We start from the raw sequence: 57671 nt of genomic DNA, 5'->3' as shown, positions 1-57671 counted from the left end.
AAGGAAGAACAGGATGAAAGAAAACTGGTAATTTGCATCGAGTTTTACGAGTGTAAGACGGAGCAGGTGAGTCTTCCTCAGATAGCCTGCGACCAGAAGGAGAGAGGTGAGTTCAACCGGATTAGAGACAGCTATAGAATACGGGTCATTCCTCGACCGGAAGCCGAAGAAGAATGTTGCGACAAGCTCTGTCCACTCGAACACAAGGATAAGACGGTTCATCATTACCTCTGCGATGAGTTAAAAGAGGGATGCTCCGAGTGCGACGACCAACATTGTCTTGTCCTAGCATACGTAACCATTTCAAAATCCGAAGACCCGCAAAATCCCCATACGATCGAGATAGACGAGTGCTCCGGCAGAAGGCTTGTCTACACCAATAACCTGCTTTATGACTTGATTAATTGCTACCACGGAGACCCCCCTCACGTTATTGATGTTAATTGGAAGAATGAGACGACAATAAACGGTGCGACGATAAAATGGGAGGATTTCAAGAACGGAATCTACAACGAAGGGGTAAAGGTGTGGTTTGACCGGAAGATGGATGAGAACACTATCGATGAGAATACGTTTCTATTCATGGTCAGGATGGAGGATTCCGACACCGGGAATTACCGGTATGAGAATGTTCCGGGCGAGGTTTCCTACAAATATGACGAGCCAACGAAAGAATCTCTGGCCACTTTCAAATTTACCTCTCAATGGATTGCCGATGTTTACCTTGGCTATTCGAGGGTGCGAGAAAAGGGAGGAGAGTTCAAAGTTGTTTTAAAGAGCGATTTTATCATGAGTGTTGAAGAAAAATGTAAACCGACAAAAGCCCTGGACGGGAATTTTATCGGGGGGAAGTTGCCCTCCGGCAACGGCACTCAGGGCGGTGACTTTGAAAGCTGGTTTTATGTAGAACCAAAACCAGAGCAGGCGAAAGAGCAAAAGAAAGCGGCTGGAGGCTAGGGTGCAGGGTCTAGTATTTTTTAAACCCTAATTCCTAACCCCTATACCCTAATTTATACAAGGAGGAAAAAATGGACACATATAAGACAAAAGAAGGATGCTCCGAGGACAAGAACTGCGACTATAACAATTTTAAAAGAGCACGTTACTTCCATGGAATGCTCCTTACCGACAGGGACTTTCGTGAGGAGCAGGTATATCACGATGAGAAGAGGAAATTGCTTAACCGGATGCTCCACGGATGGGGTGTGGTTTGCGGATTGGGGATTAAAGAAACGAATCCTAAATCCTCCAAAGTAATCATTACCCCGGGCATGGCGCTCGATTGCCACGGCAATGAAATTTTGGTCTGTGAGGATTTTGAACTGGACCTTAAAAAAGAAACCTGTATCTGTCCCGATACGTCAAAAGACAAGGACCCATGCGCCGATAAAGACAGGGATGATAAGGAATGCAAGTATTACGTAGCCATCAAGTACAACGAAGTTCCCACCGACCCGGTTCCTGTCTATAGCCCAAGCGCCGGATGTGAGGATAAGGTTTGCGAGTATTCCCGCACTCGCGAGGGCTTCTGCGTGAAGCTACTAAAGACAATCCCTTGCCATGCGGTGACACCAAAGAATGTACTTTTTGAGAAGGTCAGCGACTGTTCGAAAGAGCCCTCGGATAAAAGAATCGACTGTGTAAAAAATGCCCTAGAGGCTTTCCATCATTCCTTCTGCGAAGAACCTTATCCTTGTCCAGCCTGCTGTTGTTGTGACGGAGAGGCTTATGTAGTCCTGGGATCTATAGATTTAAAGAAAACTAATTGCCGGGTCACAACGGTTGGCCAAGACATGATTGATATAAACGACGGACGCCGTTATGTTATCACTGCTATGTTCTGGCAATACTATCTCGGCTCATTTTTCCCTCCTATTGCTGAATTTTTGGAAAACCCCTTCGTTATTATATGCGAGCTTCTTGATAGCATTGTGGAAAGGCTTAGAAGATTGCCCGAGGAAGCTGGAGCTTCACCCCGTGTCGATGCTTTCAGAAGAATGACCGAGGTCAAAGGGATGACGGAGGCCGAGGCTAAGACAGTATTGCGAAAACACGACGTTGCTTACAACAGGACAATCTCTCTCTCCTCTGCTAATGCCTTTAACGTAGCGGGCAGGGCTATGAGTGTTGAGAAAATTGAACCGAAGATGAAGGTTGACCTGGTAACCGACAGGGCTGGAAAGGTTCTGTTCTACGTTCCGGCGGAGGAAGTTCCCGACACAGCCGAACTCCAGAATCGCATCAAAGAGGTCGAGAAGACAGTCAGAGACGAATTCCAAACTCGTATTCAGGAAAGGGAGAAAGCAGTGAGAGAGGAGCTTTCGGCTCAACTCAAGGAAAGTGAAAAGGCAAGAGTAGAACTTCAATCTCGTTTCGATGAGACTGTTAAGAAACTGGAAAGTAGAATAACCAAATTAGAGAAGAAATAAGGAGAGACCAGACGAATAATTCCTATTTTTCTAGGAATAGATGACAAATGTGTCTGTCTAAATTCTAGGGGCGGTCTTGCACCCGCCCTGTTCTTTCGGAGAATGATTTTCTAAACACCATCCCTCTGATTATTATCCTATACTCCGCTGGACAACTGTAGAGGCGACCCGCCCGGTCGCCCCGACTCCTCGCCTATAGGACTAAAAATGGCAGAAAGGGCTAAAGCGACTGTCACAACAAGCGAATCAAAGACTGAGACCTCCCCTTCTCAGGCAAAAGGGACTGCATTTTCTGAGGCTATAAATTCACCCGTTGATCAAATTCTGTTTCTTCAAAGAACCGTTGGCAATAAGGCAGTGGAGGGATTGCTCAAATCAGGTGTGATTCAAGCCAAGTTGGCTATTGGACAGCCCGGAGATGTTTATGAGCAGGAAGCGGATAGGGTAGCGGAGCAGGTACTGCATATGCCCGGTCTGAGTGAGGCTCAGAGGAATCGAGTTTCCGAGTATGACAAGTTTCCGAGTTTTCAGAGGATGTGTACGGAGTGTAAGGAGGAGTTGCACAGGCAGCCAGTGGAGAAAGGAGAATTTATTCAAGCAAAGTCACTATCCAGTCAAGTTACACCTTTGTCTTTAATCCAAAGGCAAGCTGAGCGAGAGGAAGAAGAGGAAATGATCCAGACTAAAACAGTTTCCGATCATGCGGATTTATTCCTCCAGCGGCAAATCGAGGTAGTAGTGGAGGAAGAGGTCCTTCAAACCAACCCGATTTCAGGTTGGTCTGCACCTGTAATCCAAAAGCAAACTGAATTAGAAGACAAAGAAGGAGTATTAGCCAAGCCTGAAGGGGACAAAACAGAAACACCGGGAACCGATTTTCAAGCACAGCTCGATGCCGAGAAGGCCAGTGGAAGCCCATTGCCGAATGATACCCGGCAATTCATGGAGTCCAGATTTGGCCTTGATTTCAGTGACGTCCGTATTCATAGCAGCGAAAGAGCAGCCGCTCTCTCCAGCTCCATTCAGGCACAAGCTTTTACCGTTGGTAATGATATCTACTTTGGGCCTGGACGATATAGTCCCGGATCTACTAACGGGGATGCCCTAATTGCTCATGAATTGGTTCACACGCTGCAGCAAAATCCACAACGGCTAAGCAGTAAGAAAATAACTTCAGCTCTACAGGGTAAACGAGATCGTCTGAAGGCAATTCCCAAGACTGGAGCGTACAGGATTCAGCGATACTACACTTTTGGACCTCCATTTCTGGTTAAGGGAACAAAAATTCATAGCGAAGTATTACCCATGTTTGTCAAGGACAAGAGGAATAATGATCTCTTTATCGAGGTTGCGATTCCTGGGGCCAAAAAAATGGTACCTAAGGACATAGAAAAGTTCGGGATTGCAGATTTCTACAAAGCAGAAAGAACGATTGGTATCAGGTACCAAGGTGACCGCTTTACGTTCTTGGAGGAAGACACGAAGTTGCAGTGGGGTGGAGGATCATACATTCACTCTGAAGAGGCGGCACCTGTTGGTCCTGCAGTAGAGATCTTTGGATGTGAAGGTAGTAGTAAGGCGAAGATCTGCAGACTAGATGTTGCTCCGATATCGATTCTTCTTGGTGACTTAAAACCTGGAGGAACAGCAGAATCGAGCCTCGGGACTGCACAGATCAGCGATTACAAAAGCGGACTGACTATAACGAGGGGTAAAGTAAACGACTTTATCAAAAAAAATCCGGATAAAGTCCGTCCTAAGCCCAGAGCATGGAATCTCAGCACCCTATCTGAGATCGAAAGTTTAGGGATTCCACCTGACTTAGAATATCCTTCCGGGAAAGGAATCAACGAGGTGAAATCATTATCAGTTTATGAGGGTGACAGAAAAGTTGTTTATGACTCGGGTCTCAGTGGCGCTTTGTACGTGTATAAGGATCCAAGCCCAGGTGTATGGTCGTACGAGTGGTTTCCTTACAAGCCACCTGCTTCAGTGGAAGGAAGCGAAAAGCTTAGTAAAGCGTTAGATAGATTAAACATTGAAGTAATACCCCATTTGCGAAAGAAGCACGATTCCTCATTACGCAGACCTCCCGCATCTGGGAAGCTTTATTCGCTGGTGGCGGATAATGTCAGACATAGCAGCTCCATCGCCATCCAACGTCAGCCGAAGCCGGGTGGTGGCTTCGATTTGAAGGACTGGGAAACCAAACACTACGGCCCGTGGAAAAAGGATACGAAGGCGCTGCTGGCGGATAAAAAGAAATTAGGGAATGCTCCGGTATATGCAGCCCTGGTGGAATTAAATCAAAGATCTCCTCACAAGCTCCCGATCTCTGAAGAGGTAGAGAAGACGGGCAAAGGTCTTTCTAAACTGAATCATTGGGTAGATTGGGGCGGTATGTTTGGAAAGTTAAGGGCTACTTTTGGGGGTCTTTTTCTTAAGATCGTAGAAGCCTATGAAAAATTAAAGAAGCGGTTCGATAAGGTGCCTGGGGAATCAACCAAGTCTTTTGATTTTGGATCGGGGCCTGTAGGGGCCGCGGTCAAGGTTGCATTCGGTTTAATGAGGCAGTTCCTGAAAATCATTGCCGGCAGGGTTGCGCAGAACCTAACAACGAGATTAAAGACCGGGGCTGAGGCTCTCGCAAAGCACGTTTTTAGCGAGTCTGTGACCGAAAAATTTACGCAGAATTTTGAAGGCCTTAAAACAGAGATTCAGAAAATAACCGGCATTGCCGATGGATTGCACAGGCAATTTGATGCGAAGGTGGATGAATATCTCAAAGAATATGAAGACGAAATCACATTCCTAAACAAAATAAAGGAAGGGCTGAAAACGGTAGGAGATATCATAAGCATTGTGAAGTGGGGCATAAGGTTATTCCACTGCGCATCTCCTCCTATTATCGGCTGCATTAAACTGGCTTTTGAAAAGCTCACGACCGCCTTGATCGAGGCGGTCGTGAAGTCTTGCTGGTTTCAGGAAAAAGCGATCAGGCCTCTGTTTAACACCATTAAATTCTTCAAAGAATTGCCTCAAAATATCAGTGATGCGGTTGTCAAACTGCTGAGAGAGATCATCCCTCTGTCCGGGCCTGAGCTGGATATATTGCTTCCGTCGAAAATAGATGTTCCGCCCGGTGAAATTGGAAAAGGCGAGTTGAAATGCGCCCCGGACAAACCCACACCGGAGCAAAAAGCCTTGGCAGAACTCTATGATAAATATGGCGACGAAAAGATGAATCGGATGTTAAAACTGCTGGAAGCGAAAGGTGTTGAAGAGGGTGCAAAGCTTACGATTAGCGATATACAAAAAATCGGCAAGATCATGAGCAAACTCAGTGAGGATGACTTAAAAAAGGCGGAGCAGAATCCAGACATATTTAAGGGTAGCGATGTCGGGAAGGAACTTGAAGAGGTGGTAAGAGATATCAAGTTTGAAACTATGGAAAAAGAACATGGAGAAGCAGTTGGGCAGATTATTGAAACAGCGGAGAAAACGGATAAGATTGCCGCTCTTGTAAAGAAGGCAGAAGGGGAGGGCCTCTTTGATAAATATGGATGGTACATGCGGTGGGATAAAGACAAGGTGAAGAATAATAAGGTTTCGGCCGAGTACTTTACAATTCTTGACGGAGAGAATGTTGCCGCATTTATAGAGATTGAATTCATAGTCCTAGACTATAAAAATAATTGGGTTTCAGGCCGTATAGTAAATTCCACATATTTAGTGAATGCTGAGGGCGCACTGAGAGATCCTGTTAATAAGAAGTTTTTTGAAGGACCTCTTGAGGGCGGCAGCACCGTAAAGGAATAGGCAGAGAAGTTACAATGTTTATGAGATTTAACAAATGTGCAAAAGGACTAAATCAACAGCTAAAGTGCTTGATAGAAAGATAGAGAATTTATCTCCTCAGACAAAGAAGACCAATCTCTCTAAACCCGTAAGCTCTCCCGTTGATCACATCTTGTCTCTACAAAGGACTATTGGCAATCAGGCAGTGGAGGGGTTCCTTAAATCAGGTGTGATTCAAGCCAAGCTTACCATCGGCCAGCCTGGAGATGTTTACGAGCAGGAAGCGGATAGAGTGGCAGAGCAAGTAATGAGGATGCCGGAACCGAGCAAGGCTCGGAGCAATGGAGTTTCCGAGTATACCGAGATGCCGAGTATTCAGAGGGTGTGTACGGAGTGTGAGGAGGAATTGCAGAGACAAACTCAAGACTCGGAACTTGGAGAACCGAGCAAGGCTCGGAGGAAGGGATATTACGAGTATGCCGAGATGCCGAGTATTCAGAGGGTGTGTGCGGAGTGTGAGGAGGAGGTACACAGACAAACAAATAACTTGGAACTTGGACACTTGGTACTAGGAAACTCCGTAGAGGCACAAATCAACAGCGTTAGACGTGGTGGCCAGCCTTTACCTGAATCGGTTAGGGATTTCTTCGAGCCGAGGTTTGGACAGGATTTTAGTGGAGTAAAAGTGCACACCGATTCTCAGGGCAATGAATCGGCAAAGTCCGTGAATGCACTGGCATACACCATAGGGACAGATATTGTGTTTGGCGCTGGACAGTATGCGCCGGGGACTGAGTCGGGGAAAAGGTTGATTGCTCATGAGTTGACCCATGTGGTGCAGCAGAAACCACATTGGGCCCCTACGGTTCATCGGCAGAAGGGGAAAGAAGAGTCGTCCGAAGCAAAACGGAAAAACCTGTATTTCGTCATCGGTGATGCAAAGCTAAACGTTGGCGGAGGCGTATTTCTCAAGAACCTGGAGGCCCTGCGGACCCAGTTGTTAAAAACGTCTTCGACCGGAGAATGGACATTAACCATCACCATTCATGGAGCGGAAACGTTCTTTGCATCAAGTGCGGGGGACGTCACCGGCGGTATTACGGAAAGTGACCCAAAGGCATATAACAAAAGCAAGATAAACACGATCTTCGGTGACAAAAAGTTTCAGGCGTGGCGCGAAAAGCACGGCCCAACCAGGGTCAACCTGCTGAGCTGCCAGATTGGCAACGAATTGGAAAACACCTTCCTCAAACTGGTCCTGCACCCCACTTCTAATCAGCGGGCCGTCGGGCTCGGGCAAGGCTGTATCCTGTATAATACGGCTGTAGAAGCCACTATAAATGACAAACACATCAAGACCAGAAAGGAGTATGACGGCCTCTCTGAACCGGACCAAAAAAAGGTACTGAAGACCTTGACGGAGCTGAATGACCAGTACGGATACAACGGTATAAAAATAGATTCTGCAGATATCCTCGACTATTATTTCGATGTTGCGCCTGAGGGATTATGGGTAACTGTAAATGTCCTAACGAAGAAGGGGACGCTACTCCCCTATCTGGGGAGGCAAAGCAACACGACCTTTATAACTGAATGTGACCCGAATAGCCTAAGGCAGCGTCAACCCAGAGTCCCCCGTGTTCCTGATTAAGGGTAATCAGCTTATTGTGTGGTGCGTGTAAAGCCGCCGGAGACGCCCGAGTTTTCACCACGTGTAGAGCACGGCCGATAATAGAACATCCAGGCAGGCAAATAAAGATTGAAAAGGGGAAGTAATCCTTTTTCGTGTATGAATTTATGAATTGTAGGAAGCCAGCGGGAGAACGACGGTTCCGCAAAAGAGGATTGACCTTGCATCTGGAAGATGCTTTAATAGGGGCTACGGCGGCTGTGGAAGGGCTCACACTAGTTACCCGGAACGTGGACATTTTCCCATGCTAACTTTAGAGAGGAATCTCATCCGGTTTCCCGATTAAACCTAAGCTCAGGACTCTTTGCTTATAATCTTGTTACATCAGCTTGAGTACGATGACCGGGTCAAGGCAATTACCATCAACTGCGCTGGAACAGAATCAATAAGAACTATCTTTTCCGATTTGTCGGCTTCTATAACCTCAAGGCCCGTAATCACATTCAAGCCTTGTTATTTAACTCTGTCTTAAAAAGAGAAAGAAGGAGGGATAATCATGGGTAGGGAGATAGACTGCAGGAACTTTAAAGTCAGCAAGGTCACAAAGGCCCGTGAGGTTGAGCTCAAATCGCTCGCCTCTGAGGTCTCTGACCGTCTTCCCGGAGCGCATCGGGTAAGAATTAAAAGTCTAGATGCTACCACCGGCAATCCGTCTGTGGTTACCTCCGAATCGGCACCAGCGGAGAAGGGAAACTACATCGAGCGGGCGTTAAACCACGTAACCAGGATAAGCCGGGCATTGGGGTTTACGGAGACACAGCCGGCGGAGTTTATAGCCGACCCGAACATACAAGAGACCAGCAGCGGCGGTGTGGCTGTCCACCTGCAGCAACAGTATAAGGGTATCTCCATATTCCAGGCGGCCCAGGCAGTGCGATTTTCCCCGGACGGCGCTTTGAAGGAGACCGCCGGCACCAGCGTCACGGTTTCTAAAGAAGTCGAGGTTCTTCTCAAGCTATCGGTTCAGGAAGCGGTGCTTAGGGCAGCTCAGCATGTAGCGGTGCCCGGCCCGGATGAGGAAGGAGCTAAAGACCAGTTCGGCCAGCCGCTCAAACTTGAGAGGGTGGATTTAACCGGCTTTGAGCCGAGGATCATAGCCGCTTTTACCAACAAACCGGACCAGCCCACGGTGATCGATGCCGGCCCCTTCGGCGATAAAATCAAGGCCAACCTGATATGGTTTCCGCTGGAGGAAGGACTTAGGCTAGGCTGGGAAGTGGTAATAACCATGCCTGGCTACAAGGGCCAATACCGCACCATAGTAGACGCCAAGACCGGAGAGATTCTATACTGCCGACAATTGATGAAGTCGGTAGCGGCGAGGGGCAATGTTTATCATGTTGACGGAGGGAGTGCGCGGCAGATGACCAATTTCCCCAGGCCTCTTGGCGATTATAGTCTTCCTATCCCTACCAATTTGCCTACGGGCTTTCCCGACGATTGGGTGGATTTAAACAGCGCCATCGGTAACAGTGTTTTTGCACACCTCGACCACAGCGGGCCGACCATTCAGGGCACGGTTCAGGACGGCGTCCTCACGTTCGACCCGGCTGACCCGGTAGGCAACGACCAGAAGGTCCTCAATATTTTTTATTACAACTGCTACATGCACGACTTCTTCTACATTCTCGGATTCAGGGAGGCCGACGGAAACTTCCAGCAAAACAACTTCGGCCGGGGAGGGGTACAATCGGATAGAGTAGATGCGCGGGCACATGCCGGCCCGGTTTGGGGAACGGCCAATATGTACACCCCGATAGACGGCCTGGGTGCGACGATGAATATGGGTTTGGTGGAGTCAACCAACAGGCATACGGCGTTCGATTCGACGGTGGTTTTTCACGAGTTTACTCATGGGGTTACAAACCGCTTGGTCGGCGGGCCGATGAACGACCATGCTCTGGAGGCGCCACAGAGTGGCGGCATGGGAGAGGGCTGGAGCGATTACTTTGCCTGCACCATAAACAATACAACGGTAGCCGGAGCGTGGGTGGTCGATGACCCGGCCGGTATTCGGGGCTTTCCCTACGATACCAATTTCCCGGACCATTTCGGCAAGCTGGGGGCGGGCCGCTACATGGAGCACCCGATGACTGGAGAGGTCCCGGTGCACAACATCGGAGAAATCTGGTGCGCCACCCTTATGGAGATGAACAGAAGAATCGGAATAAATCTTGCCCTGCAATTAGTCGTAGATGCCCTTAAGCTAACGCCGGCGAATCCCAGTTTTCTCGATGCTCGCGACGCGATTTTAGCGGCGCTGGATAACAAGCTGGCCGCAGGGCAAATTAGTTCTGCAGAGCACGGCACGGCCCGTGGAGGAATCTGGGCCGCTTTTGCCCGGTTTGGCATGGGGCCAGCCGCCCAGTCAAACGGCGCAAGCCTGTCCGGTATCGTTGCCGACTTCAACGTCCCTGCCGATACTACCGGGCCGGGTATCAGGGTTGAGGCTTCGCCGAATCTAGCCATTCCAGACAACCAACCAACCGGTGTGACCAGCGTGCTCACCGTGGCACAGTCAGGCCGGGTCAAAGAAATCACTGTCTCGGTCAATATCGAGCACACTTATATCGGAGACCTTATGGTGAGCTTAACCCCACCGGGCGGCAACGCCATCGTCCTTCACGACCGCACCGGTGCAAGCACGCACAACCTAATCAAGTCCTACACCAGCGACGATTCCCCGCTGGCTAGCTTGGTGGGAGAGCAGGCTCAAGGGGACTGGACGCTGAAGATAGTTGATACGGCAGCGGTTGATGTTGGAACTCTTCGGAACTGGAGCATCGAAATCAGCCTGGAAGCGGCTGCTCAGGTCATTCATGAAGAGACTTCACCGGGACTGGCCATTCCGGACAACGACCCTGCCGGGGTGAGCAGTTTCATAGCTATTTCCGAATCGGGAACGGTGCAGGGAATTAAAGTCGGTGTTGACATCACCCATACCTACATCGGAGACCTGAGGGTCGAGCTCTTTTCACCATCAGGCCAGCAAGCTATATTGCATAACCGGGCTGGCGGTGGTCAGGACAACCTGATAACCACCTATGATTCAATCACCACTCCGTCTCTAGCATCTCTGGCCGGTAGCCCGGCGGAGGGAAACTGGGTCTTGAGGGTTACAGACCTGGAGGGCCGGGATGTCGGGAAGCTTAATAAATGGAGCTTGGATATAACGGTATAAACCGGCATGTCCAGAGTAAATTCTAATCGAATCGAGGTTGGGAAATACCATGTAAGCGGTGATAATGGAGAGCTAAGCAGAATTTGATTTAATTTATTAATGTAGAGACGCATTGCAATGCGTCTCTACTTATAATTGTTTTATCTGTAATAATCGAGATTTTATTTGTCAGACAACATCAGGGTTTTCTCGATGAATTCCCACTACTGTCATTCTGGAGTGTTGCGGTTCCCTGAATTCCTCCCTCCTGATCACTATCTCAGATCCCGCGAAGCGGCGAAGAATCTAATTTTAAGATGCTTCACTTCGTTCAGCATGACAACTGAGATGCTTTGCCCGGGACAAGCTCTTAATGCTATGAAGAACTCAAAGTTACTGTGTTACCTGTCATTTTGACCTTCCCTCTTGTCATTTCGATTTTCTTCCTGTCATTTCGACCGAAGGGAGAAATCTTAGTGAAACAGTGTTTAGGGATTAGTTTATAGGGGAAATAGTTATAATCTAAGATTCCTCGTGAGCTCCTTCGCATGAGTTTATCCTGAGCGAAGCCGAAGGGCTTAAGATAGGACTCGGAATGACAACGTCTGCATTCAGAATGAACAAGGATTACTCATACTTCTACAGCTCCTCTATCCGGATAAAGACGCTTCTTGCTTTGACGAAGGAGGAGTTATCAATTTCACCGAGTGCGGAAAGCAGGTCGCTTTCCTTCGCCTCGTGGGTCATTATCACCACGGGGACCTCCCCTCCCTCAAGCTGTCTTCCCTTCTGAATTACGGACTCGATGCTTATGTTGTTTTTACCCAGGCTTCCGGCAATATGGCCGAGCACGCCCGGTCTGTCTTCCACCTGGAACCTCAAGTAATACTTGGTTACGATGTCGCTCATCGGAATCAACTTGGATGAGTTCTCCTCTTGGTATAGCCGGGGCAGCGAAGTGTGGGAGTTGTCGAGGCTGATATTCTTAGCTATCTGGACTATGTCGCTCACTACCGCGCTGGCCGTGGGCATCATTCCCGCTCCCATTCCGTAGAGCATGGTAGGGCCTACGGCATCGCCTACCACATAGATGGCATTGAAGGCCCCGGAGACGTCGGCAATGGGTGTGCCTTTCTCCACCAGTGTGGGGTGAACCCGGGCCTCTATGCCGCCATTTCTTGATTTTGCTATGGCCAAAAGTTTTATCTTGTATCCGAATTCATCTGCAAATGAAATATCGAGGGGTGTAATTCCACGTATTCCCTCTACATATATTTTTTCGAAATCCAGGAAGCTCCCGAACGATAGCATTATCAATATGGAAAGCTTGTGTGCTGTATCTATTCCGTCTATATCGAATGAGGGGTCGGCTTCGGCATAACCCTTTTCCTGTGCCCTTTTGAGCACGTTGTCAAACTCACCCCCCTCCTCAGTCATTTTTGAGAGTATGTAGTTGCACGTCCCGTTTATGATTCCATGAATTGAGAGGATTCTGTTTGCGACGTACCCCTCCTTCGTCGCTCTGATTATGGGTATTCCCCCGCCCACGCTTGCCTCAAAGCCGATGTCTACCTCATGCTGGGTGGCGGCTAAGAATATTTCTTTGCCGTGATGGGCCAGGAGCGCCTTGTTTGCAGTTACCACATTCTTTCCTTTCCTTATCGCTCCTAGGATAAAATCCTTTGCTATGGTGGTCCCTCCGACCAGCTCAATCACAATAGGGATTGAATCGTCTTCTATTACTTCCCAGGCGTTAGTGGTGAATAGTGACTTGTGGATTTCGACCGGTCTTTTCCTATCCGGGTCGATGTCTGCTATTTTCTTAATCTGCAGCCTTACCCCCGACCTCTTTTCGATGATGTCTCTATTCTCATTTATGACCTTGATCACCCCGCAACCCACTGTTCCGGCGCCGATAAGGCCAAGATTGACTACGTTCACTGTATATTCTCCTTTTCAATCTTAAAAGCTATTTAGCCGCGAATGAGTACTTGCTAAATGATGCAGGATGCATGATTCATGATGCACGATTTTTATATCCTGCATCCTGTGTCTTGCATCTTCCCATTCGTGTTCATTGTGCTAATTCGTGGCTAAATCCACTTAGCAATGGCATCTGTATTCTAAACAACCTTTCAAAATTTGACAACAAAATAAACGGAGCTAATAATAGATTGAACCAAAGTGGGGCCGTAGCTCAGTTGGGAGAGCGCATGAATGGCATTCATGAGGTCGAGGGTTCAAATCCCTTCGGCTCCACCAGTAGAATAAACATAAAATATATTATCCGTTTCCTTTTACCATCCATCAGACATCTTCCGCTGTCCTAATCTTGTTCGTCAAATAGCCGTTCTAACCTTTGTGTTTTCCCCCTTAGTATAAGAGGGGAATTAAAGAGGGGTTGCATTACCTTTCTTTTGTTTGATTTCCTCTCACTTGCTCACTGCTATATGGCGTTCGTGGTGAGCCTGTCGAACCATGAACGCCCTTCGACTGGCCTGCCCTGAGCCTGCGCTCTCCTTCGACGGCTCAGGATGAGCGGCAGAGTAGAACCCTGTCCCGAACGGGCCGAAAAGCTTGCTCTGAGCAACGTCGAAGGGGCTCAGGGCGAACGGATTTCCATCAATTCTCCTTTCCACGAAGTGGAGAAAGGGAAAATCCTTCCATGCTTACCGTCATTACGAGCCACCTTCTTTTGGCGGCGTGGCAAATTTCTCCCTCCGGTCAGAATGATATTTTAGTCAGATAGCTTCGTCGCTTCGCTCCTCGCAATGACCACAACTGAGTTGCTTTCTCTCCGTCCACAATTGGAGCATTTTTATTGCCCTCGGGTGAACTCTATTAATCAACCTCTTATTTTGGACAAATTTGACTTCCGTTAACGCTCCACCGTGATGTTATTGAAATAGTTAAATGTATAAATTAGGATAGTGTGGTTTTTATATTTTTATTGGTTTTAGGGTATTTCGTAAATTCTTTATTAACAAGGTAGCAATCCGATGAACGAAAGAGAACAGTGGAAGACCCAGGTCGGTTTTATACTGGCCACTATAGGCTCTGCCGTTGGACTGGGAAATATATGGCGCTTTTCCTATTTAACATACGATAACGGAGGGGGGGCGTTTTTAGTTGCTTATGTTATAGCCCTCTTCACCGCGGGAATACCCCTTATGATATTGGAGTTCGGATTAGGTCATAAAAAAGCGGGAAGTGCCCCCTATGCCTACGCAAGAATATTGAAGAGGTGGGAATGGCTCGGCTGGTGGGCGGTAACATTCGTCATGTTTGGGATAGTCCTCTACTATTCCGTGATCATATCCTGGTGTCTGAATTATTTTCTCTTCTCTTTCACAAAAGCCTGGGGCACCGATTTAGACGGCTTTTTCTTCAAAAATTTCCTCGGTACGACTTCTGGGCCCTGGGAAATCGGCGGGGTTAGGACTCCGATACTCCTCGGCCTTTTTTTTATCTGGGTGGTTAGCTGGTTGATAGTTTACCGGGGTATAGGAAAGGGGATTGAGCTGGCGAACAAAGTATTCATGCCTCTTCTTTTCGTACTCGTAGGGATACTGGTATTTTGGAGTCTAACCCTAGAGGGCGCTAGGGAAGGGATAATTGCCTACCTGAAGCCTGACTTTTCTGAACTGGCCAAGCCCAAGGTGTGGATAGATGCCTACAGCCAGACATTTTTCTCGTTAAGCCTTGGTTTCGGAATTCTTATAGCTTATGCCAGCTACCTTCCGGAAAGAAGCAACCTAACCGGTTATGCGGTAATCACTTCTTTAGCTGACTGCTCTTTTGCAATTTTTGCCGGATTTGCCGTTTTTGCCGTCCTCGGCTACATGGCTCTTGAGACCGGGCGCCCGGTCGACTCCGTAGTATCCGAGGGTATAGGGCTCGCCTTCGTGGCCTATCCCAAGGCCATAAACCTGTTTCCGGTGGGCGGAAATATCTTCGGCGCCATTTTTTTCCTAGCGCTTATAATTGCCGGAATCACCTCGGCAATATCGATCATAGAGGCTTTCGTCGCTGCAACAATCGATAAGTTTAAAGTCAGCCGGGGTAAGGTAATAACGGTTCTGTCCCTACTCGGTTTTCTAGGAGGGGTAATATTCACTACCGGCGGAGGGCTCTTTTGGCTGGACATAGTGGATCGGTTCCTCAGCCACTATGGACTTGTGGTTGTGGGGATTCTGGAATGCGTCCTGGTAGGTTGGCTCTTTCGCATTGAGCTAATAAGAAATCACATAAACAAAGTATCTAATCTCAGAATTGGATTATGGTGGGATTTTCTAATAAAGTTTTTCCTGCCCGTCGTGCTCACGGTAATTCTAGTCTGGGATCTGGTAAACGAAATCAAGAAACCATACGGGGATTACGGCTGGAGCGCTATATTGGGGATCGGGGTAAATTGGCTTTTTATAACACTCCTTATAGCCCTTGTTCTTACCTGGCTTCCGTGGAGGGAGAACAGTCAGAAGGCATAGCTGGTGAATCAACGTGAACCTTCTGTAACCCAGGTCCCCGTCCTAACATGGGGTGAAAGAAAATTAGCAATCCTTTGTATTTTCCCACTCACTAAGGGGGGAATTAAAGAGGGGTTGCTTTTTCTTTGTCCGTGATTATTGAAATTCCTAGATTACCATATGGCCAATTCCCACAATCAATCAATTATTTGGGACAATTTTGATCTGCGAGAAAGTAAATTCGGCAGTGTGGGTTTAGAGATATTTTAATTTAATCTTTATATGCTTCACCTCGGGGCAATATGGCGTAGACGTAAATAACCTTACTCTTTTTATCAGGGGTAAAAAGGATTCTCCAGTCTCCAACCCTGAGCCTATAATCTCCTTTTAGTTCTCCAGTCAGGGCTTTAACGTTTTCATGAAATAAAGGGTTATTACTCTTTTCCAATTTAAGTAGAGCCTCTTTTATCCTGGCTCTGGTCTTTTTATCAAGCTTTCTGTAAGACTTCTCCGCCGTAGGCTTGATCTCAATCTTCAAGTGCATTCAAGCGTTTCCCTTTTACTCCCTGCTCAACTTCCCTTTTGCCCTCTTTAATCAACTCTACCCATTTGGGATTTGAGAGTATCTCTAGGGTCTCCTTGTGTCTCTTTATGTAATCATCTATGAGCTCGGTAAGTATGTCCTTCATGTCCCGCTTCTCTAAGGTTGCGATGATCTTTAGCGTATCCCGTAAGTCTTCGGGAATCCTGACGTTTACAGTTCCCATTATTGAACCTCCACTGTTATATTAATATGCCAGCATATTAATATAACATAAAACGTAGGTGCCATAATACTATAAATCATGTTTAGTTTTCTGATCGAACTTGTCCAAAATAACGGATTGCTTCGCTTCGCCCACAATGACAGCATAAAAGCAATTATCCCTTCCTCCCTTGTGGGGGGATAGGATGGGGCAAAAAAGAATCCCCACCTTTAATCACCCGCTAAGGGGGGAGGAGAGATTTGGGGGTTAAAAGGCTGTTTCGACGAATGGGGTTAGGCTGGCGCTTACATAGCAAACATAAAACAGGGGAACCTGATTTTAAAAAGATGTTTTACCTGTCTAAGAACCTTATTTTACAAAGGTGAATCTATTGATTCTCAATTATTTGGACAGCAGTGTCTTCTGATAAAAATTACTCTATCAATCGTCATTTGCAAAAATCGACCAGAAAGATAAAATGAGGAACTGAATGTTAAAATCCTATCTAAAAAACCTGCACGAAATCACGAACCGTGGAGATGCAAGGGAAGAGAGTTATTACACCGCTCTTGAAAACCTTTTAAACGAGTATGCGGCATCGATAGGGAAGAAGAATGTTCACATCACAACCCTTCCCAAGAAAACGGAGGCCGGTAATCCGGATTTTCGGTTATGGGATGGCAAACAACATATCTTTGGTTACATCGAAGCTAAAGCCCCAACAGTAACTTACTTAGACCAGGTAGAAACAACAGAACAACTAAAGCGTTATTTACACACCTTCCCAAATCTTTTACTGACCAATTTCTTTGAATTCAGGCTTTACCGGCAAGGGATTCTAGATAAAAAGACGTTTATTGCAAGGCCCTATGTTATGCATAAACTCAAAGGTGTTCCCCCGGTTGAGAACGAAGAGGAGTTTCTTAGCTTACTAGAAAGGTTCTTTTCCTTTTCACTTCCCAAAGTCTATGATGCTAAAACCCTGGCCATAGAATTAGCGAAAAGGACCCGGTTCCTTAAAGACGAAGTTGTTACACAAGAATTAAAATCGGTAGGTCAGGCATTCCTGCCTGACTCAAACAAATACAAGGAGGTTACTGACAGGAATGTCTGTCCTACCGGTATTAATGTGATGGACAAGGATGTCCGCCCCAATGTTCTACATGGTTTTTACGAGGCATTCAAGAAATACCTCATAAGCGGTCTTACCAAAGAGGATTTTGCGGACCTTTACTCACAAACCATTACCTACGGGCTCTTCGCTGCCCGAACCCGTTCCGAGAACGGCTTTAATAGAAAACTTGCCTATGACCGGATTCCAAGAACGATAGGAATTTTAAGAGATGTATTCAGGTTTATTTCACTGGGAGACTTGCCTCAACAGATGGAATGGATTGTTGATGATATTTCCGAGGTTCTAGCGGTTACCGATGTAAAAAAGATACTTCACCAGTATTTCCATGAAGGAAAAGGCAAAGACCCTATAGTCCATTTCTACGAGACATTCCTGGCCCAGTATGACCCGGAAACAAGGGAAAGGCGGGGAGTTTATTACACGCCAGAAGCGGTGGTTTCCTACATCGTGCGTTCGCTTCACCTAATCCTTAAGGAAAAGTTCGGAAAGTCAGACGGTTTTGCCGATAACTCGGTTACTGTTTTGGACCCTGCAGCAGGAACGCTCACATTCCTTGCCGAGGCGGCAAAACTGGCGGTTGAGGAATTTGTTTCAAAGTACGGTGAAGGCGGAAAGGAAAATCTCATAAAAGAGCATATTCTCAAAAACTACTATGCCTTTGAACTGATGATGGCTCCTTATGCCGTAGGACATTTGAAGATGTCGTTCCTTCTCGAAGAGCTTGGCTATAAATTACAGAAAGACGACAGATTCAAGCTCTATCTCACAAACACTCTTGAGATGGAAGAGCTAGCCCAAACGGAGCTTCCCGGAATGGCTTCTCTCTCTGAGGAATCACACTTAGCGGGAAGAGTGAAAAAGGAACAACCTATTCTTGTAATCCTGGGCAATCCGCCTTATTCGGGGCATTCCTCAAACATCGGCGAATGGATTTCGGATGAAATCAAAACTTACTACCGGGTAGATGGAAGGCCTCTCCGTGAGAAAAATCCCAAGTGGCTGCAAGATGATTACGTGAAGTTTATCCGCTTTGCCCAGTGGAAGATTGACCAGGCCGGTGAGGGGATTTTGGGATTTATTACCAACCACAGCTATCTTGACAACCCAACATTCAGGGGAATGCGCCAGTCCCTTATGAACAGTTTCAATGAGATTTACATTTTGGATTTACACGGCAACAGCTTGAAGAAGGAAAAATGCCCTGATGGTTCAAAGGACGAAAACGTCTTTGACATAAAGCAGGGAGTAGCTATTGCTCTTTTTATAAAAAACAAACGGAGAGGTCAGACATTCTTGCCTGACACTTGTGAAGTTGGCCATTCGGAGCTTTGGGGATTAAGGGAGAATAAATATGATTGGCTCGAAAATAATGAAATAAAAACTACTAGATGGAAATCGATATTACCCAAATCTGAGTTTTATCTTTTTGTTCCTAGGCATGAGGGGCTTTTGGAAAGTTATGAAAGGAACCCAAAGATAACGGATATTTTCCCGATAAATAGCGTTGGCATTGTAACTTCAAGAGATAGTTTTGTGATTGATGCTGATAAAGAATTACTTAAACGGCGTATTAGGATGTTTTCAGATAAAAAGATACCGGATGAAATTATAAGGCAGACCTTCAACCTGAAGGATAAGTCAAATTGGAAACTAAAAACTGCACGAGAGAATGTGAGAAAAGACGAAAATTGGGAAAACTCAATTACGCAGATTTTATATAGACCATTTGATACCCAATGGATTTTCTATCACGATGCGGTTATCGAACGTTCTCGAAAAGAAGTCATGCGACATATGCTAACTAATAATCTTTCAATTTGTTTTATGAGACAAGTTTCTTTGGGGGAAGATTACAGTCATTTTCTTGTTAGTGAACATATAGTAGATAATAGGACTTTTTTAAGTAGCAAAGGGATTATTCAACAAGCTCCACTCTATCTTTACCCTGACACTGGTAAAAAAGACCTGTTTAACCACAAGCAAAGGGCAGGTGGAAGGAAGCCGAATATTAATCCTGAACTCTTTGCCATCCTTTCCAGTACATACAATAATGGGACAGAAAGGAATGTCTGTATCAAAAAAGATTCGGCAGGTCAGGCATTCCTGCATGACACAAACAAATACAAGGAGGTGACAGACAAGAATGTCTGTCCTACCGGTATTAATGTGATGGGCAAAAATGTCCGTCCCACCGATATTAATGAGGCCGAAAATGCCGATGACATCAAAATTACCAGAAGGCATCTGCCACACTGGAGATTGAAAGGGGCAACGTACTTTATTACCTTCAGAACGGCTCAAGGCGAGTTGTCTGTCGAGGAACAGAAACTCGTTTTAAATCACATTGTGGATGGCAATGAAAAGTTTTATACGCTTATTGCAGCTATCGTTATGCCCGACCACGTTCATATTTTACTTACTCCAAGAGAGGAATATGACCTCAGCAGGATAATGAAGGGCATTAAAGGAGTATCAGCCAGGCGGATTAATCTGAAGAGGACAGATAAGAATGTCTATCCTACCAAAAAAGAAACCTCCGGTTCTATCTGGCAGGATGAATCCTTTGACAGGATTATAAGAGACCAGAATGAATTGAATGAAAAGTTAGATTATATGTTGAACAACCCGGTGAAAAGCGGATTGACCGAAAGCCCATGGGATTATCATGGTTGGTATTTTAATGTGGCCGGAAGCGATTTGGTAGGTCAGGCATTCCTGCCTGATCAAAAAGAAGTGGCAGATGCTGATGTGACAGACAGGAAAGTGGTGACAGACAAGAATGTCTGTCCCAATATCTTCTATTACATCTATGCTGTTCTTTACTCTAACATCTACCGCACTAAATATGCTCAATTTCTTAAGATAGATTTTCCGAGAGTTCCTTTCACGAAAGATTACGAAGTCTTTAGTAGAATGGCAGAGCTTGGGAAGAGGCTTGCTGACTTGCATTTGCTAAAATCAGAAGAGCTTGACCCACCCGTTGCCAGATTCCAGGGCAAGGGAGATGACAAGGTCGAGAAGATAAAATACGAACCCGCAGGTCAGACATTCGTGTCTGACGCTAAAGAATCCCTGCCCAGAATTTACATAAACAACGATCAATATTTTGAAGGTGTAAGAAAAGAGGTTTGGGAATACCAGATTGGAGGCTATCAGGTATGCGAAAAGTGGCTTAAGGACAGAAGGGGAAGAAGGCTATCCCTTGACGATATAAAGCACTACTGCAGGGTTGCCACTGCCATTCAAAAAACTATAGATGTCCAAGAAGAGATTGATAACATTTATCCAGAAGTTGAGAAGGAGATTATAGAATTTAAAAAAGAGTAAACTTAGTCTTAAAACTGGTATCACTCACTCACCTAGAAAGCTGAAATAACAGTACCTTAAGAAAATATGTTTTTTAGCTGTCATCCCCGAACTAGTTTCGGGAGCTACTCGGTTTTCAGGATTTCTCGAAGGCTAAGTTTTCTCCCTCTGGTCGAAATGACACTCTCATTTGTCATTCCGAACGTATGTGAGGAATCTCTTTCGTAAAAAAGATCGGATGCTGAACCAAGCTTGTGCTGAATTAATTTCAGTATTCAGCATGACAGAGAGTGAGAATAATACTTACATTGTCCGACAGAAGAAATCTTGACTATTGCAGTTTAAACTACTACGCGAAATATCTCCCACCTGGATGTGCCCGAAACGATATAAGGCTCAAGGTCCTTGCCCCACTGCTTATGGGCTTCGATTGTCGCTAGTTTCTCCCAAGAGGCGTTAAGCTCGCTAAGGTCCTTGAGCAGTATCTCTACCTGGATGGATGATTCCGGTGCACCGACTGAGCCGGTGAGCACTCTCACCTTGTCCTTTTTCCACCCAATTTTGGCTCCAATTTCTTTATTCCATTTCTTAATAAGGTCTATTGCGGTCTGTTTATGACCAAAACGCGCTTCGATATTCCAGCGTGCAACTATCATGACTTTACCCCCCCCTTATTTTAAAATTATTTTCTTTTAACTCTACTCTCCGGACAAATATTAAGTTAGGTATGGGTATGATTTTATAATTTTGATCCATACTATTACACACAGTATAGGAGAATCGGATTCGGGTCAAGAGATTGTGACATACAGAAAGCCAGATAGATAAAGGTAGGCAAAGATATCGATTGGCTAAAGGAACTAGACGAGCTATTAGACAGACAACCCGGGTTGAAGATTCCTTTTTACCGTTGAATAATACAGTCTGTGTGCATTTGCCATTTGATTTATAGGGACGATTGGTTTATGTTCTTGAGAATGTGACGTTAATCAACCTAGAGGAGGGGATACAAATGGGCAAGGTTATTTATTGTAACAAGGTCAATCCCAGCTCCGACTGCAACCACGTAATCCGGGGCAAAGATGTGGAAGAGGTGCTCCAAAAAGCGGGAGTCCATGCCAAGGAGCACGGCTTAGAACCGACGCCGGAGCTACTGGAAATGGTGAAAGCCAATATCGAAGACGAATAATCTGTATGCACTCCTGTGTGAAAGTCTATATTTGATCAGAAGAAGAATGTCATCCTGAGCAGAATGCGAAGGATCTAAATCTTCTTTGGATTCTTCACTTCGTTCAGAATGACAGACTGGGGATTGCCGTTGTCTATAAAGCGAGGCGGAATACACAACTGACATTTTCTTTTCTTTAGTGGTAGACGTGCATTATCTTAAGATGACGATCTTGAAGCTTTTACAGGGAGGATGAAATGACCCATATAAAAGACCTGAGAGAATACTTACGTTTGTTAGCTGATATCGGAGAACTAAAGGAGATAGACGTAGAGGTCGATTGGAATCTTGAGATTGGCGCAATTATCAGAAGGTGCTACGACCTGAGGGCGCCGGCCCCGCTCTTCAACAAAATCAAGGGTATTGAAAACGGCTTCAGGGTGCTGGGAGGCTCGGCCGGGGTTAGCAGACAAAAGGGTCTTTACCTATCCCGCATCGCCCTCTCCCTGGGATTATCGCCGCATTCAACCGCCCACGAAATCATAAACACGTTGGCAAGTTCAATTGGTAAAGAAGGGATACGACCTAAAACGGTTAGCTCTGGTGTCTGCCAGGAGAATATCATGACCGGGCCGGATGTGGACCTGCTGAGATTTCCGAGCCCTTTTCTCCACCAGGGGGACGGCGGCCGCTACATCAACACCTGGGGAACGATTATCGTAGAGACACCCGACCGCTCCTGGACAAACTGGTCCATTACCCGAATCATGCTCCTAGACAAAAACCGCATGACCGGCCTTGTGGTTCCTATGCAGCATATCGGCATGATTCACCAGATGTGGAAGGAAGAGAATAAGCCGATGCCCTTTGCTTTAGCCGTGGGATGCGAGCCGGCGGTTCCTTTTTTCTCGTCCATGCACCTACCGGCTTTTGTTGATGAGGCGGATGTCCTGGGCGCCCACTTTGGCGAACCCATCGAGGTCGTCCCCTGTAAAACGGTGGACCTCAAGGTTCCGGCAACCTGCGAGATTGTGATTGAAGGAACCGTTTCCCATACCGACACAGTGAGCGAGGGCCCTATGGGGGAATTTGCCGGTTACACCGGGGATTCCCGGCCCCAGCCTGTTTTTAACGTCTCTGCAATCACCTATCGGAGCGATCCAATTCTACCGGTAGTCGTAGCCGGGGTTCCGGTCGAGGATACCCATACCTGCTGCGGGACGGTGATGGCGGCCATGGTGCTAGCTGAGCTGTGGAAGCATGGTTTTCCGGCGGCCAGTTGCTTTTGTTTATTTGAAAGCGCCCTCCACTGGCTGGTCGTTACCGTGAATAGGCCCGGTCATTCGGAGGAGAGCACCAAGAAACTGGCCCACATGGCCAAAGAAATCATCTTCAAGAGCAAAGCCGGTCTCGATATCCCCAAGGTTATTCTTCTCGACGATGATATCGATCCCAGCAACGTGAGTGAAGTGGTCTGGGCCTTTGCCACCCGCTGTCATCCGGATACCGATTCCCATTTTTATAAACATGAAAGTACGCTTCCACTCATACATTATCTGACCGTGGCTGAAAAGAAAGATGCCAGCAGCACCAAGGTCGTGTACAATGGGCTATTGCCATCTTTTGACCGGTCTCAGATTTCCAGCTTTAAATACGGCTACCCTGCCGATATGCAGGAGAAAGTGGTAACCAATTGGAAAAAGTACGGTTTTAGCGATTAGAGCGCCGGGTCAAAACTTGGCTTAGAATGACAGTTCGGGAATTGCTGTTTCTATGATTTTTTGTGCCTTAAGTAATTCTCTAGATGTTGCTGAGTATATACAAGAGTTTTCTGATCATCATATAGCTCCATTTTTTGTTCTTCCCTTTTAATTCCCAACTATGCTATAATCCGGCGAGTCACTTAGCCAATTTTGTTGAATCCGTATAGGGGTTCGAACTAATCACCAGTGCTGTGAAGGAGACGATCCGATGCGATTGAAAACTATAACCCCACACCAGAAGAAGACCCTGGTTGCCGGTTCCGTAGGAAACGTCTTGGAATGGTACGATTTTGCCCTGTATGGTTCCTTTGCCCCTATCATTGCAAAGCTCTTTTTCCCGGCAAAGGACGAGCTGGCCTCGCTACTTTCTACATTCGGGGTCTTCGCACTAGGGTTTCTCATGCGTCCACTGGGAGCTGCTATCTTTGGCTTTGTCGGTGATAGGGTCGGGCGGAAAAGGGCGCTGATGCTGTCAGTGATCCTGATGGCCATCCCAACGACACTTCTTGGTGTTCTACCCACCTACGTTCAGATTGGCGTCGCCGCTCCGGTTTTGTTGACTCTGCTTCGTCTCATCCAGGGTATTTCTATAGGCGGGGAATTTACTTGCTCCATCTCGTTTGTCGTGGAACATGCCCCTCCATCACGCCGAGGGTTCTTTGGCAGTTGGACAGTTTTTAGCTTGCTTTGCGGGGTTCTCCTCGGGTCTGCGGTTAGCACATTTATAACTTCCGCCCTCTCTCAGGATGCGATAACCAGTTGGGGTTGGCGTGTTCCGTTCATCTTAGGGGTCTTGATTGGGGGCGTCGGCCTTTTTCTGAGGACCGGTATAGAGGAATCTCCAATCTTTAAATCATTGGAAAGCTCGGGGAACGTTTCAAAAGCACCGATCCGTGAGGCACTCACTCATTACCGTAAAGAAACACTAACCACCGTGGGTGCGACCTGCGTAGGCTCTGTTACTTTCTATATGATTTTTGTTTACTTGATAACCTTTCTTTCAACTGAGACTAATGTGCCTTATTCCTCGGCCTTGGAGATTAACACGATAAGCATGATTGTCCTTATGGTACTAACCCCTCTCATGGGAGCCATTTCCGACCGCCTGGGGAGAAAGCCATTGCTGATTGCCGGTTCCTTAATAATTGCGATCCTATCCTACCCCCTGTTTCTTCTAATCTCACAAGACAAGGTTCTGTATGACCTGGCTGGACAGGTGGTCTTTGCCATTGGTCTGGCGATGGTTTTTGGTCCTTTTGGGGCAATGCTTGTGGAGCTCTTCCCAACGCGGGTGCGCATGAGTGCCATGTCTCTGGGATATAATATTGGGTTTGCCGTCTTCGGAGGCACGGCGCCTCTTATCGCAACTTATCTGATTAAAGAGACTGGCAGTAAAACGGCGCCTAGTATTTGTCTTATCGTAAGTGCTCTGATTTCACTACTTATATTTCTCAAACTCCGAGAGACCTTTCGGAGTCCGCTAAGTTAGATGTTGAGTAGGTTTCTTGACTTAAGGTAGTCTAGTACAATTAATGCATAAAGTCGAAACTAACTATACATCTGAAATTTGATATAAAGTCAGGCATTCTAACTACTTGTTTTTATTTTTTGTGGCGATAAGGATTCGGGCTTCCGTTTAGGTTAAACAACCTGTCTCTTGTTGTAGTAGTAGTAATATTGAATAGCCCACCTGATGTCCTCTTCTCGGGCATACACCGGTTCTATGCAGTGCCCGGACAAGAAGGTAAGGTTGTCGATTGTTTCCAGGTTGGCGGGGTTGGTCATAGCCACTATTAGTTTTTTTACCCGGTCATTGGTAAAAGCTATCGGAATGGCCTGGTATTTTTCGGCTATATTCTTGGGAATTGTATTAACAGCTTCCTCGTTAACTAATGCCTTTAGCAGGTTTATTCCCCTGGCGTTATGTTGTTTTGCCAAAAACTCAATCAAGGTATCCTCGCCGATGTAATTGAGATGGACGAGGATTCGCCCTAATTTTTCCAGATGAAACTTTTGTGACTTCAAGGTCAGGGCATGGTTAAGCTGTTCGGCATTAATGAGTCCGGCTTCGAGTAGTGATTCTCCCAGGCGTTTTCTGGTCATCATGACTCCTCAACAGGGGATTTGGTATTCAATCTAAATATGGTCACGACTGGTCCGGGATCAAATAGGACTTCGGTATTATCTTAGTTGGACTAAATATAATAAGACGCTTTAATAATTAAGACTAAAAGATATCACTTAACAGGCCAAGGCTAGTGATGTTCCCAATTATTTTGGTTGGAGTAAACTCTAGTGTAAGAATAAACTCCTCTGAGCGATCTGTTAAGATTTCTCCCTACGAAATGACAACTCGAGTTATCTCGAATCCGCCACCCGTTATCATTCCGAACCCTGACCCGTGCACGGCGGAGGGAAAGAACGATATTCATCTGCTTAAAATGATTTATGAAATAACACGTTCGTCCTGAGCCAGGTCCCCCGGTTTAACCGGGGGAAAGGCGAATCCCTACGTTTTAAATTCATACTTCGACTGACCCTTCGATAACTGGGCATGCTCAGTATGAGCGGATTAGCATCCGCTGGTAAGCAGAGATAAAAACCCGTTCATTCCAAGCTCAGTTTGTTCTGAGCTGTGCTTAAGAGTCGAGGAGTGAACTCTTCTTCTCTTTTTCTTACGAAGTTTATTTCTTCGCGGTGTTCTATACTGAGTACATTCGTGGAGCCTATACTGAGAGAATCGAAGTGATTAGTGTAAATTCCAGCGAGGGACTCCTCGCCCACACGTGAGGCTGCTTGCGTAGGTATTGATACTAAGCGGTTTAAAGTGAGGTTAATTGTCCGCTCCCGCAATTCGTCCATTATTGAAGCTGGAGTTAATTTAGATAGGTTTGATACTCTGAATCAGCGACCGGATTAATACTTTAGTTAGCTACTTCCTCCTCCTTGCCGTCATCACGATTACGCCCAGGACGACTAATGCCCCGACAATCCAGTACCACTGGTTTTTGACCAGTCTCGAGGAGGAGTAAACAGGGTCGTATTTCACGCTTATCGCCCTTACATAGAGCGGATAAGCTTTTTCTTCTTCAGCCTGGTTGTTAACGCCTATTCTGACGGTGGCGGTGAGCAATAGTGAGTGCAACCCGCTCTTCTCCGGAGTAACCTCCCAATCCCACTTCGCTCCGTCACCCCCGGATGGCTGCTGAGCTTGGCTAAGTGATTCGACTTTGAAGTTATACCCGCTTAACTGGAGCGAGATAGCCTGCCCAAGTCTAATCTTTTCCCCTTCGGGCAGTCCGTCTTTCTCCAATCCGGCCTGTAGGTTCTCTATCAAGCTGCCGGAAATGCGGGCATTTACCCTCTCGCTCCGTCCTACTTTCATTTCCCTGGGGGGATTAAACAAAATCTGTCCCGGGGCTAACTCCTTCAGTTTCCTCTCGATGATTCTGGATAACTCATTGGAGATGGGGAGTGTTTCTTCGGCCGATTGCGGCTGGTGTGGAGAAGAAGACGTGGATTCGGCTCGTTCCGCTGTCTCTCCAGATTGCTGCACAAAGTGGGCTCTTCTATTTAGTTGAAAGTCTTCTTCGGAACTGCCCTTAGAAAATTTCGTGCTGGCCCCCATAGCCAGTGTGCTTATTCTCTTGGGGTCAATTCCCAGCCTGACTAAGTATTCTTTGGCCGCATCGGCTCTCCTCGCGGCGAGCCTTAGATTATACTGCTCTTCACCCCTTATGTCCGCATATCCCTCTATCAGTACATTGATGTTAGGGGATTCCTTCAAGACCTGGGCTGTCTCCCTGAGCACCGGCTCGGCATCCGGGCGGATGTTGTACTTGTTGGGGTCGAATAAAACGTCCTTCAGGGGTAATTCGTCTACTGCGGGCAGGGGAGGTAGGGGTGCCGTGCCCGGGGATGGAGACGTTTCCACAGCCATTGCCCGCACAGCGAACTCCATGGGCTTTAGGCAAACCGGTAACGACGCCACCGATAAAACGCTTATTACCCGAACTATACATGCACCTCTTCTCATGATTTAACCCTTAGCCGCCAGGGTTTTCACCATTGATAGACCGGGTGTTACCGAAAACCTCTTGGGGGTGTTTTAGGCGTCTCTGATTTGCGGCGAAAGAGCTCCTTCTTATTGTAGTAGTAAGCTATTACCCAGCTTAGGTCCTCTTCTCTGGCCAGCAGTGGCTCGATGCTATAACCGGTTATGAAGGAGATGGTATCTACGACCTCCAGATTAGTCGGGTCGGGCATAGCCACCATCAGTTTTTTTCTATTAGCGTCTGTTTTAAACCCGACTGATATAACCTTGTACCTCCTAGCAATCTCCTTTGGGATTAGGTGAACGGCCTCTTCGTCGATAATTTCCTTACGCAGGTTTATAGTAGGACTGCCGTATTGCCTGCCCAGAAACTTTATCAGTGTATCCTGGTCGATATAATTGAGATACAGCATTACCTGGCCTATTTTATCCTTGGCGAATCTTTGTTGTTTCAAAGTTAAGGCGTAATTGAGTTGTTCGGTGTTTATTACGCCGGCCTCCAGAAGCAGTTCCCCGAGCGGTTTTCTGTTCAAAGCCCACCACCTCCTTCTTACCACCCTCTGAGAGATTCTAACAAATTTACCAGTCAAAATGCAAGCTCGGTTTTTTGCCGCGTAAAGTGGTCGCATCATCACTTTCTGCTGGTATAGCGATCTTCTGCCGAATTCCAGGTTTGAGCAACTCTTTGTATAGGGAATTAACCATACTTGAAGGTAGCAACGGGAAGATTTTCCCTTGCGAACTTTTATTCTTTGTGAGACAATAGTAACGGGAAAAACTTTTTGTGTAAGTCGGGATGATGTTTAATGAAAAATTTACCAGTAGTCCGATACCTGGAGGTATAGATGGGAGTTTTTCCTCCGCCTTACTATCGCTGGCGGCCTCACCCCTGGCACGGTCTTGACGTAGGTCCCAACCCGCCTAGAATCGTCCACGCCTACATAGAAATAACCCCTTTCGACGGGATCAAGTACGAAGTGGACAAGGTTACCGGCTACATGCGCGTAGACCGGCCGCAAAAAACATCTTCTCAACCACCCGCTCTCTACGGGTTTGTCCCCCGTACCTACTGCGGTAGGAGGGTGGGAAAGCTGACAGAGGGCGTTCAGCTAGGCGACGGCGACCCCCTGGATATATGTGTCTTCAGCGAAAGGGCCATAACTCGTTCCGAGGTGATACTAAACGCCCGGGTCGTCGGCGGTTTTCAGGGAATCGACAAGGGGCTGGCGGACGATAAGATAATTGCTGTTTTGGATAAGGACAATGTTTGGGGAGAGATAGAAGATATCTCCGAGCTTCCGCCGAATTTGGTAGAACGCCTGCGCCATTACTTTCTTACCTATAAGCTGGAGTTTGGGACACAGGCACAGATGACCATCGAGAAGATTTACAGCCGGGAGCACGCTTTAGAGGTTGTGGAAGCGGCTATAGAAGACTATAACGAAGAATACGGGGCCTGAGCGTTTAGGCCCTACATTTTCATAGACACTTTTTCCTACTTTTAGTGCGTCCAATTCGAAAGGCGGAAGTATAACATGGCCATTTCCGGCTAGGCGAACACCAGCAACCCGCCGAATTTTTCCACGATCCTGAGGTTCTCTCTGTAGTCCACCGGGCAATCTATGACTACCGGCTTGTTCACGGAGAAAGCCTCCTCCAGGACCGGCTTTAGCTCGTCGGCGCCCTGGATTCTATACCCGATTGCCCCGAAGCTCTCGGCGAATTTGACGAAGTCCGGGTTTCCAAAGTTGACATGGGACTTTCTTCCGTAATGGATGTGTTGTTTAATCTCGATCAGGCTATAGGATTTATCGTGGAAGATCAGGCTTACAAACGGTATTTCTTCTCTTACCGCTGTCTCCAGCTCCTGGGCATTCATCAGGAACCCGCCGTCTCCGGTCACGGTTACCACCTTTCTCTCCGGATGGAGCAGCTTTGCCCCAATGGCGCCGGGCACTCCGATTCCCATCGTGGCAAAACCGTTTGAGATAATGCAGGTATTGGGCTTATAGCACGGATAAACACGGGCAACCCAGAGCTTATGCGCCCCCACATCGGAGACCACTATATCCTCCTCTCCCATTATCTCTCTCAGGTCGTAAAGAATTTTTTGCGGCTTGGGAGGGAAGGAGCGGTCTTCCTTGTATGCTTCCATTTCTCTCAATATCTGCTCTCGGAGTGACTTGGAATAGTTGGCATCGTTGGGCGACGCCTTCTCCGCAATTTCCCGGAGTGATATGGAGATGTCACCCACGACGCCGACGCTCACTATGTAATGAGCATCCACCTCGGCGGGGGTCATGTCGATGTGGACAATCTTTTTATTGGTATGGGGGTTCCATCTGTCCGGTGAGTATTCGACGATGTCGTAGCCGACGGTGATTACCACATCTGCCTTGGCCAAGCCGGAGGAGATATAATCGCCGGCTTGAAGGCCCACTGTGAAGAGCGATAGCTCGTTGCTGTCGGAAAGGGCGCCTTTTCCCATGAAGGTGTGGGCCACCGGTATATTCAACTTTTGGGCGAAGTAGGAGAGGGCATCGGAGGCGTTTCCTCTGATGACACCGTTTCCCGCCAGTATGATAGGGTATTTGGACTCGGAGATTATCTTTGCCGCTCTTTCCACCTGGGCGGCCAACGGCTCCGGCCTGAACGGAAACTGCACCAGTAACGGTTTTGCGCTTACCTCCAAACCGGCTACATCCTCGGGAAAGTCTATATGGGTAGCTCCCGGCTTCTCGGTCTGGGCGACCTTGAATGCCTTTCTCACCGCTTCGGGAATGATCCCCGGTAATTTAACCTGGGTGTTCCACTTGGTGATGGGGCGGAAAATCTCCACGATGTCTATGTACTGGTGGGACTCCTTGTGCATCCTGTCCAGTGAAGCCTGTCCGGTGATGGCAACGAGGGGGGCTCGGTCCATGTTTGCATCGGCTACACCGGTCATAAGGTTTGTGGCGCCGGGTCCGAGCGTGGAGAGGCAAACGCCGGCCTTTCCGCTGAGCCTTCCGTACACGTCGGCCATGAAGGCAGCGCCCTGCTCATGGCGGGTCAGTATAAACCGGATTTTCGAGTCGTTAAGTGCGTCCATGATGTCCAGGTTTTCCTCCCCGGGTAGGCCGAATATATAATTCACGCCCTCATTCTCAAGACACCTGACCAGGAGTTCTCCTGCTTTCACTCTGCTATCCTCGTCGAATCTCTATTCTGTTTAACTTGGGAATTCCCTGTGGCTTGCCACAGGGTTTCCATGCGTCCATCCTCCCCCTCGATGGGGGAGGACTAAGCCTGTCCTGAGCGAAGCCGAAGGAGTGGGTGTTGATTCACCCTCCCCTTCATCCCCTCCCATCAAGGGAAGGGACATTTTTCGTATACCCTGCAGCTTGCTGCATGGTGGTTCATTATCGACAATTAACATAACTCATTGCCTACTAATTGCAAGAATATTTACCCATCGGTGGTCGTTTAAAAAATATGGCGAAAATACCGGTCCAATATTAACCCTGGTCAATTATCATCCGAGCTATCTTGCTTCATATGGATAAGCTAGGCTATAGTATTTTACGAGTGGGCTTCTCGTTATCTGCGGGTTGTCGGCCTAATATAATATGAATGGCTCTTTAAGCACATTCGTCTGGGCTATTTATCGTATGCCCTATCTCGGGACGGGGTTGAGAAAATGGAGCTAAAGAGTGTGTACGGCGATTCGAGTCGGGAGAACGAGGATTTAGCAATATTGATTAGCCTTATTCAGGCGGTGCATAAATCCTCTGACCTGGAGGAGATATACCAGGTTGCTTTAAGCTCGGCGGTGAGGCTAGAAAACGTGGACATGGCGTCAATTTACTTGATAGACGAGGAAAAGCGTGAGGCGGTGCTAAGGGCCCACCGGAATCTCCCTTATTTTTTTGTGGAGAGAGCCGGCAGAATCCCCTATCCCAGGGGGATAACCTGGAAGGCAATAAACAGCAGGAAGATACTTAATATAGAGGATGTGCAGAAAGACCCGGATATAGGGCCAGCGGGCAGAGAACTGGGACCGCACAGCGCCCTGGTTATACCTATTACCCTCGAAGAAAAGAGTATAGGTGTTATCTGGTTTATCAGTTATAGAGAGCATCGGTTTAATGAAAGGGAAATAAGCTTGCTTTCCACATTAGGAAACCAGATTGCCATCGCCCTGGCTAGGGCAAAGATGTTAGAGGAAATGAAAAAGAGAGAGGAGGATCTCAAACAAACCCTCACCCAGTTGTCCAAAAAGAACCGATACGAATCTATTATTAGCGCCGTAACTCAAAATGTTCATAAAACAATCAATCTCCAGGATGTACTGGAAAACGCAGTTGATGCTATGAGTAAGAATATAGATAACGTGAACAACGTCTCAATCTACCTAGTTGAAGAAGCCGAAGGGGATTCGACTTCCTTCGACAAAGCTCAGGACACCTCAGCTCAGGCGGTTCTAAAGTCTTACCGAGGCTATCCGGATTGGTGGATCAAGCAAGTTAGAACGATCCCTTACCCTATCGGGTTTACCTGGAAGACGATTATTGGGGGCAAGCCGACCTATTGTGCCGATGTGGGTACAGACTCGGTAATCGGCCCCGCCGGAAAGAGGATGGGAACAAAGAGCTACGCCTCCATGCCTATTAATTTCGGGGGAAAAACGGTTGGGGTCATAAATATAAACTCCTTGAAGAAAAACGCCTTTAACGAGGAGGAGCTAAGGTTGCTGGAAATCGTAGCTCGAAAAATTGAGGTGGCGATTAACAACGCTAAGCAGGCGGAGGCTCTTCGCAAATCTGAGGAAGCCCTAAGAAAAGCTAAAAACGAGCTGGAAATAAAGGTGGAGGAACGAACAACCGAGTTGAGAAAGACAAACCGGAATTTAATGGCCGAGATCGCTGAACGCAAGCGGGCAGAGGAGGGTCTCAGAAATTCCCATGAACAACTGCGAGCACTAGCAGCACGTCTTCAATCCATAAGAGAAGAGGAAAGAAAGCTAATTGCCAGGGAGGTTCATGACGAGCTTGGGCAGGCGTTGACCGGGTTAAAACTGGACCTTTCCCGTTTGGCGAGCAGTTTGTCCGGAATTGCTACCAAAAGAAATAATGCAGCTCAAAGGATTGAGTCCATGTCTACTTTGATTGACGAAACCATACAAACAGTACGGAGAATCGCAACCCAGTTGAGACCGGGGGTGCTCGATGACCTGGGCCTGGTGGCGGCTATCGAATGGCAGTTGCAGGACTTCCGCGAAAGAACAGGGGTTGAATGCGAGTTCAAGTCTAGTGTTAAGCATCTAAACCTGGACCAAAACCTCTCCACCTCTTTGTTCCGTATACTTCAAGAGACCTTGACCAATATTGCTCGTCATGCCAACGCCAGCAGGGTTAAGATACGTTTGAAGAAAGACAAAGATAACATCGTGCTCAGGGTGGAGGATAATGGCAGGGGAATTGCTGAAAGGGAGATTTCTGGCTCCAAGTCTCTAGGATTATTGGGAATCAAAGAACGTGCCTTGCTTTTCGGTGGAAGTGTTGACATCACCGGGCGACAGAATAAAGGGACAGTAGTCGCTGTGCATATTCCTCTCCGGAGGCATACGCCATGATTAAAATTCTAATCATAGACGACCATCCGATCGTGCGGCGCGGTTTGAAGGAAATAGTGTCGGAGGAGCCGGATATTGTAGTCGCGGGCGAAGCACAAAATTCTAGAGAGGCACTCGAGCTTATCCGTAAACAAAAATGGGATGTGGTTGTTCTGGATATTACCATGCCCGACAGTAACGGGCTGGAAATCCTTAAGCAACTAAGAAAGGAACGACCAAAACTGCCTGTGCTTGTCCTGAGCATTCATTCTGAGGAGCAGTATGCGGTGAGAGTTCTCAAATCCGGGGGGGCCGGGTTTATGAATAAAGAGGCCGCTCCAGCGGAGTTGGTTAAAGCCATCCGAAAGGTAGTTACTGGGGGGAAATATGTTAGTCCTACCCTAGCGGAAAGGTTGGCATTCGATTTAGAAAGCGGGGAGAAGCAGCTTCATGAGAATCTATCTGATCGGGAGTTTCAGGTGTTATGCATGATCGCTTCGGGGAAGACAGTAAAAGAGATTGCCAATAAGTTATTTTTAAGCGTAAAAACAGTCAGCACGTATCGAACGCGTATTCTAAAGAAGATGAAAATGAGAACAAATGCGGAATTAACCTATTATGCGGTAAGAAATAGGCTGGTAGATTGAAAAGGCTAAATTCTTGGTGTCGAGCAATTATTCGAGTTATGCTTTTTCCCCGGTTGTTTTAGTTTAGTATGAATGTAAGATAAAAACCGTTAGTTCAGTTGGTCAAAGTCTTATAAAAAAATCGGAGTTCGTCTGATTGACTTTAAGCCAGTGAAAGTCTAAGGTGTGGACGAATGATCGATTGATTTCTCCTTAAAGATATTTCATCCGGGTTGATTGATCATGATAATCATGCCTAACCGGAGCGAAATGATAAAGACCGTAGGCCAAGTTCATATTAGCGCGCTAGTTTTGCAAGATTAGGATAGAACAGGCGGAGTTTCTGAGGAGGGGATCTTAGGAATGAATGAGCTGAGGGGGCTTATTCACGACGACGAGAGTAGTTTCGCCTCACTAGAGATTGAAGATGGCTTATTGCTCGACAAAGTGGAGGCTCAATTGGATTTTGAGCCTGAGGAACTCTCATCCTCCTCTAAGGGCGATGGGGACTTTAGTTCTTCGGATGACAGTTTTAGACTATTCCGTGCTTACTCAAAGGACCTGGCAAGTGAAAGCTCACTGCTCACGCCGGGAGAGGAGCTCGAGATCTCTAGAGAGTTGGCGAAATATAAGACGAAGATAATAGAATTTAAACCGCGTCTTAATCAGATTTCGCATTCAGGAAAACACAGGGCCAAGAGGCTTAACTATCTTTTGAGAGCTTATACCGAAAAAGAGAAGCAGCTAAAAGACCGGTTCGTAAAATCAAATTTAAAACTGGTGGTAAAAATAGCCGGCAAGTACATCGGCCGGGGGCTGGATTACCTTGACCTTATCCAGGAGGGGAACATGGGATTGATGAGGGCGGTGGAGAGATTCGACCATACCAGGGGTTATCGGTTTTCCACCTATGCGTCATGGTGGATATATCAGGCTATATCCAGAGCGGTGTGGGACCAGACCAAGACGGTCAGAATTCCAACCTATCTTTATGAACAGTCCGGAAAGGTACATCGGGCCAGTTCGAGACTCCATCAAGAGAGCGGCGATAAGCCGTTGCCGGAGGAGGTGGCAAAGGAGGTTCGGGTTTCTGTAGAGACGGTGAAACGAATCATGGAAGCGGCAAATAGTGTTATCTCCCTCGACTCGCCGGTCGTGGACGGGGAAAAAGCTACCTTCCTAGATTACATTGCCGACACGAAATTGCCCGCGCCGGACAACGCCATAGCAAAAAGGGCGATTAAACAAAAGATAGGAGAGGCCCTATCCATCCTGGACTCCAAGGAAGAGGACATCGTCAGGATGAGGTTTGGAATAGACCGGGATACCAAGTACACACTGGAGGAGATTGGCAAGAGATACGGCGTTACTCGGGAGCGGATAAGGCAGATTGAAAAGGAGGCCCTTAAAAAGTTGGCGTCTTCGGAGATCGGCGAATTCCTCAGTTACTATCTTTAGAGGGAGAAATAGGTTTGACTGGAATTTCCGCGTTTCTTGGCCGTGGTCAGTTCGTACTGTTTATGGGTGATGATACGATGGCAAAGATAATAAAGGCTATGAATAGAATATTTTATTATAGGAGGTCAACATGGCAGTAGCTAGAGTAACAGAAGTAATCGGGTCGTCGGAAAAATCCTGGGAGGATGCGGTTAATAACGCCCTGAAGAGGGCTAATAAGACCCTTCGCGGTCTTACCGGCCTGGAGGTCACCAAGATGAATGCGCATATAGAGAAGGGGAAAATCGTTGAGTATAGAGCCCATGTCAGAATCACTTTCATCCTGGAAGGCTGATAATCGTGGTTTGTTGTATCCGATTATACGGAAAAAGGTAATATCCCTGGGGAACAAGGCGCGCTATCTCGGCGATTAGTTAATACTACGAAGGCGATTTGTCGGCACATTCCTTAGGCAGTTCGGCGTCTGATTGCCAGGGATGGCTTCTGGAGGCTTTATACAAAATTTACGGAAGATTCGGAAAGATGGGTAGAGCAAGTCAAGAAAGCTAAGGGGACATTAGAAAGTTTTCAAAAAAAAATACAATCGGAAGAATTTATTAGTCCTTAGAACAACTCCCATTTTCATGGGGCTGAGGGAGTGGGCACTGGCCTGAGGTTATTCTTCGTGAGACAAAAATTGGAGAGGTTTTTGAATAAAAAGGGATGATGATTTTTTTACAGGAGGAGTCGGAATGATAAAAGACCTATACGACCTAAACGGAAAAGTTGCCCTTGTTACCGGAGGTTCGAGAGGTATTGGCAGGGCGATAGCGCTTGCCCTGGCAGAAGCCGGGGCTGATATTCTGCTTAACTACGCCAGGAGTGATAAGCAGGCGGACGAGGTAAAAAGACAGGTCGAAAAGATGGGGAGAAAGTGCGTCACCGTAAGAGCCGACGTGAGCAAGTTTGAGCAGGCCCAGAACCTCGGTAAGGCGGTTATGAATCATTTTGGGAAGCTCGATATTTTGATAAATAACGCCGGGGTAAACAGAGACAGGACGCTTCGCAGAATGACTCCGGAGCAGTGGAATGAGGTTATTCAGACCAACCTAAACAGTGTATTTAATTGCACTAAGGCAGTGATTGAGCTCATGATTGCTCAAAATAGCGGCGTAATCGTTTCGATTTCATCGGTCATAGGAGAGATGGGAAACATCGGCCAGACCAATTACGCCTCTACTAAAGCGGGGATAATTGGGTTTACAAAGAGTCTGGCCAGGGAGCTTGCGGGTAACAACATCCGCGTAAATGCCGTAGCCCCCGGGTTTATAGAGACCGATATGCTGGGCACGGTGCCGGAAGACATAAGAAAGCAGATACTCGCCCAGATCCCCCTGGGAAGATTCGGCACTCCAGAGGAGATTGCACTCTCCGTTCTTTATCTTTGTTCTCCCGCTGCAAGCTGGATTACCGGGATTACGCTTAGAATAAATGGGGGGAATTATATATAACATCGTGGTTAGCCAGGATTAAATTAGAGATAAGATTAGGGCTATGGACTTGAACCCTTAACCCTAGCCCTAGCGACAATCAAAATAAGAAAATAGGAGGATATGCTCATGACTAAAGTCGTAATATGTGAACCGCTTAGAACGGCCATAGGAAGCTTTGGGGGAACGCTACAGGATATTCCTGCCCCGGACCTAGGAGCCATCGTGGTAAAGGAGATTCTCAAGCGTACCAAGATAGACCCAAAGCAGGTCGATGACTGCATCATGGGTAACGTGCTTCAAGCCGGTCAGGGTATGGGTCCGGCAAGGCAGGTAGCACTCAAGGCTGGGCTGGACGTCAGTGTCCCGGCTGTGACCATAAACAGGTTGTGCGCCTCGGGTTGTCAGTCTATAGTCTCTGCCGCACAGGAGATAAGGTCGGGGGATGCTGAGCTTGTTATCGCCGGCGGGATTGAGAACATGAACCAGGCTCCTTTTTATCTCAAAAAGGCGCGTTACGGATACAGAATGGCCATGCCCAAAGAGGATGTGTTTGATGGAATGGTCTCCGACGGTCTCTGGGATGTATTCAATAACTATCACATGGGAATTACCGCAGAAAACATAGCCGAAAAATATAAAATCTCGAAGGAAGAACAGGATGAGTTTGCCTACAAGAGTCAGTTGAAAACAAAAGAGGCAATGGAGTCCGATAGGTTTCAGAGCGAAATTGTCCCTATAGAGATTCAGCAGAGAAAAGGGACAGTTGTGTTCAAAAAAGACGAGCATCCTAGACCCGATACCACGCTAGAGACACTATCAAAACTGAGGCCCGTATTTAAACCGAACGGTACAGTTACGGCCGGAAACGCCTCGGGTATCAACGACGGCGCTGCGGCTATGATTGTAACGACCGAGGAGAAGGCAAAGGAACTCGGGCTCAAGATTTGGGGTGCTATTAAATCCTACGCCCTCTCCGGCGTAGACCCCTCTATCATGGGAATGGGGCCTGTAACCGCTATGCAGAAGGCTCTTGAGAAGGCCGGGCTTACAATTGATGATATAGACCTTGTTGAGTTAAATGAGGCGTTTGCTGCTCAATCTCTCGGGGTGTTAAGAGAGTTTCCCATACCTGACGACAAGCTTAACGTAAACGGTGGAGCGATTGCACTGGGGCATCCTATAGGGGCTTCGGGCGCCATTCTTGCAGTTAAGCTTCTTCACGAGCTGGAAAGAAGAAACGCCTCTTTAGGCCTCGTTTCCCTATGCGTTGGCGGAGGAATGGGAATCGCCATGGTGGTCGAGAGAGAGAAAGAGCAAAGAGCAAAAAAATAAGATAAACCCCGAAGGGCGAGACATGCTTCGGTTCTAACGAAAAGCTCTTTCATAAAATAAATTCGATTTGGAATTCCGCTAGTGAACCTGTCGAACCAAGGGAGGTAGTAAGATGGCTAAAAAAATACTGTATTGTAAGGAACTCGACATCAACAGGGAGTGTAAGAAGAAATTCAGCGGCTATAACGAGGGCGAGGTCTTGATGAAGGCAATACAGCATATAATGTGGGACCATAAAGTAGAAAAAGTCACGCCGGAGTTAAAAGACAAGATCCGCTCCTTGATCTCGGATGAGTCTTAGGGGACTGGTGAGACGAATTTCACCCTCATACCCGGTTCGACGCCGCTCGCCGCTTCCGGGTTTACCTCCAATACATACTTTGCCGGACTCTTGGGTGAGTAAATCTCACATTCAGTAAAAGGATTTTTCTTGCCTATGCACGGCTCGGCGTTTTTGACCATGTGCACTATTTTGCCATCCTTGTCTATCCAGAGCATGGCCAGATTAATGAGGGTGTCTTTCATCCAGAACCGGTGATAGCCATCTTTATCGTATATAAAAATCATGCCACAGGTGCGGCAAAGACTCTCTCTTTCCTGAAGTCCTCTCTCTTTATTTTTGGCTACCTCCGCATCTATATTTAACCCGTTGGGTAGAGTTATCTTATAAGAGTCTACGGCGAAACTCGAAGGAACCAGGAATAAAAAAACGAAAAATAGCTTGATCATAATTTCGCCATTCCTGAATACCGGCCTCATGAAAAGGTTTCCTTGATTTGCTCCTAAATTGTAAAAGTCTATAGTTGATCAGACGGACAAGGTCAATACAAGTCAAACCTGAACAAGCCGTCCAGATCATTTTGATGCTCAAGATTAAGCTAGTTTGTCATCCTGAGCGCAAAGCGAAGGATCTATCTTTTAGATTCTTCACCAGAGCCTGCCCTGAGCCAGGTCGAAGGGGTTCAGAATGACAGACTGGGAATCGCCTATATTCGATATTATTTTTGCTGACACTGTCTGTAATATCTAATGTTGACATTTACACCCCTCTAATTCATCTGGAAAAGTTTCCTTAATTTGCCCTGGTGGTGGTAGACGCTTCAATCATGTTTTCTTAAAAAGTCATTGTTTCTTAAAATGCCTTTCCGCCAGCGGGTCGTCGTCCAGTTCGGAGATTAGATAGCCTACTTCGTATTGGTCCCCCGGATGCCAGTAGAGCCTTATCCCATGCGGGGTGATTAAGTATATGCCTTCCTTCCGGGTGTTCTCCGGGAGTTCCACCTCATAAACCGGATACCCCACCGTACCGCTCCCTATGTTCACAATCTTCCTCTGCTCCCTTAGCTTTTTGACGTTTCTGGCGATATCCCAGACCTTCGGAAATACATGTCCTTTCACTTCTAGTTTCATGAGAGTTTCCTTTCTACGTAGGGGCGAGACATGCCTCGCCCCTACTATCTTCTATCTATCTAATTACCTCTATCCTAGAAATCATACCGATGCATGTTAGCAGCAAGTCCAGTTTTTTATTCCGCTCGTAGATGAACTTCTCTTCTAGCTTGCCTCCGCAGGTCGAACAATTCTCATACTCCTCGACCCATTCTTTGCACTTATGGCAATACATACCCTTGTTCTCATACCAGGTAAATAGGGAATAGACCAATTCGTTGAGCCCTCTCTTCCCCAAAGAGTCTGCCCAGTCAGCGAAGGCTTCTATTATTCCGGCCCGGAATTTTTCCGGAACCTCGTTTAAATCGCCGGCGTATATCTCCTCTTTGTCTACGTAGATTCTACAGTAAAACTCCACCATGATTAATTTCGGATTGCTGATTGCGGATTTCGGAACAAGAGATTTTAATTCCGCAATCCGAATTCGGCAATTCGCAATCGCTTAGTCTCCGCACCCTTCCTGGTATCCGCAGTGTTTACATACTGCATGGCAGCCTACTCTAATTATCGGTTTCCCACAATTTGGACAGCGATACAGAATGTCTTCCATTTTCTCTCTGGTTGGTTTTTTTCTGGGTAATTTTTGTTCGTCCATTTAACCGCTTAAATATACATGCCAAAACGGGTCTATCTAACTCCAAAAGTCTTTATAGTTTTAGCCAGAGCCGACGGGTCGTCGGTGGGCTCGGCACAGGATATGCCCGCGCATAGGCAAGCACATGGAGGCTTTAACTTTGCTATCTCCCGAATTGTCGGAGATAAAATTTCAACTTTGGTTTTAGCCGGGTCTATTTGAATTACCAGCTTGTGCGGCCGGTAATAAGACCACGAGGCTCTCAAAAGCTCCCTTACCCTGGGGTCATGGCTATCGCCGAGGACTACGACCTGGGGTGGATGTTTCAGGTGATGATGTAGGGCTAAAAAGTAACTGGCCGCGTATAACCCGTATTTCTCGGCTACCCGGGCAAAGTACTTGAGTGTTCCCTGGGCATATTTTCTATAGCCGTGGTCATCGGTTAGGTAGAAGAGCTTATCAAAAAGTAATATGGCGCTCGAGTTCGATGAGGGAATAGGATCGTCCTGGATCGGCTTGATGCGGCTTTTAAGGGTAAGCACAGGGCCTGTTCCTTCTTCTACGTCGAAAAAGCCGCCCCTCTCTCGGTCCCAGAATCTCTCTGCCATTATCGTTGCTACCCTCATTGCCGTTTCTAGGTAATCGATTCTTCCGCTAACCTCATAGGCATCGAGACATGCTAGTCCCATCTTTACCTGGTCGTCAAGTAAACCATTTAATTTTGCATCTCCGTTAACTTGGACATGACAAAAACCGGATTCATACCGAAAGCAATCCTGGAGTAAAAGGTCAAGCGCCTTGAGTGCTGAATCCCTGACCTTCTCATCCCCCAGAATCTTGTAGGCCTGTAAGAATGAGGAGATCATCATACCGTTCCAGTTTGCGTATAGGGTCTTATCTACATAGGGAGCGGGTCTTCTCTTTCGGGCTTCGATTAGTTTTTTCCGGCCGGATTCAATTAGCTCCCTGACTTTATCGGAAGACAGAGCTAGCTTTTCGGCAATCTTTTCCGGATACATATCTATGAATAAAACGTTTCTAGCGGGATTATGTCTCATCTCTCCGCGAGAGAAGACGTTGTAGTAAAAAGAAATAACCCTGGCCTCGTCTGGGCTAAGGGCTTCCTTCACCTCTTCCTTGGTCCAGGTGAAGTAATCTCCGTCATCTTGTGGGTCGATGTCGGCATCCTGGCTTCCATGAAATCCGCCTCTCCGGTAGTCGGAGAGTACATCGGCCACAAAGCGGATAATCCCCTCGGCGGTCCGTCGATAAAATTCGTTTCCGGTAGCCTGATAGGCGAGAAGGTAGTTCTTAAGGTGCTCGGAATTATCGTAAGACATCTTCTCGAAGTGAGGGACAATCCACTGGGCGTCGACAGAATAACGGTGGAATCCTCCTCCTATCTGGTCATGTATCCCTCCCTCGGCCATCTCGGTCAGGGTTTTCTCCACTACGTTCAAAAGCTCCTCATCCTTGGTCTCGAAGTGGCGGGCCAGGAAAAGTTCGATTACCCCGTAATGGGGGAACTTGGGAGCACCTCCGAATCCTCCGTTTACCGGGTCGAAGAGGCTGAACATGGAATCAACGGCCTTATCCACGGAGAGTATATTCGGCTCTTCCGCGGATGGTTCAAGCTCGTTTATCTGGGATAGCGCCTGGAATATCCGGCTTGATTCATCGATAACCTTTTCCCGGTTGTTTTTGTAGTATTCAGTCACTCTATTCAGAATGGTGCGGAAGGATGGAAGATTCTGGCTGTCTTTAGGAGGAAAATAGGTGCCGCCAAAAAACACCTTGCCCTCCGGGGTCAGGAAAGCGGTGAGTGGCCACCCTCCCTGGCCGGTAATGGCACTGACCGCCTGCTGATACCTTCTGTCTATGTCCGGGCGCTCGTCCCGGTCCACTTTAATGGCTATAAAGTTCTGGTTGATGATCCGGGCGATTTCTTCGTCTTCGTAACTCTCCCGGTCGATGACATGACACCAGTGGCACCATACCGCTCCGACGTCGAGTAGGAGGGGACGGTCTAGTTCCCTGGCCTTCTTGAACGCCTCTTCACACCAGGGATACCAATCCACCGGCTGATGGACTGCGCTTCTCAGATACGGGCTGGTCTCGTTCGCCAAGCGGTTTGGTTTTTCTATAGACACAGTCTTCTCCGATTTTGTAATAAAAAGAGGTTAAACAATTATCGCGCGATGTTCAAATGTAATAAATTTGCGTTCAAGCAATAATCCCTGTCATTGCGAGCACATTTGCTCTGCTTGGTGTAAGCCATTTGAAACAATCTATTTAGATTCCTAGCAAGCCTCCTCAGTTTAGTTCGGGACAGGGTTTGGAACGACAAATTGGACTGCCATTTCCACCATTCTCCAATCATTTCGACTTTCTTCTTGTCATTTCGACTACTTCGCTCTACTCAGGATAAACTCCGGGGGAAATCTTAACGAAGCAGTGGTTAGTGGATGGTGTTTAGTTTTTAGGTAATATCCCACGGTTATTAAGATTCCTCACATTCGTTCGGAATGACAAAATTGGCTTCCCACGCATCCGCTCGGGGCAGGATTGGGAATGACAAGAAGGGGGAAAACCTGGAACAAACCAGATTCCTGCTACTTCTTCGTCTGAGTTCATTACACGTTTCGCTCAGGATAAGCCCTGGTCTAAGCCGAACTGACCATAAACGGTATGCGTTCCGTGCATGAATTATGCGAGACTATGAATTCGGCGAGGAGGTTGGCAGTGTGACCCTGCTGGTTATCGAACTGGCAATTGGGCTTATTGGATCAAACGCTTCGTCTAGGCTAGCCGGCCCCTAAGATTCGCGCCACCGTATTCTGGATCTGATGGACGGTAAATGGCTTGCTTATGAAAGAAGATGCACCCTTGGCCAAAACTTCTTCCGATATATTCTCTTCAGCCCGGCCGCTTATTACCACCACTGCGGAGCTGGTGTCGATGAGCTTCATTTCCGTGATCATGTCGAGACCGTCCTTTCCGGGCATTCCCAGGTTGAGAAAAATGATGTCGAAGTGGTTTTTATTCAAGAGGTCCATGGCTGTTTCCCCGTCCTTTGCCACTACGATGTTATGGCCTAGGCTGGAGAGAGACTCCGCGATAATATCGCAGACGAATTCTTCGTCGTCGGCAATCAGTATGCTTCCCTTCCTTTTCGTCTGCAAGACCTTATTCCCATCTTCCTTTTTGTCCGATGTGGTGCTGGACACGTTGGAGAGACGCTGTATGTTGGGAAGCCAGATGGTGAAGGTGGTTCCCTTTCCCACTTCGCTGTTTAGCTCAATCCTCCCTCCGTGCCTTTCTATAATGGCGTATACCACGGAGAGTCCCAAACCGGTGCCCGTCTTCAAGCTGTCTTTACCCTTTGTGGTAAAAAAAGGCTCAAAAATCCGGGGCAGGTTTTCCTTGGGTATGCCAATACCGGTATCGGAAAAATCAATCTTTACATAATCTCCTTTTAGTTCTGTGCTTATGGCGATCACCCCGCCCTCGGGCATAGCGTGCTTCGAATTTATAGCCATGTTGAGGATTATCTGTTGTATCTCCCCCACATTCATCCTGATCGGGGGAATTTTCCCATAGTGGCGGAGAATCTTTATTTTGTCTGATTGAAAAGTATGCTCTATCAGCGCCAGCGTATCTTCGATCACTTCATCCAGGGAAGCGAGCTGAAATTTTTCCTCTTTCTGTCTGGAGAATGAGAGCAGCTTGTTCACTATCTCCACCGCCCTGCTGGAGGCCTTTTCCACTATTTTTAGGTCTCTTTTGATCTGCTCCACACTGGCCCGGGACATGGCAAAACTGGTATAGCCGATAATTCCGGTAAGTATGTTGTTGAACTCGTGGGCGATTCCGGCGGCCAGTTGACCCACTGCAGACATTTTCGTAGATTGGATCAGTTGAGCTTCCAGTTTTTTCTTCTCGGTAATATCCTCGCTCACCACTATCGCGCCGAATACCTCGCCAGTCTCGAAATCTACCAGCGGGGAAAGGCTGATCTCCAGGAATTTATCCCCATGCTTCAACTCGTGAATGGTCGTATTAGCAGAGCCGCTTAGTATCTGCGGGATTATCGAATCAAAGTTTATGCCGCTAACAATGTCGCTAAGCCTCCGCCCTATATAATCCTCGCCGAATATTTCCTGAGTTTTGGGGTTTCCGCTTCTTATCACTAGGTCCTTGTCCGTGGTAATTATGCTCTCGTGGGTACTGCTTAGGATGTTCTCGAGGTCTCTATTTCTTTCTCTCACCTTGAGCTCGAGGTTTGCATTCAACTCCTTTAGTTCCCGGAGAAGGCGTTTATTCTCGGCAACCAGCTCGTATTTCTCGACGGCGTGTTTTATTATGCCCTTGAGCTTATTGTAGTCGAGCGGCTTGGTTAGATAATCAAAAGCCCCGTGTCGGACCGCCTCCACTGCCGTTACCAGCGAGGCATAGCCGGTCATGATGATAACCGGTATGTCCGGGTTGAAGTTGCGTACATCTTCTAGCAGGTCTATTCCGTTTTTTTCCGGCATCCTAATATCGGTAAGTACAACATGGAAGGAATATTCTCTCAGTAGTTGAAGTGCCTTCTCACAATTGAAAGCGGTCTTTACCTCGTATCCCTCTTTTAGAAGGATGTCTGAGATTATTTTCAAGATTAAATTTTCATCATCAACTACCAATACCCTTCTGTTCTCTGCCATCCTCTGCTCCTTCAACGTTTTGATTGACCGAGAGTTCTATGACGAAGGTAGTGCCTTTTCCCTTTTTGCTGGTCACGATGATTCTTCCATCGTGTTCTTCTATTATCTTATAGCTTATGGAAAGACCGAGCCCGGTACCGGTGTCCTTTTTGGTGAAGAACGGGTCGAATATCTTGGGAAGGTCTTCTTCATCTATCCCCAACCCGGTATCCGCAAAGGTGATGAAAATATGGTCATAGCCCCCGTCGTAAAGACCGGTATCAATCCTGAGCTCTCCGCCGTAGGGCATGGCCTGAATGGCGTTCATCAGTATGTTGATGAACACCTGCCATAGTTGATTGGGGTCGCCCATGATCTTGGGAATCTGGGGATTCAGGTTTGTAGTAAGCTTGATGTTGTAGTCATAGAGCTGCTTCCTTATCAGTATAAGGGCATTCTCCAGTATGGTGTTGACGTTGACCGGCTCGAAGTGGGGCGGTTCCAATTTAGAGAATTTAAGCAAGTTGTCTATCAAACGGTTTGTCCGGTCTATTTCATGCTTGATATAGTCTAGGTATTCCACCACCTGTTCTGAATTCTCCCCATTGGCTATCTGCGATAAATAATACCTGGCGCCTTCTATTATGTTCAGGGGGTTGCGGATCTCGTGAGCGATCCCGGCGGCCAGATGTCCGATAGCCGACATTTTTTCCGCCTGTATGAGCTGGGCCTGGGTTTCCCTGAGTTCCTTGTTTGTCTCTTCTAGCTTCTTGGCGTAGTCCTCGACCAATTTGAAGGCAAACGCATTCTCGATAGCTATGGCGCTCTGGTTGGCCAGGACCTGAAGCAGTTTTATGTCCTCGGAGTTGTAGGGAAGCCCGGATTGCTTGTCACCGAGGGAAAGCAGGCCGATCAGCTTTTTCTTGAAAAAAATGGGGATGAATAAGGCAGCACCAAAATCATCGAAGGTTTTTACGAGCTGGTCTCTATATCTGGCAAATCTTTCGTCTGCGACCAGGTCTTCTTTGAATATCTCCTGTCTATGTCTGCTCAGTAATTGGATCAACTCGCTGTTCTCATCAATCGAGAGGTTATCCGGTTCTTTTTCTTTTCTACTCTTGGCGTAAACTCGGTAGTCTCCGCTATTACTGTCGAAAAGAATAACAGATACCGGGTTGGAAAACATAGTATGCTCTACCGTGTTAATGATTTTATCTGATATCTCATCAATGTTAAGAAGAGAGGTCATGGCAAAACTTATTTCCTCCAGGGTCCTGCGGTAGTCGTACTTCTTCCGAAAGAAAGTTAAATCTATAAGATTCTGAATGCGATTTTTTAGCGGGTTTAAAGCCAAGACCAGAAATGCGCTTAATATGGCGAAGAAAATAGGGTTTTTCCAGCCTCCGTAGTTGGCAAAGAATATGTTGGAAGCCACCACAATTAAGGCAAAAACGCCAAAAACCAAGCCAGACAGGACGCTATAAACCAATGCCTTCTGGATGATTGCATCTATATCCAGTAGCTTGTGTTTAACTATGGCGTAGGCTATGGACAATGGGAAGAATATGACCAGCAAAGCCAGTATATTGAGGTTGCTTATCCCCAGTGCGGTAATTACGAAAGCGCATAAGGCCGGGACAAAGAACCCCACAAAAGCCCCCAGCAATATTACTTTTGCCCTCTCTTTATCGATCAGGTTCTCCGGATTGATGTAACTCTCCGCCGTGGATGCTATGAACACAGATGTAGAGACCAATACATAAACCCAGGTCAATATATCTACCCGTTGCCATATATATTGAGACTCAAAGAAAACGAGATGCATGGAGAATAGGGCAACCGAGGGCAGGAAGGGTATAAAGATGAGAGCGTTGTGCCTTAGCAGTTTTCTCCTGGTGGGAAAAATGAGGGACAGAGAAGTGAGAAATGCGGGGCTGAACATCCAGCCCATAAATGGAATGTTGCCTAGTGAGTAGGTGGACTGGGTGTCGAATATGGACGTGAACCATATACCCATGGAAAGACAAAACATGAAAAAAAACTTGCTCGTGGTTAGCTCCGGCTTCAAGAAATAAACCACGATGCCGGTAATGAATATTATCAGGCCAATAATATAAACTCCCCCGAATACAGAGAGAAAATCTCCCATACCGAACATCATGGTGGGAACGCTCAGGCTTTTATACTGGCCGTCCCTGTAAACGGTGTAGTTCATCTGGCTGCCAACCGGTTTTTCCGAGACGATGCGGTAAATTTGGGCTGGTGATAGGTTCTTACCATCCAGGCCTAATATTTTGTCATAGGTTTTTATCAGACCGTACTCGTTACCGGTCCAGTGGGGAAGGCTGACTTCGCAAACCAGGGAGTTGCCATAAATGAGGAAACCGGGAAAAGGTTTGCCTATCCAGCTTATCGCCCGGAATAGGCTGGCCAACGAGAGGAACAAAAATAGCGCGACCAACACGAAAACGGCAATTCTAAAAAACTTTTCAGTATAATCTGACGACTGGAAACCCCTCATCTCTTCCTTAAAGAAACTATGGAAATTACCTTAATCGATTTTTCTTCCATAGATTGTCCATTGCAAGTCGTTCTTTACTCCTCCGAGCTTTTGCACTATACCGTCGGCGTCTTCTTTATCGCTGATTTCCCAGGTGCAGGTGGTTGCCCTATAATCCTTCTCGATCATGTTGGCGCAGATATTGGCCAGAAGAATTAGGGCTATTTCTTGGTCCTCAAATTCATCGGTGACCCCGGCTAGCACTATAGCCCCCTCGGTTATCAACTCCAGGTCTTCCGGAATCGAGGAAAGGTCGGTCGCACCCAGCTCTCCGCTTATCGTTTTGAAGACCGGGGCGCACTGTGGAAACGCACCGGCAAAACCCACGGCTCTTCCGCCAACCTCGGCGACGAGCCAGAATCCCTCTACGATTAGGTCCCTGAATTCCCTTACAAACTCGACGAATTCATCTTCTTTGAAGGGAACGTATTTCCAAAGCCGGGGGAAGGAACCGTTGTGTATTTTCAGTATCTTGACAGCCTCTTCTTCGTACCTACGCTTGTCCAGTTTTTTGATTGTAACATTGGCTTTTCGAGTTATGGCGTAAATCTTATCCCGGTTTTCAGGAGAATTCAGGTCTATAGAATAATGTGGAAGGTTTTTTATCGGGCTGAAACCGGTTTTTTGGAAGTAGTCTTGGTAATAGCCGGGGGTGTAGGGTTGAAGGAATGAAGGGGTTTTGTCGAAACCGCCTGATAAAATTCCTCCTCCGTAGAATAGGAGCGGGATATTTACCGGAGCCCAGACCTCCTCCATGCCCTGCGATTTCAGAAACTCTAGGGCCCTATCCAATAAGGACTGGATGGCTATACCCCGTCCAGGGAGGGCCTCGAAAAACCCGAGGAAGCCGATTTTTTGATTCCAATACCTGATAAAACGGTCATCGACGAAAGCACTAACCGTACCAACTATTTCCCCGTTCTCTTTTGCCACGAACCTCCTCGTCTTCACGTTTTGTCTGAAGTAGAGGTGCTCCCCGGAAAGCAGCCTCACCCGGTCGTTGATGAGGAAATAGGGAATCCACTGAGGGATGTCTTTATAAACCTTCCACGAGAACTTCACGGACTCGGTAATCTTATCCCTGGAGGAAATCTCGGTCACTTCAATTTCCTTTCCCTGTGTGGTCGTCTTTGTGGACTTTCCATCTGAATCAACTCGCACCGCCGGTCTCGTGGGTTTTTTCAGGAAACCGAGTTCTTTCCCCACCTTCTCTAAAACTTCTAATGTTCTATCCAAATCATTCCTGGTATGGGTCGACATTACTCTCAGCCTCATACGCTCTTCACCCCTGGGCACGGTGGGATAGGGGAGCGGTTCTATGAAGACCCCTTCCTCAAAAATCCTTTTGGTCATCATCCGAAGGAGTAGGTCGTTACCAACAATAGTGGAAATAATGGCGGACTGAGATTTTTCTACGTTATTGAATCCGAGCAATTTTAGGTTGTCTCTTAAATAGCGGATGTTTTCCCAAAGCCTCCCGATTAAGCCGGGGTCGCTTTTAATCAGGTCGATCGCGGCTAGAGCCGACGCCAACATGGCCGGCGAGGCGCTGACCGAGAAAAAAGAGGTAGTTGCATAATATTTTACATATCTAATTACCTCTCTGGTGGAGGCAACATACCCTCCCAGGCCGCCCAGGGCCTTGCTGAGAGAGTCCATGATAACGTCAACTTTGCCCATAAGTCCGAAGTGAGAGGCTGTGCCCCTGCCGCCGCTTCCGATTACCCCGGTGGCATGAGCCTCGTCTATCATTAGCTTTGCTCCGAATTCATTGGCTGTCTCGATGAATTCAGGAAGGGGCAGTATATCGCCATCTATACCATCCACGCCCTCGGCGATTATGAGCTTCCCGTCGTATTTATCTCCCAGGCTCTCTAAGACCTGCCTCAGATGTCCGGTATCGGAGTGTCTAAAGGTTCTGAAATTCCCGCGGCTTAACTTGCATCCGTCTAGAATACTGGCGTGTACCTTTTTATCTATTACGGCAATATCCTTCCTTCCCATCAGAGCGGATATGCACCCCATATTGGCCATGTGGCCGGTGGGGAATACCAGAGCATCTTCACAGCCTTTAAGCTCCGCTAGTTTATTTTCCAATTCTCTATGCAGCTCATTTGTACCGGAAAGAAGCCTTATGGAGCCGGTGCCAGTGCCATACTTTCTGACCGCCTCCTTCGATGCATTTACCACTTCCGGATGATAGGCGAGACCCAGGTAATTGCTGCTTCCCATCATGATTATCTCTCTCTCCCGCCCTACCTTTTCATCAAAAATTAGTACACGGTTCTTTGATGCCGAAAGCAGCATAGTCTCGTATTTGTTGTAGTCTTTCTTCTTGGTATCCTCTATGAATTCCCAGAAAAGCTTGGCCTTTTCGAATATGTCCTTGTTTGAAACATGTATGAAATCAGCCATGGATAGATTATCGGAATTTATTTTCTTCAGCCCCTCTTTTATGTGGGCTTCCAGTTTCTCCTGGTAATAATCGTACATACTCAGGAATTGGACCCCCATTCCCGACGGCTCTGATTCATCAGAGGTGGCGCTTTTCCTAGCCCACCGGACATAAGCATAAGCTTTTATAGATGGTTCTTGGCTGCCTAGCTTAAATTCTAGGAGGAGTTTTGTTCCAAGCCCAAGCGGGTGCCTAGTCTGAATGAGCATCCCGCCTGAGGAAAGATTGACCGCATTTCCGATTAGTTTTCCGTTATTCATGGAAAACACTTCGAAGTCTACTGCGATCCGACTAGATTTTCTCCGGTCTGCGGCATTAATAGCTATATTCATAATAATTCCCCCGGCCAAAAGTACGCTTCGGGATAGTTTCCCTACGGTTTTTCTGGAAGACAAAGTTTAGGTAGTTATTTGACTTCGCGCTAGAACTAGCCTCGAAGATTCGGTTTGATTCAGATTTCCTCTGTATGTATTTTAGAATTTTCATTCCCTGGAGATAACGATGAAGAGTTGGTGGTTTTACTTGGGATTATCCTCCTTATTCTAAGCCTATGGGGAAAATATGGAATACTAGACGCTTCGGTAGCTCAGCCACCATGAGGGCCAGGGGTAAAATAGAGCTATACAAAGTATCAAAATACTTACTTAACCCTTTACTTCACTTATAATCCCTAACCCTTTTAGGTCGTTAGCTTTGTGCCCCATCCTTTCAGATAGTTTACCTTTTCGGCAATGCCTGTATTCTGTAGCAATTCTAGTCTGAAATAGATTAGATTGCAATAACATATTTTCAAAAAATGTCCCTGAACAAAAATTTTTGTAATATTCAATTTACGGCGGACATGTTTAGCTCGGAGAAAAATTGCAAGAAGAACAGAAAGTTAGGTGCTAATTGCTCTTTTTGAACTGATGGTATATATTTTGCAGAATAGCTTGCCGTAGTTGAAATACCCAGTTTGGAGTATGGAGGTAATCAGATGAGGAACCTTATATTACTGAGCATGGCACTATTTGTAGGATTCTCTATCTCCTGTGCCCGACAAGCGACCAACTTTGAAGCGGGAATGCGGATGAGCAATACGTTATACAGCGACCTGGCCCCTCAGGTATCCACCGCTCTTCAGTCCACACCGGAAAATTCTCCTAGAGCCAAGCACTTGGAATTGGCCAGCCAGAAGCTCGACGAATACAAAAAGACGTATGAGGATTGTTCAAAGGCAATAGATGCATGGAAAAGCACGGGACAGCAACCGGATTATTTAATGGACCTATACAAAGAGATGTGGAAAAACCTGCTCGAGGCGCAAAACCTTGCGGCAAGTGTTTATATCTATGCCAGTGAGTGCGTGGCTAACACGACCCTAAAGGGCAAGGCCTGTAAAAACTGAAATCAATCTTAAGGGTTTTTATCTTTCCTCAAGTGCTTTAATGATCTCGCGCATAAAAGCGGGAAGGTCATCCGGCTTACGAGATGTTACCAAATTACCGTCTATCACCACCTCCGCATTTATATACTCGGCACCGGCGTTGACGATGTCATCCTTAATCGCGCTATAGCATGTTACCTTTCTTCCCTTGAGAATCCCCGATGAGACCAAGACCCATCCGGCATGGCAAATTGCTCCGACCACTTTTCCCTGGTCGAAGGCATCCCTTACCAGCTTAAGCAATGCCGGGTAACGACGCATGTAATCGGGGGCATAGCCGCCCGGGACTACGACGCAATCAAAATCTTCAGCCTTAATTTTGTCAGCAGTCGTGTTGACTCTAACCGGATAACCGTGTTTGCCGTTATAAGTATCTGAGCTTCCGGTTCCCACAATCAATACCTCGGCTCCTTCCTCCCTCAGGCGGTGGTATGGATACCAGAGCTCTAATTCCTCATAAAGGTTTTCTGCCAGGACGGCTGCTCTTTTACCTTTTAGTCTCATGATTACCCCCTTTAAGTAGAGACGCAACATTTGGTGTCTCTACTATTTTTCATCTTCTTTTTGGCCACTAGTGGACATGGGATAAGACCGCAAATTTTGCCAGTACGATACATTTTCTAGAAATTCATTGATCCTGCATCATGTGTCGTGCATCCTGCATCTTTTAGATTTGGGTGCTTATATATATGTAACTTAGCAACATGAAAATAATAGGTCAGGCTTAGATCTTTGAAGCTTTTGCTAAAAGTAGATGGTCTGCTAGAACCAGGTTTACCATTGCTTCGGCGATAGGGACGGCTCTGGGACAGAGACAAGGGTCATGCCTTCCCTTTACTACCAGATCTTTCTGGGCTCCGAATTTGTCGACGGTGTTTTGCACCTTGGGTATTGAGGAAGTAGGTTTTATGGCAATTCTTATTACTAGATTGTCGCCGTTTGTGATCCCGCCGAGAATACCGCCGGCATTATTCGTCTTAAACCGTAGCTTTCCAGAATCGTCCATATACATTACGTCGTTTACTTCAGAACCTCTTCGCCTCCCCACTCCGAATCCCATTCCTACCTCAAAACCCCTTATCCCTCCGATACTCATGAGAGCGGCGGCCAGGTCGGCGTCAATTTTGTGGAAAACGGGCTCACCCAGTCCGGGAGGAACGCCCATCGAAACGACTTCGACTACACCTCCGATGGAGTCACCTTCCCGTCTTACTTTATCGATGAGCTCTATCATCTCCCCTGCTTTCTTCCGGTCGGGGCATCTTACCGGATTATTTTCTATTTCATCGAGATCTATTTCTTCGGCCACCAAGTCTCCGACCTGCTTTACGTAGCCCAGGGTTTTTATCCCGTGCAGTGAAAGAAATTTTTTTGCAATTGCGGCGGCGGCCACCCGGCCCACCGTCTCTCTAGCAGAGGACCTCCCGCCGCCTCGATAATCCCTTATCCCGTATTTTAGGTCATAGGTGTAGTCGGCATGACCAGGACGATAAATGTCTTTTATATCTTCATAGGACTTTGAGATGACGTCCTCGTTTTTAACCATCAGCGAGATCGGGGTACCGAGCGTTTTTCCCTGGAACACGCCGGATAGGATTTCTATTCTGTCCGATTCCTTTCTCTGGGTGGTTATGGCGCTCTGGCCAGGGCGGCGACGGTCAAGCTCATGCTGAATATCCTCTTCCGAAATCTCTAGTCCGGCCGGGCAGCCGTCTATCACCACACCTAAAGCCGTACCATGGGACTCGCCCCAGGTGGTAATTCGAAAGAGTCGGCCAAAGGAATTTCCGGGCATGGGAAGATTTTATATCAACGGGAAAGACGTTGCAAACAGGGCGGGGATTTACGTTGGCTATATGGACTAGTTCAGATAGCCGTTGTCTCTGAACCACTTTACCGTTTTTTCTATAGTCTCCTCTATAGGAGTTTGGGGAAAACCAAGCTCTCTTACCGCTTTGGAGCTGTCTACAAACCAATTGAACCGGGATAACTTGACCGAATCTACATCCATCGTGGAAAAGTTGGGAAAGGATAAACCCAATACCCTTTCCACTAAAAATGCGGAGGCATAAGCCACAATATAAGGTATCTTCATCTTAGGACCGGATATTCCAGTTACCTTTTCCATCAAATCAAAAAACTCTTTTACTGTTAAGTTCTTATTAGCCAGGATATAGCGCTCGCCCACTTTTCCTTTCTCTGCCGCCAGGATATGTCCCTCGGCGACATCCTCTACGTCGACGAGGTTTAGAGTGCCGTCCATGTAGCCGGGGAATTTCTTTTTGCAAAACCACAGAACGCAGCCTGCACTGGAAAGATAGACATCCCCTGGGCCTATGACCACAGATGGATTGACAACGACGACGGGTAAACCCTTATCAAAGAATTTGAAAGCCTCCCTTTCAGCATAGTACTTGCTGTTCAGGTACTGGATTCCCTTGCTTTCGAGAGTAAACACGGTATTCTCGTTGGCGATCCCTCCTCCCGGGTCAACACCGATTGCTGCCACACTGCTCGTATAAACCGCTTTTCTCACCCCGGCTTCCAGGGCGGCGGAAAGGACGTTCGCTGTTCCTTTTACGTTGATCTCTTCCATCTTCTTGTAGTCGGCTTTCCGAAAGGAGACGAACCCGGCGGTATGGTATAAGGTATCGCATCCCTGGAGTGCCTTTTTAACCGATTCAACATCCATGATGTCACCGTAAACCCTTTCCGCATCTATATCATCGATGTTCAATGTCTTGCTGCTTTTCCGGAGGAGTATTTTTACCTTCTCTCCCCTTTGCGCGAGCTTTCTGGCTATGTGAGAGCCTATGAATCCGGTAGCACCGGTGACCAACGTGGCCATTTAGATACCTCCTACCACGAAAACATAAATCGACAACTTTAATTCAGGATTGTGTATATCAGATTTTGAGGAGTAAAGCAAGGGACTCGATGTGGTAGGTTTGAGGAAACAGGTCAAAGAGCTTGATCTTTATTATTCTATAGCCGGATTCTTTTAACATCTTTAGATCCCGGGCCAGGGTTGGTGGGTCGCAGGAAACGTAGATTATCTTAGTCGGACGAAGTTTGATGATGCCGTTGATTACCTCTTTGGCTCCTTCCCGGGGTGGGTCAAGTACGACTAAATCAAATTTATCTTTTCTATTCAGCGACTTTTCGACTAAGAACTCTGACGGAATAGCCTCAAAGGTTACATTCTTTATCGAATTTAACTCTGCACTCCTCTTGGCCAATTTGATTGCTTTTGCGCTGACATCCGCTCCTATAGTTTCCTTCGCTATCTTGGCCAGGTGGAGCGAGAAGTTCCCGATGCCGCAGTAAAGGTCTAAGACCCTCTCTCGCCCTTCAAGACCAGCATACTCGACTAGGGTATTGATGATTTGTTCATTGACCTCCTTGTTTGCTTGAATGAAAACTGAAGGAACGGAATAAAAGGTGAGCCCGGAGAAGGTTAACTCGAATTCCCTTTCCTCTTCCCTGGCAATCCCAATGTTTTCTGAACTCGAATAGTCATTAAGGTTTTTTCGAAGTGGGTGGAGTTTCTTTGGCTCATGATATAAGCTCGACGCAAGGGTGACATAAGCAGCGTTCTCGTCTGATGCGATGTGGATCTTTTTTAAAGGATAGTGGGGCTTATTCAGACTAGACTTAAGAGACCGGGTTAGACTGGCAATTGCTTCGTCTATCGGCTTCGTAGCTATGGGGCAGCCTTCTATTTCTATAAGCTTTCGACTCCTTCCCTCGCGATATCCTAAAAGATATCTTCCTTTCTGAAACTCGACTGAAAGTGTGACCCTGCTTCTATATCCGTACTCTTTTGAGGAGGGGACTATGGGTTCTACCTCCACATCTTTTATTCCGCCGATTCTTTCGAGCGTCTCTCTGAAAATGTCCTCTTTGGCTTTGAGTTGATAGGGGTAATTAATATGTTGCCACTGGCATCCTCCGCACCGGTCAAAGACCGGGCAGGAAGGAGTTGCTCTTTCGGGAGAAGGACTTAATATATTCTCAATCTCTGCCTCTCCGTAACTTCCCTTTTCTCTGGTAACTCGGACATCCAGTATGTCGCCAGGGATTCCGCCTCTGACAAAGAATACCTTTCCTTGAACCCTTCCAACTCCTGCGCCGCCAAATGCCAGTTTTTCGATTTCTATTTTCATATCCCTACTGCTCATTCAAATTGCTATGACCTTCGTTAATATACTACAAACTTGTCCGAAATAAGAGATTGCTTTGTGGGGGGGGCCCTGAGGAGGACCGGGGTTCCTGTGGTGTCATTGCGAGGAATCCTTCGGCAGGCTCAGGATAAATTCCATGACGAAGCAATCCCTTGAAAAGACGAGATTGCTTCGCTATCGCTCGCAATGACAGGGAGGGTAGGTAATCGCCGTTAGTGAGAGGTGGGAGTCGGTATACTTTTGGATGTCAATTACTAGAGAGTCCTTCGGTAAGTTCAGAACCCACCCTGTTTGCCGAAGGGATAAATTCCACGACCGAAGCAATCTCATTTCTAAAAATTAATGTTATCATGACTTACATAGCCTATTTGAGCGGATATGACTTGGACAGCATTTACATAACAAACATAAAAGTAGAGAGAACCTGATTTGCAAAATACCTTTTTATTTATCCAAGGGCCTTATTTTAACGCCAAAGTTTTTTGGTTAGTGTTTATTTTGGACAGCAGTGATTGACAAGAGGTTATATTTGACAGGAACGAAAATGGACGAGTTTCCTTCTAAAGTGAATTCAAATCAAGGAGGATAATATGGCGAGAAGAAAATCGGTTAAACCGGAAGGGGTAAAAAGAGCCGGAAAAGATAGTTCTCATAAAAATGGACGAGATGGGACTTTAAAATTCAACTTTGTTCTTTATCAGAAAAAAGACCGTATAGCTAGGGTCACCATCAATCGTCCGGAAGTTCGCAATGCCATAAACTCCAAGACCAGGGAGGAGCTGGCGATGGCAATCGAGGATGCCTGGCTCGATGACCAGATAGGCGTTATAGTGCTTACCGGCGCGGGGGATAAATCGTTTTCTTCGGGTGGCGATTTGTCCTGGATAGTTGATCCTAATAGGAAGGTTGACGAGTATAACATGCTCACCCATTACCGGCTTGCCACCGCCATGCGCTGCTGCGGCAAGCCGTTAATCGCCCGGGTAAGCGGGTTTTGTATAGGTGCGGGTAACGAACTGAACATGCTCTGTGATTTAACCATTGCTTCGGAGGATTCTATGTTTGGGCAGGCTGGTCCGTTAGTAGGGAGCGTTCCGGTCTGGTACGGCTTGCAGCAACTGCAGTATTCTGTGGGGGACAAGAAAACAAGAGAGATTGTTTATCTCTGTAGGCGATATACGGCCAGGGAAGCGCAGGAAATGGGCTGGGTGAACAAGGTCGTGCCTAAAGACAAACTTGATGAAGAAGTGGAGGCCTGGTGTAAAAGGCTTCTTGAGATGAGCCCTCAATCTCTCCGAATTGCCAAGTTTCAGATTAATTTTGCTTCCGATATGGCCTTCCCACAAATCACCCATGGGCTGGAGCTGGGCCGGTTCTTCCTCAAGTCTCCCCAGATGATGGAGGGGGCAGGAGCATTCCTAGAAAAGCGCAAGCCCGATTTCTGGAAGGTTAGGTGAGGGTAGCCATGCCCAAAATTGCGGAGATCAAGTTTACGGTTAAATTAGACGAGGACAATATTCCTGATGCCATTTATTGGGAAGCGACAGAGGCAGACTTTTCCGGGAAGAAGCCATGTGATTCCATAATGATATCAATCTGGGACCGGGAAGAAAAAAATGCGTTGAGCATCGACCTCTGGACTAAAAGCATGGAAGTTGGCGAAATGAACGCTCATTTATACTTGACCTTGCTGAAAATGGCTGAAATGTACGAGAGGGCTACGCAGAATAAAGAGTTAACAAAAATGATAAAGGAGTTTGCCCATAATTTTGCGAAAAAGGTGGATGAAATTTTTAGCTAGCCACGAATTAACACGAATCGTCACGAAAATGAAATATTCAGGATGTAAGACTTTGTCGTTAACTTTGTCGAAGGATTCACGATTGATCATGCATGATTCACGATGCACGATGACATTTCTGAAAGGTATTTTCACTCATCTTGTATCCTGCATCCAATTTTTTTTGTTCTCTGTGCTCTCTGTGGCTGACCAGTGAAAGCTTTTCAAAAAGCAGACATGACTTCCCTGGCAAATAAGCGCAGGGACTCTGGCTTCATGATGTCATAAAAGAATATGGTGAATTTACTCACGCCCTTTTCTGCCTTCTTTTTAATCCTTTTAATACACTCATCGGGCAAGCC

The 57671-nt window shown here is 46.9% G+C and carries 40 protein-coding genes, 1 tRNA gene and 1 riboswitch (1 of these 42 running past the window's edge); of the genes, 22 read left to right on the top strand and 19 right to left on the bottom strand.

Features of this window, described 5'->3' with window-relative positions; translation table 11 throughout:
* The 5 genes from VNN20_11820 to VNN20_11800 all read left to right on the top strand — a co-directional run.
* A protein-coding gene (locus VNN20_11820) for a hypothetical protein (protein HWP92869.1) crosses the window boundary here: on the top strand, positions 1–957 show its 3' portion. 339 nt of this gene lie to the left of the window's left edge; only the last 957 of its 1296 coding nucleotides appear in the window; its start codon lies beyond the left edge, outside the window; the stop codon is at positions 955–957.
* Positions 958–1028: 71 nt separating this feature from the next.
* On the top strand, positions 1029–2429 hold the full coding sequence (locus tag VNN20_11815) for a hypothetical protein (protein ID HWP92868.1): 1401 nt from the start codon (positions 1029–1031) through the stop codon (positions 2427–2429).
* Positions 2430–2894: 465 nt separating this feature from the next.
* The gene (locus VNN20_11810; GenBank protein HWP92867.1) at positions 2895–6248 is read left to right on the top strand and encodes a DUF4157 domain-containing protein; all 3354 of its coding nucleotides are present in this window, start codon (positions 2895–2897) and stop codon (positions 6246–6248) included.
* 34 nt (positions 6249–6282) lie between these two features.
* The gene (locus tag VNN20_11805; protein ID HWP92866.1) at positions 6283–7878 is read left to right on the top strand and encodes a DUF4157 domain-containing protein; all 1596 of its coding nucleotides are present in this window, start codon (positions 6283–6285) and stop codon (positions 7876–7878) included.
* A 535-nt stretch (positions 7879–8413) separates the two neighbouring features.
* Complete coding sequence (locus VNN20_11800) at positions 8414–11098, top strand: M36 family metallopeptidase (GenBank protein ID HWP92865.1); 2685 nt, start codon at positions 8414–8416, stop codon at positions 11096–11098.
* Positions 11099–11716: 618 nt separating this feature from the next.
* Here VNN20_11800 and VNN20_11795 read toward each other — a convergent pair.
* On the bottom strand, positions 11717–13018 hold the full coding sequence (locus tag VNN20_11795; GenBank protein HWP92864.1) for a homoserine dehydrogenase: 1302 nt from the start codon (positions 13016–13018) through the stop codon (positions 11717–11719).
* 245 nt (positions 13019–13263) lie between these two features.
* Here VNN20_11795 and VNN20_11790 point away from each other — a divergent pair.
* Both VNN20_11790 and VNN20_11785 read left to right on the top strand, forming a co-directional pair.
* Positions 13264–13339, top strand: a tRNA-Ala gene (locus VNN20_11790).
* Between the two features lie 737 nt (positions 13340–14076).
* The gene (locus VNN20_11785; protein ID HWP92863.1) at positions 14077–15564 is read left to right on the top strand and encodes a sodium-dependent transporter; all 1488 of its coding nucleotides are present in this window, start codon (positions 14077–14079) and stop codon (positions 15562–15564) included.
* A 250-nt stretch (positions 15565–15814) separates the two neighbouring features.
* On the opposite strand, the gene VNN20_11780 is transcribed toward VNN20_11785, so the two are convergent.
* On the bottom strand, positions 15815–16087 hold the full coding sequence (locus VNN20_11780; GenBank protein HWP92862.1) for a type II toxin-antitoxin system RelE/ParE family toxin: 273 nt from the start codon (positions 16085–16087) through the stop codon (positions 15815–15817).
* Entirely contained in the window at positions 16071–16310 is a 240-nt protein-coding gene (locus VNN20_11775) for a hypothetical protein (protein ID HWP92861.1), read from the bottom strand. Before VNN20_11775 ends, VNN20_11780 begins: the two co-directional genes overlap by 17 nt.
* Before the next feature lie 469 nt (positions 16311–16779).
* On the opposite strand from VNN20_11775, the gene VNN20_11770 reads away from it, so the two are divergent.
* The gene (locus VNN20_11770) at positions 16780–20751 is read left to right on the top strand and encodes a type ISP restriction/modification enzyme (GenBank protein ID HWP92860.1); all 3972 of its coding nucleotides are present in this window, start codon (positions 16780–16782) and stop codon (positions 20749–20751) included.
* A 320-nt stretch (positions 20752–21071) separates the two neighbouring features.
* Here VNN20_11770 and VNN20_11765 read toward each other — a convergent pair whose 3' ends face one another.
* Positions 21072–21386: a hypothetical protein gene (locus VNN20_11765; protein HWP92859.1), complete on the bottom strand. Its 315-nt coding sequence runs from the start codon at positions 21384–21386 to the stop codon at positions 21072–21074.
* Positions 21387–21742: 356 nt separating this feature from the next.
* Here VNN20_11765 and VNN20_11760 point away from each other — a divergent pair, with 356 nt between their 5' ends.
* From VNN20_11760 to VNN20_11750, 3 genes are all read left to right on the top strand, one after another.
* Positions 21743–21919 carry a DUF1059 domain-containing protein gene (locus VNN20_11760; protein HWP92858.1) on the top strand — a complete coding sequence of 59 codons (177 nt, stop codon included), beginning with the start codon at positions 21743–21745 and terminating at the stop codon, positions 21917–21919.
* A gap of 236 nt (positions 21920–22155) precedes the next feature.
* Positions 22156–23619, top strand: coding sequence for a UbiD family decarboxylase (locus tag VNN20_11755; GenBank protein HWP92857.1), 1464 nt, complete (start codon positions 22156–22158; stop codon positions 23617–23619).
* A 250-nt stretch (positions 23620–23869) separates the two neighbouring features.
* Positions 23870–25150 carry an MFS transporter gene (locus VNN20_11750; GenBank protein HWP92856.1) on the top strand — a complete coding sequence of 427 codons (1281 nt, stop codon included), beginning with the start codon at positions 23870–23872 and terminating at the stop codon, positions 25148–25150.
* A gap of 152 nt (positions 25151–25302) precedes the next feature.
* On the opposite strand, the gene VNN20_11745 is transcribed toward VNN20_11750, so the two are convergent.
* From VNN20_11745 to VNN20_11735, 3 genes are all read right to left on the bottom strand, one after another.
* Positions 25303–25767 carry a hypothetical protein gene (locus VNN20_11745; GenBank protein ID HWP92855.1) on the bottom strand — a complete coding sequence of 155 codons (465 nt, stop codon included), beginning with the start codon at positions 25765–25767 and terminating at the stop codon, positions 25303–25305.
* An 826-nt stretch (positions 25768–26593) separates the two neighbouring features.
* Complete coding sequence (locus VNN20_11740; protein HWP92854.1) at positions 26594–27697, bottom strand: OmpA family protein; 1104 nt, start codon at positions 27695–27697, stop codon at positions 26594–26596.
* Between the two features lie 47 nt (positions 27698–27744).
* Positions 27745–28248 (bottom strand): hypothetical protein, encoded by a 504-nt coding sequence (locus VNN20_11735; GenBank protein HWP92853.1) that lies wholly within the window; start codon positions 28246–28248, stop codon positions 27745–27747.
* 312 nt (positions 28249–28560) lie between these two features.
* Here VNN20_11735 and VNN20_11730 point away from each other — a divergent pair, with 312 nt between their 5' ends.
* Positions 28561–29175 carry an inorganic pyrophosphatase gene (locus VNN20_11730; protein HWP92852.1) on the top strand — a complete coding sequence of 205 codons (615 nt, stop codon included), beginning with the start codon at positions 28561–28563 and terminating at the stop codon, positions 29173–29175.
* An 89-nt stretch (positions 29176–29264) separates the two neighbouring features.
* Here the strand turns inward: VNN20_11730 and VNN20_11725 are convergent, their stop codons facing one another.
* Positions 29265–30896, bottom strand: coding sequence for an acetolactate synthase large subunit (locus VNN20_11725; protein ID HWP92851.1), 1632 nt, complete (start codon positions 30894–30896; stop codon positions 29265–29267).
* 498 nt (positions 30897–31394) lie between these two features.
* Between VNN20_11725 and VNN20_11720 the strand changes: the two genes are divergently transcribed.
* The 7 genes from VNN20_11720 to VNN20_11690 all read left to right on the top strand — a co-directional run bounded on the left by VNN20_11720 (position 31395) and on the right by VNN20_11690 (position 38497).
* On the top strand, positions 31395–33329 hold the full coding sequence (locus VNN20_11720) for a GAF domain-containing sensor histidine kinase (GenBank protein ID HWP92850.1): 1935 nt from the start codon (positions 31395–31397) through the stop codon (positions 33327–33329).
* The gene (locus VNN20_11715) at positions 33326–33955 is read left to right on the top strand and encodes a response regulator transcription factor (GenBank protein ID HWP92849.1); all 630 of its coding nucleotides are present in this window, start codon (positions 33326–33328) and stop codon (positions 33953–33955) included. The genes VNN20_11720 and VNN20_11715 overlap by 4 nt, the downstream gene beginning before the upstream one ends.
* A 342-nt stretch (positions 33956–34297) precedes the next feature.
* Complete coding sequence (locus VNN20_11710) at positions 34298–35392, top strand: RNA polymerase sigma factor RpoD/SigA (GenBank protein HWP92848.1); 1095 nt, start codon at positions 34298–34300, stop codon at positions 35390–35392.
* A 130-nt stretch (positions 35393–35522) separates the two neighbouring features.
* On the top strand, positions 35523–35726 hold the full coding sequence (locus tag VNN20_11705) for a dodecin family protein (protein ID HWP92847.1): 204 nt from the start codon (positions 35523–35525) through the stop codon (positions 35724–35726).
* A 397-nt stretch (positions 35727–36123) separates the two neighbouring features.
* Positions 36124–36882 carry a 3-oxoacyl-[acyl-carrier-protein] reductase gene (gene fabG / locus VNN20_11700; protein HWP92846.1) on the top strand — a complete coding sequence of 253 codons (759 nt, stop codon included), beginning with the start codon at positions 36124–36126 and terminating at the stop codon, positions 36880–36882.
* Between the two features lie 108 nt (positions 36883–36990).
* Positions 36991–38196 carry a thiolase family protein gene (locus VNN20_11695; GenBank protein HWP92845.1) on the top strand — a complete coding sequence of 402 codons (1206 nt, stop codon included), beginning with the start codon at positions 36991–36993 and terminating at the stop codon, positions 38194–38196.
* 112 nt (positions 38197–38308) lie between these two features.
* Complete coding sequence (locus VNN20_11690; GenBank protein ID HWP92844.1) at positions 38309–38497, top strand: DUF1059 domain-containing protein; 189 nt, start codon at positions 38309–38311, stop codon at positions 38495–38497.
* Here VNN20_11690 and VNN20_11685 read toward each other — a convergent pair.
* The 7 genes from VNN20_11685 to VNN20_11655 all read right to left on the bottom strand — a co-directional run bounded on the left by VNN20_11685 (position 38494) and on the right by VNN20_11655 (position 50251).
* Positions 38494–38955, bottom strand: coding sequence for a DUF192 domain-containing protein (locus tag VNN20_11685; GenBank protein ID HWP92843.1), 462 nt, complete (start codon positions 38953–38955; stop codon positions 38494–38496). The genes VNN20_11690 and VNN20_11685 overlap by 4 nt on opposite strands.
* A gap of 363 nt (positions 38956–39318) precedes the next feature.
* Positions 39319–39606: a hypothetical protein gene (locus tag VNN20_11680; protein HWP92842.1), complete on the bottom strand. Its 288-nt coding sequence runs from the start codon at positions 39604–39606 to the stop codon at positions 39319–39321.
* Positions 39607–39661: 55 nt separating this feature from the next.
* Positions 39662–40006 (bottom strand): hypothetical protein, encoded by a 345-nt coding sequence (locus VNN20_11675; protein ID HWP92841.1) that lies wholly within the window; start codon positions 40004–40006, stop codon positions 39662–39664.
* Positions 40007–40272: 266 nt separating this feature from the next.
* The gene (locus VNN20_11670) at positions 40273–42369 is read right to left on the bottom strand and encodes a thioredoxin domain-containing protein (GenBank protein HWP92840.1); all 2097 of its coding nucleotides are present in this window, start codon (positions 42367–42369) and stop codon (positions 40273–40275) included.
* Positions 42370–43023: 654 nt separating this feature from the next.
* On the bottom strand, positions 43024–44925 hold the full coding sequence (locus tag VNN20_11665) for a response regulator (GenBank protein HWP92839.1): 1902 nt from the start codon (positions 44923–44925) through the stop codon (positions 43024–43026).
* Positions 44894–47425 carry an ATP-binding protein gene (locus VNN20_11660; protein HWP92838.1) on the bottom strand — a complete coding sequence of 844 codons (2532 nt, stop codon included), beginning with the start codon at positions 47423–47425 and terminating at the stop codon, positions 44894–44896. Before VNN20_11660 ends, VNN20_11665 begins: the two co-directional genes overlap by 32 nt.
* A gap of 30 nt (positions 47426–47455) precedes the next feature.
* Complete coding sequence (locus tag VNN20_11655; GenBank protein ID HWP92837.1) at positions 47456–50251, bottom strand: aminotransferase class I/II-fold pyridoxal phosphate-dependent enzyme; 2796 nt, start codon at positions 50249–50251, stop codon at positions 47456–47458.
* 245 nt (positions 50252–50496) lie between these two features.
* A riboswitch (cyclic di-GMP riboswitch) is annotated at positions 50497–50651 on the bottom strand.
* Positions 50652–50895: 244 nt separating this feature from the next.
* On the opposite strand from VNN20_11655, the gene VNN20_11650 reads away from it, so the two are divergent.
* Positions 50896–51306, top strand: coding sequence for a hypothetical protein (locus VNN20_11650; GenBank protein HWP92836.1), 411 nt, complete (start codon positions 50896–50898; stop codon positions 51304–51306).
* Between the two features lie 18 nt (positions 51307–51324).
* Here VNN20_11650 and VNN20_11645 read toward each other — a convergent pair whose 3' ends face one another.
* From VNN20_11645 to rlmD, 4 genes are all read right to left on the bottom strand, one after another.
* Positions 51325–51849, bottom strand: a complete 525-nt coding sequence (locus VNN20_11645) for a type 1 glutamine amidotransferase domain-containing protein (GenBank protein ID HWP92835.1) — start codon at positions 51847–51849, stop codon at positions 51325–51327.
* 220 nt (positions 51850–52069) lie between these two features.
* A complete protein-coding gene (aroC, locus tag VNN20_11640) occupies positions 52070–53140 on the bottom strand; it encodes a chorismate synthase (protein HWP92834.1) in 1071 nt (356 codons plus the stop codon).
* A gap of 66 nt (positions 53141–53206) precedes the next feature.
* On the bottom strand, positions 53207–54193 hold the full coding sequence (locus tag VNN20_11635) for an SDR family NAD(P)-dependent oxidoreductase (GenBank protein ID HWP92833.1): 987 nt from the start codon (positions 54191–54193) through the stop codon (positions 53207–53209).
* 58 nt (positions 54194–54251) lie between these two features.
* Complete coding sequence (gene rlmD / locus VNN20_11630) at positions 54252–55511, bottom strand: 23S rRNA (uracil(1939)-C(5))-methyltransferase RlmD (protein HWP92832.1); 1260 nt, start codon at positions 55509–55511, stop codon at positions 54252–54254.
* A 608-nt stretch (positions 55512–56119) separates the two neighbouring features.
* Here rlmD and VNN20_11625 point away from each other — a divergent pair.
* A complete protein-coding gene (locus VNN20_11625) occupies positions 56120–56986 on the top strand; it encodes an enoyl-CoA hydratase-related protein (GenBank protein HWP92831.1) in 867 nt (288 codons plus the stop codon).
* A gap of 8 nt (positions 56987–56994) precedes the next feature.
* Positions 56995–57330 carry a gliding motility protein GldC gene (gene gldC, locus VNN20_11620; GenBank protein HWP92830.1) on the top strand — a complete coding sequence of 112 codons (336 nt, stop codon included), beginning with the start codon at positions 56995–56997 and terminating at the stop codon, positions 57328–57330.
* Positions 57331–57671: the final 341 nt, after the last annotated feature.

The sequence above is a fragment of the Thermodesulfobacteriota bacterium genome (genome assembly GCA_035559815.1).
Lineage (GTDB): Bacteria > Desulfobacterota_D > UBA1144 > Nemesobacterales > CSP1-2 > DATMAT01.
The sequence above is the reverse complement of the archived record's forward strand: the minus strand, read 5'-3'. Positions and strand labels throughout refer to the sequence as shown.

Excerpts from the sequence above, each read along its gene's own strand:
- VNN20_11680 (HWP92842.1), bottom strand. The coding sequence starts at position 39,606 with ATGAAACTAGAAGTGAAAGGACATGTATTTCCGAAGGTCTGGGATATC.
- VNN20_11710 (HWP92848.1), top strand. The coding sequence starts at position 34,298 with ATGAATGAGCTGAGGGGGCTTATTCACGACGACGAGAGTAGTTTCGCC.
- VNN20_11800 (HWP92865.1), top strand. The coding sequence starts at position 8,414 with ATGGGTAGGGAGATAGACTGCAGGAACTTTAAAGTCAGCAAGGTCACA.
- VNN20_11715 (HWP92849.1), top strand. The coding sequence starts at position 33,326 with ATGATTAAAATTCTAATCATAGACGACCATCCGATCGTGCGGCGCGGT.
- VNN20_11750 (HWP92856.1), top strand. The coding sequence starts at position 23,870 with ATGCGATTGAAAACTATAACCCCACACCAGAAGAAGACCCTGGTTGCC.
- VNN20_11645 (HWP92835.1), bottom strand. The coding sequence starts at position 51,849 with ATGAGACTAAAAGGTAAAAGAGCAGCCGTCCTGGCAGAAAACCTTTAT.
- VNN20_11780 (HWP92862.1), bottom strand. The coding sequence starts at position 16,087 with ATGCACTTGAAGATTGAGATCAAGCCTACGGCGGAGAAGTCTTACAGA.
- VNN20_11760 (HWP92858.1), top strand. The coding sequence starts at position 21,743 with ATGGGCAAGGTTATTTATTGTAACAAGGTCAATCCCAGCTCCGACTGC.
- gldC (HWP92830.1), top strand. The coding sequence starts at position 56,995 with ATGCCCAAAATTGCGGAGATCAAGTTTACGGTTAAATTAGACGAGGAC.
- VNN20_11765 (HWP92859.1), bottom strand. The coding sequence starts at position 21,386 with ATGATAGTTGCACGCTGGAATATCGAAGCGCGTTTTGGTCATAAACAG.
- VNN20_11755 (HWP92857.1), top strand. The coding sequence starts at position 22,156 with ATGACCCATATAAAAGACCTGAGAGAATACTTACGTTTGTTAGCTGAT.
- VNN20_11705 (HWP92847.1), top strand. The coding sequence starts at position 35,523 with ATGGCAGTAGCTAGAGTAACAGAAGTAATCGGGTCGTCGGAAAAATCC.
- VNN20_11665 (HWP92839.1), bottom strand. The coding sequence starts at position 44,925 with ATGGCAGAGAACAGAAGGGTATTGGTAGTTGATGATGAAAATTTAATC.
- aroC (HWP92834.1), bottom strand. The coding sequence starts at position 53,140 with ATGCCCGGAAATTCCTTTGGCCGACTCTTTCGAATTACCACCTGGGGC.
- VNN20_11815 (HWP92868.1), top strand. The coding sequence starts at position 1,029 with ATGGACACATATAAGACAAAAGAAGGATGCTCCGAGGACAAGAACTGC.
- VNN20_11805 (HWP92866.1), top strand. The coding sequence starts at position 6,283 with ATGTGCAAAAGGACTAAATCAACAGCTAAAGTGCTTGATAGAAAGATA.
- VNN20_11770 (HWP92860.1), top strand. The coding sequence starts at position 16,780 with ATGTTAAAATCCTATCTAAAAAACCTGCACGAAATCACGAACCGTGGA.
- VNN20_11625 (HWP92831.1), top strand. The coding sequence starts at position 56,120 with ATGGCGAGAAGAAAATCGGTTAAACCGGAAGGGGTAAAAAGAGCCGGA.
- VNN20_11810 (HWP92867.1), top strand. The coding sequence starts at position 2,895 with ATGCCCGGTCTGAGTGAGGCTCAGAGGAATCGAGTTTCCGAGTATGAC.
- fabG (HWP92846.1), top strand. The coding sequence starts at position 36,124 with ATGATAAAAGACCTATACGACCTAAACGGAAAAGTTGCCCTTGTTACC.
- VNN20_11720 (HWP92850.1), top strand. The coding sequence starts at position 31,395 with ATGGAGCTAAAGAGTGTGTACGGCGATTCGAGTCGGGAGAACGAGGAT.
- VNN20_11775 (HWP92861.1), bottom strand. The coding sequence starts at position 16,310 with ATGGGAACTGTAAACGTCAGGATTCCCGAAGACTTACGGGATACGCTA.
- VNN20_11785 (HWP92863.1), top strand. The coding sequence starts at position 14,077 with ATGAACGAAAGAGAACAGTGGAAGACCCAGGTCGGTTTTATACTGGCC.
- VNN20_11730 (HWP92852.1), top strand. The coding sequence starts at position 28,561 with ATGGGAGTTTTTCCTCCGCCTTACTATCGCTGGCGGCCTCACCCCTGG.
- VNN20_11745 (HWP92855.1), bottom strand. The coding sequence starts at position 25,767 with ATGATGACCAGAAAACGCCTGGGAGAATCACTACTCGAAGCCGGACTC.
- rlmD (HWP92832.1), bottom strand. The coding sequence starts at position 55,511 with ATGAAAATAGAAATCGAAAAACTGGCATTTGGCGGCGCAGGAGTTGGA.
- VNN20_11740 (HWP92854.1), bottom strand. The coding sequence starts at position 27,697 with ATGAGAAGAGGTGCATGTATAGTTCGGGTAATAAGCGTTTTATCGGTG.
- VNN20_11690 (HWP92844.1), top strand. The coding sequence starts at position 38,309 with ATGGCTAAAAAAATACTGTATTGTAAGGAACTCGACATCAACAGGGAG.
- VNN20_11635 (HWP92833.1), bottom strand. The coding sequence starts at position 54,193 with ATGGCCACGTTGGTCACCGGTGCTACCGGATTCATAGGCTCTCACATA.
- VNN20_11685 (HWP92843.1), bottom strand. The coding sequence starts at position 38,955 with ATGAGGCCGGTATTCAGGAATGGCGAAATTATGATCAAGCTATTTTTC.
- VNN20_11675 (HWP92841.1), bottom strand. The coding sequence starts at position 40,006 with ATGGTGGAGTTTTACTGTAGAATCTACGTAGACAAAGAGGAGATATAC.
- VNN20_11650 (HWP92836.1), top strand. The coding sequence starts at position 50,896 with ATGAGGAACCTTATATTACTGAGCATGGCACTATTTGTAGGATTCTCT.
- VNN20_11660 (HWP92838.1), bottom strand. The coding sequence starts at position 47,425 with ATGAGGGGTTTCCAGTCGTCAGATTATACTGAAAAGTTTTTTAGAATT.
- VNN20_11695 (HWP92845.1), top strand. The coding sequence starts at position 36,991 with ATGACTAAAGTCGTAATATGTGAACCGCTTAGAACGGCCATAGGAAGC.
- VNN20_11655 (HWP92837.1), bottom strand. The coding sequence starts at position 50,251 with ATGAATATAGCTATTAATGCCGCAGACCGGAGAAAATCTAGTCGGATC.